Consider the following 57,671-nt stretch of genomic DNA (forward strand, 5'->3'; position numbering starts at 1 on the left):
GCGGCGAGCGATAAACAGGGGGAAACGATGATTGAACGATCGATGCCAAGATTCTTACATCGGCTGGCGGCAACGGCCGCTGTTCTCTTCGTCACGGGCGCCGGGGCGCAGGAGGTGAAGCATTATCGCTTCGCCTATGACCAGCCCAAGATCACCGGCTATGGAATCCTCGGCGACATCTTCAGCGAGAAGCTCAAGGCGCTGAGCAAAGGAACGATGTTGATCGACCAGTATCCCGGCGCGCAGCTCGGGCAGGAGCCGCAGGTGTTGCAGCTCGTCAAGGCGGGGGATATCGAGTTCTGTATTTCATCGTCTGCGAACGCCGCGACGCTCTCGCCCCAGGCAGGCGTTATGTCAATGCACTACCTGTTCCGCTCGGAAGACCATCTCATCAAGGCGATAGCGAATCCCGAGGTGGCAAATGCGGTCAAAGCGATGATTGCAGAGACAGTTCAGGGCACTCATGTCATCGCGCTGGCGACGCTTGGCTTGCGCAACATGTATTCCAAACGGGAGATCAAGAAGGTCGAGGACATGAAGGGCCTCAAGGTGCGGGTGCAGGCGACGCCGACCGAGGACATAATGTTCCCGGCCTATGGCGCCCAGATCGTGCACATGCCGTTCGGCAGCGTCTACACTTCTCTGCAAACCGGCGTGGTCGATGTCGCCGAGAATGGCGTCAACGTCTACCTCGCCAACAAGCACTATGAAGTGGCGCCGGTGCTCTCGATGACCGAGCATGAGGCCAACAACAGTCTGGTCTGGGTCAGCGACAAGCTCTGGAACAACCTCACGCCAGAGCAGCAGGGTTGGGTGCAGGCCGCCGCCGACGAGGTCAACAAGACCCAGCCCGCCAAGGCGATCGAGCTTGAGCATCAATCGCAAGTCAAGCTGAAATCGATCGGCGTCAAGATCGTTCCCGATGTTGACAAGTCCGGCTTCATTGCGATCGCCGATCCCTATCTCGACAAGCTCGCCAAGGAGCTCGGCCCGCACGCGGTGAAGGTCAAGGACCTGATCCGGTCGATCAAGTAGACCCCGCGCGCAGGCGCTTCTCCGCGTCGTCCCGGCGAAGGCCGGGACCTCTACTCCGCGGCGGCGCTTTGGGGGGATAGCTGTCAACTCGCTAACACAATGAGCAGCTGGGGCTATGGGTCCCGGCCTTCGCCGGGACGACGAGGGTAACAATGGCCATCGCCGACAAGCTCGTATTGCAACGCCAGCGCCACCTGAAATGGCGCTGGCTCGACTGGCTCGAGCTCGCGCTGATGATCCTCTGCGGCGTGCTGTGCTTCGGCTTCTCGCTGTCGGTCACCGCCGACATCGTCACCCGCACCATCGGCCATCCCTGGCTGTGGCTGCAGGAAGTCACCTCGACGCTGTTCATCTATGCGATCTTCATCGGGACCGCGGTTGCGACCCGCCGCAACGATCACCTCTATCTCACCGCGATTTCCGAGGCGATGCATGGCGTGCCCAGGATCATCGTCGAAATCATCATCCGTCTCATCGTGCTCGGCGTCGCCTTCTGCCTGATCTGGTACGGCTACCAGAATTATTTGCGCGGCTTCGGCAGCTTCCGCCTGCCGTCGGGCACGCCGATTGCCTCGCTTTACGCGATAATTCCGCTATCCGGCGTCCTGGTCGGCCTGTTCACCATCGAGCAGCTCGTCAACGGTCTGCGCAACGGTTTTGACCATCCGGAGCCGCTGGACGAGGACGCTGCGCCCGTCGTCACCGAAGCGCAAATGAGGGCGCAGCCGTGAGCGCACCCATTGTCCTGGCGTTGATGTCGATCTGCTTCCTGTCGTTCGGTTACCTCGGCGTGCCCGTGCCGTTCTCGCTGATGGCCGGCGTATTCATCGGTGCGATCCTGTCCGACGTCTCGCTCGCCGCGATCATCCAGAAAATCTTCGACGGCGTCGACTCCGAGGCGCTGCTGGCGATTCCCTTCTTCCTGCTGGTCGGCGAGCTCATGAGCTCGGCCAATGTGGTGGTGCGAATAGCCAACCTCTCAGTGTCGCTGGTCGGGCACATCAGAGGCGGCCTGTCGCAGGTCGTGGTCGTCTTCAGCATGTTCTTCTCGGAAATGTCGGGGTCGACTACGGCCGATGTCGCCGTGATGAGCCGCGCGCTGGGTGGGCCGATGAAGCGCGAGGGCTACGAGCCCGCCTTCATCGCCGCGATCATCGCGTCGGCCTCGACCATTGCGGCGCTCGTGCCCCCGAGCATCACCGCGGTGGTCTATGGTGCGGTCGGCAACGTCTCGATCGCCGGCCTGTTCATGGCGGGCGTGGTGCCGGGCCTGATGATCGGCTTCGGCCTGATGATCTACTGCTATTTCTTCGGCCCCTCGGGCTTGCGCAAGCCGCGCGCGCCGCTGCGGCAAATCGTGTTCGCCGCCGGCGATGCGGCGCTGCCGCTGATGATCCCGGTGATCCTGCTCGGCGGCATTTTGACCGGCTGGTTCACGCCGACGGAAGCAGGCGTCGTCGCCGTGGCCTGGATCGTCCTGGTCGTGATCCCCGCCCTCAACCGCGGGCATTTCAGGAAGATTCCCTACGATTTCTGCCTCGCCGGGCTGATCTTCTCGCTGCCGCTGATCACCATCGGCGCCGCCAACGCCTTCGGCTGGATGCTCGCCTATTTGCGCGGCGCGAGCTACATCGCCGACATGATCACTTCGATCGCGGGCAACGACCCGCATCTGATCATGCTGCTGATGGTGCTGCTATTCACCGTGGTCGGCGATTTCATCGAGCCGGTACCGACCATCATCATCTTCATGCCGCTGGTCAACACGCTGACCGAAGCCGGCGACATCAACGGCGTCCACATGGGCGTGGTGCTGATCGCGACGCTCGCCTTCGGCCTGATCACGCCGCCTTATGGCCTGGTGCTGCTGATGGCGTCCAAATTCGTCGGCGTCAGCTTTGCAAAAGCGCTACGCGCGGCGCTGCCGATCTATGTCGTGTTCTTCGCCACCATTGCGTTCGCGATCTACTTCCCGAACGTGGTGCTGTGGCTGCCGCAGCACGTGCTGCCGGAATCGGTCGGCTGCTTCAAGTCGCCGGCGGGGACCGGCTACATCTGTCCCAAGTGAGTGCCGCGGCTACTTGCTCTTGCTCGTGAACTTCTTCACGGCGACACGAAACTCCTCCGTGTTCATCGCCATGATGATCTTGTGCTCCTCGGCGTCGAGCTGCTGCTTCACCGGCGTGGTGGCAGCCGCGTAGACCAGCGACTTGGTGCCGGCGATCGCTGCCGGCGCGTTCTGCGCCAGCCGCTCGGCAAGCTGCCGCGTCGCGGCCTTCAGCTCGGTCGCGGGAACGATCTTGGCGACGAGGCCCCATTCAAGGGCTTGCTGCGCCGAAAAATTATCCTCGGTCAGAAAGATCTGCAGCGCGCGGCGCGCGCCGACCGTGCCGACGATCCCGACCGTCGAGCCGCCATCCGGCGAGACGCCGATCTTGGCATAGGCCGGCGTGAACTTCGCGTCCTCGGCGGCGATGCAGAGATCGGTGACGAAGGCGAGGCCCATGCCGGCGCCGGCCGCCGAGCCGTGCACGCTCGACAGCGAGATCTTTGGCATGCGCCGGATGATCTCGATGAAGGCATGGTAGTGCTTGAGCAGCTCGCCGACCACCGGCGTCACCGTGTTGGCCTCGGCTGCCGCGCCAATCGTCTGCAGATCGCCGCCGGCGGAGAAGGCGCGGCCCTCGCCCTCAAGGATCACGACCCTGATCGCGTCGTCGCCCTCGATGGTGGCCGCGAGCTGCTTGAGCTTCTGCGCGATCGCCAGGTTGATCGAGTTGAAGGCGGCGGGGCGATTGAGCGTGATGGTTGCGATCGGGCCTTCGATCCGCAGCAGGGCGGGATCATCGGGTTGGGAGACGGGAGCTGGCATCGGAAATCCCCGGCATGAGGTTCGTTGCCACAACTAAATCGCAGAAGGCGAGGGGTGACAATCCCTGGCCGCCAGTGCCCTGCATAGGGCCTTGCGTCGGGCGAAATGATCGGCTCAAATGGGGCCGCCTTCGTTTAGGGACGGACACGAGCGCCGGCTCCTCGCAAGGCTAGCCAAGCCAATATCAGCGAGAGAGGAGACGACATGGGTGACGCTCGTGTCTTGCGGAAATGGGCTGTCCAATGACGGATGGTCCCGTGATCATTGTCGGTGCCGGCCATGGTGGCTATCAGACCGCGGCATCCCTGCGGCAGGCGGGTTTTTCGGATCGCATCTGCCTGATCAATGACGAGGCGCATCTGCCCTATCAGCGGCCGCCTTTGTCCAAGGCCTACATCAAGGGCTCCGCCGGGCCGGAGAGCCTGATGTTCCGGCCGGAGAAATTTTACCGGGACCAGACCATCGAGCTGATCGCGGGCCGCGCCGTGTCGATCGACCGCGCGGGGCGCAAGCTGCTGCTCGCATCCGGCGAGACGCTGTCTTATGGCCATCTCGTGCTGGCGACGGGCGCGCGCAACCGCCTGCTCGATCTGCCCAATGCCAATCTGTCCGACGTGAAATATCTGCGCATCCTCGACGAGAGCGAGGCGCTGCGAAAGATCATTCCGTCAAAGACGCGGGTCGTGGTGATCGGCGCCGGCTTCATCGGCCTCGAATTCGCCGCGACCGCGCGGATCAAGGGGCTCGAGGTCGACGTGCTCGAGCTTGCGCCGCGCGTGATGGCGCGCGCGGTGACGGCGGAGGTCTCGGAGTATTTTCAAGCGCGGCATCGCGAGGCCGGCATTCGCATTCACCTCGGCGTGCAGGCAACGTCGATCGAGGCCGAGAACGGCAAGGTCACCGGCGTCAGTCTCAGCGACGGCCGACATCTGCCGGCCGATCTCGTCGTGGTCGGCGTCGGTGTGCTGCCGAATATCGAGCTGGCGGCCGAGGCGGGGCTGCCGGTTGCCGCCGGCATTATCGTCGACGAATATCTCTCGACATCCGACCCTAACATTTCCGCGGTCGGCGACTGCGCGCTGTTCGCGAGCCCGCGCTTCGGCGGCTCGCTGCGGCTGGAATCGGTGCAGAACGCCACCGACCATGCCCGCTGCCTCGCCGCGCGGCTGACCGGCGACAAGAAGCCCTATGACGGCCATCCCTGGTTCTGGAGCGACCAGGGCGACGACAAGCTCCAGATCGCAGGTCTCACCACCGGCTACGATCGCGTCGTGCTGCGCGGCGATCCCGCCAAAAAGGCGTTCTCTGCGTTCTGCTACCACGGCGACCGGCTGCTCGGCATCGAATCGATCAACCGCGCCGGCGATCACATGTTCGGCCGAAGGTTGCAGGCCATGAATCGCTCGATCACGCCGGAACAGGCGGCGGATGAGAGCTTTGACCTGAAGAGCGCGCTGGCGTGAGGCTCTCTCCCTCTCCCCGTTCTTACGGGGAGAGGGTTGGGGTGAGGGGCTCTATCCGCGCATACTGTGACAGTTGGACTCGCGGAGGCTCCCCTTCACCCGGATTGCATCTTCGATGCAATCCGACCTCTCCCCGCAAGCGGGGCGAGGTGAAGAGGGACCTACAGAATCATCGCCACCTCCGCGGCTGTCGGCATTGACGGCCCGGCGCCCATGCGCTGCACGCTGATCGATGCGGCGGCGTTGGCGAAGGCGAGGGCTGCGCGCAAGGCGGCGCCCTCAGCGAGCTGTGATGCGAGCGCGCCGACGAAGCAATCGCCGGCGCCGGTGGTGTCGACCGCCTTCACCACGCGTCCCGCCACCGCGAATTCTTCGGCGGCAGCGAGTGCGAGCACGCCGCGCTTGCCGAGCGTGATGCAGATTGTCTGGTCCGCGCGCGCCTGAAGTTTTCGTGCCACCGCAATGATCCTTGCAGCCTCGTCGCTGTCGGTGAGCTCGGTGCCTGCAAGGAAACCAAGCTCGGTCTCGTTCAGCACCAGGATATCGACTAGCGCGAGCAGATCGCTCGACATCTTTTGCGCCGGGGCAGGATTCAGCAATGTGGTGGCGCCCGCCGCGCGCGCGCGCTGGAAGAAGGCGGCAATGGTGGGCAGCGGGATCTCGAACTGGCTGACGGCGACATCGCCCTTCGCCAGCGGCGTATCCGCAACGTCATCCGCGCTGACCAGCCCATTGCTGCCGGGAATGACGATGATGGTGTTGTCGGAGGCTGCGACCGTGATGATCGCGGTGCCGGTGTGTGTCCCGGGCGTCTCCTTGATCGCGCCGGGATCGATGCCCTGAGCGTTAAGAAACGTCCTGAGCTCAGCCCCGAACGAATCCGTGCCCAGCCGCCCGATCAGCGTGGTCTTCGCGCCGAGCCGTGACGCGGCCACGGCCTGGTTCGCACCCTTGCCGCCCGGAAAATACAGCACCTGCCGACCCGCGACGGTCTCGCCGACCCTGGGGTGGCGATCGGCGGTCGCCACCACATCCATGTTGATGCTGCCGGCTACGAAGACGCGCCCCATGATATGCCCTCTCAAGCATGATCCCGAAAAGTGTGAAGCGGTTCTCCCTCCCGACAAACGCGGAGCGCGTTTGCGCGGAGATCATGCTCAAACAAAGAATCCTTAGACCCTAGCTTCGAATTCGTGCCTGACTTTGGCGATGTCCACAAGGGTCGGCAGGCCGGCCTCGTTGCCGAGGCGCTGGATCTTGAAGGTCGAGGCGGCGCGGGCGAAGTCAAAATGCTCGCGCCAGCTTTTGCCGGGATGCGCGAGGTAGGAATAGATATAGGCGCCGTGGAAGACGTCGCCGGCGCCGTTGGTGTCGATCACGCGCTCGCGCGGGATCGGCATCGCCGGCATGGTCTCGACGGTGCCGGTCTCGTTGTACCAGAGCAGGCCCTTCTCACCCATGGTGATGCCGCCGATCTTGCAGCCGCGGCCCTTGAGGTAGTCGAGCATCTTCTCCGGCGTCAGATCCATCTGCTCGCACAGCCGCTCGGCGACGATGGCGACGTCGATGTATTCGAGCAGCTCATGGGTGTTGGTGCGCAGGCCGCCGCCGTCGAGCGAGGTCAGAATGCCGGCCTCGCGGCAGACCTTTGCGTAGTGAATCGCGGCGTCCGGCTGATGGCCGTCGACATGCAGCGCACGGCAGCCGCCGAGGTTGAGCATCGGAAAAGGGTGGATGTGCTCGTCGTCGCGACAGCGGACGATGGCGCGCTTGCCGTCCTTCGGCATGATGAAGGAGAGCGAGGACTGGTTCACCTTCCGCCCGTGCAGCGAGATCGCGTATTTCGCGCACATGTCCTGGAACATGCGCCCTAGCCAGTCATTGGCCGCGGTGGCGATCAGATCCGGAACGATGCCGAGCTTGGCGCAGCAGAACGCCGCCGTGACAGCGTTGCCGCCGAAAGAAACCGCGTAGTCGGTTGCCACGTGCTTTTCGTCGCCGGTCGGCATGTGGTCGGTAATGAAGACGACGTCGATATAGGTCTGTCCGATAAAGAGAGCCTGCATTGCTTGTCCGTGATGCGCTTGGTGGTCCCGGCCGGCGGGCTTACTCTAACACCGGTTCCGCTTCGGGGACGCTGAAATTATTCGCAAAATCGCCCCGGAGCGCTTGAGGTCGGCATAACGCCGGAATACGACCATGTCAGGCCCATGCCAAGCCCGGACAAATGCCGTTTTCCCGCTCCTGGTTCCAGGTCGATCAAAAGGGACAAACATGATCACCGGCCTCGATCACGTCGTCGCTCTGGTCAAGGATATCGGTGCGGCCAAGGCCGCCTATCAGACGCTCCTGGGGCGCGCGCCGGCCTGGCAGAACTCCGGCGAGGGCGCCGACCGCGTGCTGTTCACCCTCGACAACATGACCATCGAATTGATGGCGCCGAGCGGCTTCACCGCGACCGCCGACCGGATGCGCGCGCTACTCGACGACCGGGAGGGCATGCTCGCCAGCCTGTGCTTTCGTGTCGCAGACATGAGCAAGCTGCACCGGCGGCTGGAGCGAGTGGCGCTCAAGCCCGAGCCGATCGCCGAGGTCGAGAGCAGCGACGATGCGAGCGGTGCAGCCTTGCACTGGAAACGCACGCGGGCCGCGACCGAGCTGACGCGGGGCGTGCGCATGTTCTTCCTCGAGCTCGCCGAGGAGCGTCCGAAGTCGGCCGCGACCGAAATCGCGCCGATCGACGGGCTCGACCATGTCGTGATCACCACCGAGGATTCCGATCGCGCCGCCGCACTCTATGGCGCACGGCTCGGGCTCGATCTGGCGCTCGACCGCTCCCACCACGACTGGGGGCAGTTGATGTTCTTCCGCTGCGGCGATCTCATCGTCGAGGTGGTGCGCCGCCCGGTGGCAGGCGGGGATTCCCAGCACGACCGTCTCTGGGGCCTGAGCTGGCGCGTCGCCGACATCGACGCCACCCGCGCCCGCCTGCTCGCCGCCGGCCTCGACGTCACCGAAGTCCGCAGCGGCCGCAAGCCGGGCACGCGGATATTGACGGTGCGGAGCGGCACCTGCGGAATCCAGACGGTGCTGCTGGAGCGCGCGCCGAAGCCGGCGGACTAGGGGACAGTCCCTCCTTCGTCATTGCGAGCGCAGCGAAGCAATCCAGGCTGCCTCCGTGGTGACAGTCTGGATTGCTTCGTCGCAAGGGCTCCTCGCAATGACGGCGAGTGCGTGGTAGAGGACGTACCGAGATCACCCAGCGAGCACCGGTTTGGCGACAGCGAAGGCAAAGCGAACTCTGAAATGGCAGCGCGATCCCGAAGGGATGCGGCTGCGCATTCTCGAGGCTGCCAAGCAGGAATTTTCCGCTCACGGGCTCGCCGGCGCGCGCGTCGACCGGATCGCGGCCAAGGCCGGCGCCAACAAGCGCATGCTGTACTACCACGTCGGCAACAAGGACGACCTCTATCTCGCGGTGCTGGAAGGCGCTTATGACAAGATCCGCAGCGAGGAGCGGGGGCTCGATCTCGAACATCTCGATCCGCCCGAGGCGATCAAGCGGCTGATCGGGTTCACCTGGTGTTACTTCCTGCGCAACCCCGAATTCCTGTCACTGCTCCAGACCGAGAACCTCGTCCGGGCAAAACACCTCAAGCGCTCGACCAAGGTCAAGTCGATGCACTCGCCCTTCGTCGAGATGATCCGCACCGTGGTGCGGCGCGGCGTCGAGAGCGGCGATTTCCAGGTCGCGGTCGATCCGGTGCAGCTCTACATCTCGATCGCGGGCCTCTGCTTCTTCTACCTCTCGAACTCGGCGACGCTCAGCGTGATCTTCGGTCGCGACCTGCTCGCCAAGGACGCCAAGGACGAGCGGCTTGCGCACATGGTCGGTCTCGTGCTGGCCGCGCTGACGGGGCAGACCGCCGCGCTGTTCGAGATTGCCAAGGCGCCGAAGTCGCGCACGGCGGTGGCGCAGACGGTTTAGCCCGTTGTTTCCTCAATCACCGCTGTCATCGTCCGCGAAGGCAGGCGATCCAGTATTCCAGAGACGCTGATGGGATACGGAGATGCCGCGGCGTACTGGATTCCCCGCCTTCGCGGGGAATGACGCCGAGGGTGTGGCGCGGAACCCGGCGCAAAACGTCACAGGGAAAGCTCTGGACAGTATTTATCCAACGGGTTAATTTCTCCCCGAACGAAAAAAATGCCGGGAGTGAGGCGTGGCTGAGCTGAAGCCGCAAGGTGCGGTGTCCAAGGTGCTGAATGCGGCCTGGGTGCGGCCGTTTCTGTTTCTGGTTTTCATCGTCGTGGCCTGGGATCTCGCAATCCGGCTGTTCAAGATCCCGGCCTATCAGATCCCGTCGCCCGCCGACGTCGTCGCGGTGCTGCGCACCGACTGGCCGGAACTGCTGCGCCAGTGCTGGCCGACCACCTATGCGACTGTCTGCGGCTTCCTGCTGTCCGCATTGTTCGGCATTCCCGTCGCGATGCTGATCGCGGGTTCGAAGACAGTGGAGAGTTATGTCTATCCGCTCCTGGTGTTCTCCCAATCCGTGCCGAAGATCGCGATCGCGCCGCTGTTCGTGGTGTGGTTCGGCTTCGGTATCATTCCAAAAGTGATCTCGGCCTTCCTGCTCGGCTTCTTTCCCGTGGTGGTTTCGGCGGTGCAGGGTTTCAAGTCGGTCGACCCCGACATGGTCGATCTCGCCCGCGCCATGCAGGGCAGCCGCTTCCAGGTGTTTTGCGCGGTGAACCTGCCGCATGCGCTGCCGGCGATCTTCGCCGGCCTGAAAGTGTCGGTGACGCTCGCCGTGGTCGGCGCCGTCGTCGGCGAGTTCGTCGGCTCCAATTCCGGCATCGGCTATGTGATGCAGCGCTCGATCGGCACCTTCGACCTGCCGACGATGTTCGCTGCCCTCGTCATCCTCGCGCTGCTCGGCGTCATCCTGTTCTGGATCGTCGACCGGATCGAGAAGCTGGTTATTCCCTGGCATGTCAGCCAGCGCGAAGACGTGATTTTCGCCTCTTAAGCAACGGCCACCAACGGCCGAAACATAACGACAAGGGAGAATGACGATGAAGCGGTGGATTGGGGCTGTAGCAACAGCGCTGATGGTGTTTGCGGCCATGCCGGCGCAGGCGGCCGACAAGGTCGTGCTGATGCTGAACTGGTACGTCTATGGCGAGCACGCGCCGTTCTACTACGGCAAGGCCAAGGGCATTTACGCGGCCGAGGGCATCGACCTCGAGATCCAGGAAGGCCGCGGTTCGGCTGCGACCACGCAGGCTGTCGCGGCCAAGACCGCCGATTTCGGCTATGTCGACGTTCCCACCATGATGCGCGCCGCGATCAAGGGCGCGCCTGTGATCGCGACCGGCGTGCTGCTGCAGACCAGCCCGATGTCCGCCATGGGCTTCGTCGACAAGAACATCAGGAAGCCGGAAGACATCAAGGGCAAGACGGTCGCGATCACGCCGGCGGACTCCATGACCCAGATCTGGCCGCTGTTCCTGAAGAAGACCGGCCTGAAGGAAAGCGACTTCACCACCGTTGCCGGTGACGGCCAGACCAAGCTCAACGCCGTCATCAACGGCCAGGCTGATCTGCTGCTCGGATACGTCATGGACCAGTCGATGAAGATCAAGGACGCCACCGGCAAGGACGTCTATCCGATCAAGTTTGCCGACTACGGCATCAACATGGTCTCCTCCGGCCTCATCGCCAATTCCGACTATGTGAAGGCCAATGCCGACCTCGTCCGCCGCTTCATGTCGGCGACGACCAAGGCCGTCGAAGCCGCCGAGAAGGAGCCGAAGGCAGCGGCGCAGTCGATCCTCGATGCCAACCCGAAGGGCGGCAAGATCGACACGCTGACGCAGGGCTTTGAGTTGACCATTCCGCTCTACCGGACGGCCGAGACCAAGAGCAAGCGGCCGTTCCAGGTCACCGACCAGAACATGACGGATACGGTCAATCTGATGGTCGAATATGGCGGGCTCGATGCCAAGGCCAAGGAGAACCCGAAGGCGTTCTACACGAACGATTACCTGCCGAAGAGTGGCACGTGAAGCAAGCCGCAGTAACCAGTGAAACCGTGCAGCCGGCCGCGCATCTGAGACTGGTGAGCGACCGGGCTGCCGGCGGGACGCCAGGCATCAAGCTCTCAGGCGTCTCGAAGACTTACCGGACGCGCGACGGCGATGTGCCGTCGCTGCGGCCGCTCGACTTCCACATCAACGACGGCGAGTTTTTCGTCGTGGTCGGCCCAAGCGGCTGCGGCAAGTCCACGCTGCTCAAGCTGATCTCGGGGTTGCTGCCGCCGACCGCTGGCGAGGTGTTGGTTGAAGGCGAGAAGGTGACGAAGCCGCATGGTAATGTCGGCATCGTCTTCCAGAATGCGCTGCTGCTGCCCTGGCGCAATATCCTCTCCAACGTGATGCTGCCGATCGACATGAAGCGTCTCGCCCGGGACGAATATCTCGTCCGCGCCAAGGCGCTGCTCAAGCTGGTCGGGCTTGAGGGGTTCGAGAAGAAACTGCCCTGGCAGCTCTCCGGCGGCATGCAGCAGCGGGCCTCGATCTGCCGCGCGCTGGTGCACGATCCCAAGATCATGCTGATGGACGAGCCGTTCGGCGCACTCGATGCGCTGACGCGCGAGCGCATGAATGTCGAGCTGATGCGAATCCAGCGCGAGACCAGGAAGACGGTGCTCCTGATCACGCATTCGATTCCGGAGGCCGTGTTCCTCGCCGACCGCGTGCTGGTGATGACCGAGCGGCCCGGTGCGGTCGCTGCGATCTACGACGTGCCGCTGCCGCGCCCGCGCTCGCTCGACGTGATGGCCGATCCTGTTTTCACCGAGCTCGTGCAACGCATCCGCAAGCATTTTTTCTCACAGGGGTCGCTGGACTAAAACCATGCCCCCGCGCCTGAAGCTGCGAGATATCGCCTTCTTTGAACGTCCCGTGCATTTCGCGCGGCCGTTCCGCTTTGGCGCTGTTACCATCAACGCGACGCCGCAGCTGTTCATGCGGGTCGAGATCGAGGTCGAGGGTAAAGGAAGTGCTGTCGGCGCCAGCGCCGAACTGCTGGTGCCCAAATGGTTCGACAAGCGGCCGGAGCTATCGCCGGCGCAGACGGTCGACGAACTGCGTCGATCGCTCGCGATCGCGCGCGGGCTCTATCTTGCGCGTACCGGATTCCTGACGGCGTTCGATCTGCACGCGTCCTGCATCGGCGCCCAGGTCGCGACCTGTGCGAAGCAGAACATTCCGGCGCTTGCCGCGGCCTATGGTCCGGCAGAAATCGACAAGGCGATCCTCGATGCGCTGCTCCGCGCCACCGAGCTCAATTTTTTCGACGGGCTGGCTGCCAACATCGCCGGCATCGATGCGCGCCTGTCGCCGGACCTGAAGGACGCCGACCTCGCGACGTTTCTCGCCGGCCGCAAGCCGCTGCCGCGTGTTGCGATCAGGCATACCGTCGGTCTCGACGATACCGTCGAAGGCGAGGGCAGTGTTGCCGATGTCTCCGAGAACGCCGGTGCGAATTACTTCAAGCTGAAACTGTCCGGCGATCCCGCGGCCGATGCGGCCCGGCTGGCGCGCATTGGCAAGGAGCTCGACACGCTCGGTCGTGACCACAAGGTGACGCTCGATGCCAATGAACAATACGCAGATCTCGCCGCCCTGCAGGCGCTGATCGACCGGCTCGATCGCGAGCCTGCGCTGCGGTCGATCGCGTCGCGATTGCTCTATGTCGAGCAGCCCATGCCGCGCGACATCACCCGGCAATCGCCGCTCGGCTCGCTCGCCGCGCGCGGCTTCATCATCGACGAGGCCGACGACTCCTACGACGCGTTCCCCGCGGCGCGCGCGCTCGGCTATCACGGCATCTCGTCAAAGTCCTGCAAGGGGCTGTACAAGTCCATCGTCAACGCCACGCGCGCAGCGAAATGGAGCGCGGGCGGAGAGAGGTTCTTCGTGACCGGCGAGGACCTCACCTGCCAGGCGGGCCTTGCCGTGCAGCAGGATCTCGCGCTCGGCGCCTTCATCGGCGTCACCCACGCCGAGCGCAACGGCCATCACTATGTCGATGGCTTTGGCGACACGCCGGTCGCTGAAGCGCAGGCCTTCGCCGCCGCGCATCCCGATCTCTATGCCGATGCCGGGCAGGGCATCCGGCTTTCCATTCACAACGGCGATCTCCTGACGGGATCGCTCCATGTTGCGGGCTTTGCGACGTCGGTCCATCCGGATTGGTCGGCGCTCCGCCCGCTCGAACAGCCAAAATCACCTAGGGAGCAATTGGCATGACCACCCAACGCCTCGGCCTCATCATGAACGGCGTCACCGGCCGCATGGGGCTCAACCAGCATCTGATCCGCTCGATCGTGGCGATCCGCGACCAGGGCGGCGTTCGCTTGAAGAACGGCGATCGCATCATGCCCGATCCGATCCTGGTCGGCCGCAGCGCCGAGAAGCTCGAGGCGCTTGCCAAGCGCTTCAACATCACGCGCTGGACCACCGACCTCGATGCCGCGCTCGCCGACAAGAACGACACCATGTTCTTCGATGCTGCGACGACACAGGCGCGGCCCGGCCTGCTGGCACAGGCCATCAACGCCGGCAAGCACGTCTATTGCGAGAAACCGATCGCGACGAGTTTTGAGGAAGCGCTCGAGGTCGTCAAGCTCGCCAATGCCAAGGGCGTCAAGCACGGAACGGTGCAGGACAAGCTGTTCCTGCCCGGCCTGAAGAAGATCGCCTTCCTGCGCGACTCCGGCTTCTTCGGCCGCATCCTCTCGGTGCGCGGCGAGTTCGGCTATTGGGTATTCGAAGGCGGCTGGCAGGAGGCGCAGCGGCCATCCTGGAACTACCGCGACGAGGACGGCGGCGGGATCATTCTGGACATGGTCTGCCACTGGCGCTACGTGCTCGACAATCTCTTTGGCAACGTCCAGAGCGTGGTCTGCATCGGCAACACCGACATTCCCGAGCGTTTTGACGAGCAGGGCAAGAAGTACAAGGCGACCGCGGATGATTCCGCCTACGCGACCTTCCAGCTCGAGGGTGGCGTCATCGCACACATCAACATGTCCTGGGTCACGCGTGTCTATCGGGATGACCTCGTCACCTTCCAGGTCGACGGCACGCATGGCTCGGCGGTCGCGGGTCTCACCGACTGCGTGATCCAGGCGCGGCAGGCAACGCCCCGGCCGCTGTGGAATCCCGACGAGAAGCGGCTGCATGATTTTTACGGCGACTGGCAGAAGCTGCCGGACAACGTCACCTACGACAACGGCTTCAAAGAGCAGTGGGAGATGTTCATCCGCCACGTCTACGAGGATGCGCCCTACAAGTTCACGCTGCTCGAAGGCGTCAAGGGCGTGCAGCTCGCCGAATGCGCGCTGAAGAGCTGGAAGGAGCGGCGCTGGATCGACGTCGCCCCGATCAAGGCCTGAAGTCTATTGGATAAGTCGCGATGTTTACCAAGCCGTCATTGCGAGCGAAGCGAAGCAATCCAGTGTCCCTCCGCGGCGACGGTCTGGATTGCTTCGTCGCGGAGTTTATCATCCGGCCGGCCAAAGGCCGGACCGGGTGGCTCCTCGCAATGACGGGGAGAGGTTCGAAATCATGAACAAGCCGGTCCTGCCGATGTCGTCATTGTCGCTCAAGCTGCCGAAGGCCGACCGTTCGATCGAGACCTACCGGCTTGCGGCCTCGCGCACGTTCCCCGCAAAGCTCGAAGGACCGCTCAACCGGATCGCCTTCTCCGCCGTGCATATGGTGGCCGATCCCTTTGCCGACAACGATCCCTGGCTTTCGGCAGCCGTCGACTGGGACAAGACCATCGCGTTCCGCGAGCACGTCTGGGATCTCGGCCTCGGCGTTGCCGAAGCCATGGACACCGCGCAGCGCGGCATGGGGCTGGACTGGCCGACCTCGCTGGAGCTGATCACGCGCTCGGTGTCCGCCGCCAAGCGCCGCAATGCGCTGGTGTTCTCAGGCGCCGGCACCGACCATCTCGCCGTGGAGGACGCCAAGAGCCTCGACGACGTGATCCGCGCCTATGAGGAGCAGATTTCGGCGGTCGAGAAGGTCGGCGGCCGCATCATTTTGATGGCGTCGCGCGCGCTGGCAAAGCTCGGCCGCAACGCCGACGACTACGCGAAGGTCTATGACCGTGTGCTCACGCAAGTCCGGGAGCCCGTGATCATCCACTGGCTCGGCGACATGTTCGATCCGGCGCTGACTGGATATTGGGGCACCGGGGATCTCGACAAGGCGATGGACATTGCTGTGGCCATCATCAACGGCAATGCCGCGAAGGTCGATGGGGTGAAAGTCTCGCTGCTCGACAAGCAGCGCGAGATCGACATGCGCCGGCGCCTCGACAAGCGCATCAAGATGTACACCGGCGACGATTTCAACTATGCGGAGCTGATCGCTGGCGATAGCCAAGGCTTTTCACACGCGCTGCTCGGCATCTTCGATGCCATTGCGCCCGCAGCATCCTACGCGCTGTCGCGGCTGGCTGCGGGCGACGAGGCCGGCTTCCACGACGTGCTTGGGCCGACGGTGCCGTTGTCGCGCCACATCTTCAAGGCGCCGACGCGTTTCTACAAGACCGGCGTGGTGTTCATGGCGTATCTCAACGGCCATCAGGACCATTTCACCATGGTCGGCGGCCAGGAGAGCGCGCGCTCGATGCTGCATCTGGCCGAGCTGTTCCGGCTCGCCGATCAGGCCGGCCTGCTCGCCAAACCCGAACTGGCGACGCGGCGGATGAAGACCGTGCTGGCCTCGCACGGGATCGACGCCTGATGCGCGATTTCTCGTCCGACCATCGCTGGCTGTCGCTGAACACGGCGACAGTCCGCAAGCAGGGTGACCTCGTCCAGATCGTCGAGGCCTGCGCCAGGCACGGCATCCGCGCCATCGATCCCTGGCGCGATCAGGTCGCGACCGTGGGCCTCGATCGCGCGGCGCGCGCGGTGCGCGATGCAGGGCTTGATCTTTCGGGCTATTGTCGCGGCGGCATGTTCACGTCGGACGCATCGCGCCGCGCCGAAGTGCGTGACGACAACCGCCGCTGCGTCGATGAGGCCAAGGCGCTTGGCGCGCCCTGCATCGTGCTCGTCGTCGGCGGCCTGCCGCAATATTCCCGGCCCGGCAGCGAAGCGTCGAAAGATATCGCGGCGGCGCGCGGGCAGGTCGAGGAAGCTCTCGCCGACATGCTCGATTACGCCAAGCAGGCAAAGCTGCCGCTGGCGATCGAGCCGCTGCATCCCGCCTATGCCGCCGACCGCGCCTGCGTCAACACGACAAAGCAGGCGCTCGATATCTGCGACCGGCTCGATCCTGATAGCACCGGCATGCTCGGCGTCGCGCTCGATGTTTATCACATCTGGTGGGATCCGGAGCTGTCGGGGCAGATCGCACGGGCCGGCAAGGACCGCCTGCTCGCGTTCCACGTCTGCGACTGGCTGGTGCCCACCAGGGACATCCTCAACGACCGCGGCATGATGGGCGACGGCGTCATCGACATCAAGTCGGCGCGCGCGGCCGTCGAGGCGCAGGGTTTTGCCGGCTATTCGGAAATCGAGATCTTCTCCAACGATTGGTGGGGCAAGCCGATGGACGAGGTGCTACGGACTTGCATCGAACGGCATCGGACATTTGTGTAGAGCGCGATGAAATTAGGTTCGATCGGCTGTCCGGGCTCGCCGCAGGGCGATCGCATATGCCTTTCGGGCGGCCAGCGCTGCCGGCTCGACCGGGTCGCGAATGACCCTCAACGGTTCAGGAACATGCGCGGCGGGGCTGGTGTCCGTATCCGTCCGAAGCGGGCGGCCAAAATCTGAGCCACCCGCCATTTGGATAAGGTTCGCGCAGGAACCTTGCCCCCGTCTGGGATGTTGGAAAATGACACAATCACTCAGGAGGAAACTCTCATGAGAACACTGTTACTGGCTGGTGTGCTGGCGGTTGCTGGTTTCGCTGTCGCCACGCCGATATCCATTGCACCCGCGTCAGCTCAAGTTGCCGTTGATACTCCGCTCGGCGGCGTAAGAGTGGGCCCGGAGCACCGTTACTACCGGGAGTATGATCGACCCGCTTATCGCGCCTACGGATATGATCGCGGATATCGCGGATGCCGCACCGTCACAATCGAGCGTGACGACGGTTCGGTCCGCAGAGTCCGCCGTTGCGACTAGCAGTACCGGGCTAGAAGATCGAGTTTAACAGGAGCGTCGAGCCGGTTCTCGCGCGGCGAAGCAATCTGCGTTGACCAGCGATGAGGCCGCGGCTCAGCGAGCTGGTTGGAGTACTACCAGCGAGAGGTGGACAGCCTTCAGCTTTCAGGCAGAATATCATCACCCCGATGCCGCAGCCGCGCCTCAGTCTGTGCAAGATCGGATGCGGTAATCGGTGGCATCAACGATCGGCAGGCACGGCGGATGTACCCTGCCTGACGATCTTGAATGGCCCCGACGTGTCATCGTCGGGGCCATTGTTGTGATCGGCGTGGCAAGGCTGGCGATTTTTGCGGCGATAAGGAAAGACCGCCCGAAGGCGGTCTTGCAGTCCAATTGGCCGGGCCAAAATAGTTTCGGGATCAAACTTTGTCCGGCCCGGTCTGATCACGAGCTAACCACCATCCAGGAACGGCCGCTCACAATTAAAATTTCAGTCCTGAAATGGAATGCGCCTCGTAGAGCGCAGGCCGAAAGAGCGGTCATTCTGCGCAGCGCCTTTTGCTGCCGTCAGTGCTCGCGTCGTTCGGCTCGACTATTCGGTGAAAAGTCAGACGATTGCGCTATCATCGATGACCGTCAAACACCGGACTATCGCTCGTCAATTCAATCTGCAAAGCTGTGACAACACGAATGCGCTTGTAAAACAAACAAGCGCGAAGGGAGGTTCGCAGTGGAGAAGGTGCAACGCTTGCGTGCGATGGGTTCGCTGTGCCGTCAACAGGCCGCCTACAACAGCATGAACAAATGGAAGCTGCTCGCAGAAGCAGAATACTGGGACCACCTGGCCGATCTTGAGCTGTCTTCATACTTCCAGCAATGCAACGCCGTTAGCGCAAATGAGATAGAGCGGCCTCAAGCGATCGCAAACACGAATGACGCGCGGCAGGAGACGATTTCCAGCGCGTGAGGAGGAACGAGCGAGTGAGGAGGAACGAGGCTGTCGTTTGCATTCCGTGCCACCGCAGTCTCACGGCGAGCCGCGGCCCGGACAGGCATGCTCTCGTCGAGCTTTGAGGCTGGGCGACTACGTCATCCACGGCGTTTGGCCACGTTGCAACGAGAGAATGCGACGCCGCCTTCAAACGCCGGCGCATGACGAAACTGATCTGGGCGGTATTCATGCGGCCCTGGGGCGGAGCGTGGGGATTCCGCTCACGTCCTCTTCCCGTTCCGCGTGCCAAGTATCATAGGCTGCCTGCATGCGCACCCAAACTCCGGCGCCATCTCCGAACAACTTGCCGAGCCGAACAGCAACGCCCGGCGAGACCGGTTTGCGCTCGCGCAAAATGTCGTAGAGGTGCTGGCGGGAAATGCCGAGAAGCTGCGCAATCTCGGCCTTGGTCTTGCCGGTCGCCGGAATCACGTCCTCCCTCAGCAACGCGCCGGGGTGGGTCGGGCAGCGATCAGGATTACGTTTCGTGACATGAGCCATGATCGTCTCTCTCAGTGATATTGTTCGAAGTCGATCCGACAGGCGTCGCCGGCCTCGAATTCGAACGTGATGCACCACGGCCCGTTCACGTGGACCGAATAGCGCGTTGGCTTAAAGCCTCGCAAGGCATGGAAATCAAAGCCCGGGATATTCACTTCCTCGGGCACTGCAGCTGCATCCAGGCGATCAAGACGACGAAAAATCCGCGCGTGCATTTTCGCGTCGATTTTCGCTGTTCGTCCCTTTTCCCAAAGCTCCGCGAGAGCCTTGCTCTTGAAGCCTCTGATCGTAGCTTCAAGCATGTAAGCTAATAGCTGACATATGTCAATAACTAGCTTACGTCATAGCTCCGCTTATGTGCCTAGGGACCAGCGACCTGTTGCAGCGTGTTGAAGCGCGCCTTTTGCTCGCTGCTCAGCGTGGCATAGAACTCGTCAAGGGCCGGCTCGACCAGCTTGGCGGCGCTCAGCATGGCCTCGAGCCGGTGCTGCATCGCCTCCAGCCGCCCGACCGGCGTCAGCGGTACATCGTTCGGGCAGGCCGCCTGCAGGTCTTCGACACCTTTGGCCGTCGCTTCGCTGAGGCGGTCGAGCGCGTCCTTTTGCTTGCCCGCGGGGTGGAGCACGGCCTCGATCCTTTGGATCGGCAACTGGGTGAGGCCGGACTTCGGATCGCCGCAGCCCTCGGCAGTGGTTTGGGCACTGGCTTGCTGCTGCGGCGGCGAGCGCTCGCCAACATTGGGGCCGAGCGCGTTGAAGCGCGCCTGCTGCTCGTCACTGAGCGAGTTGTAAAAATTCTCCAGTGCCGGCCGCACGATCTTGACCGCTTCCAGCGTCGCACTGACGCGGTTCATCATCGCCCGCAAGCGGCCGGGCGGCGTCAACGCATAAGTTTCCGCGCAGGAGTCCTTGAACACGCCGGCAGCGTTGGCCGCCGCGGCCTTCAATTCGTCGAGCAGCGCGCGTTGCTCCGGCGTCGGCCGCACGGCTCGCGCGATATCGGCGAGCGGCCACGCCGTGACGCCCTTGTCCGGCGTGCCGCACAATTGCCGAAGCGTCTGCGGGCTCACGCTGGCGCGCTGGCGTGCGGGATAGCCGCCGCCGGCTTGGGGATAGTCATACGGGTTGGTGCTGGCATAGGCGGAGTAGGGGCTGCTGTCCCCGCCCCAGAACACGGTGTCGACGAGGTCGTCATACGCGTAGGCCCAATAGCCGGGCTCATAGGCTTGGGGCCAGAACGTGTAGTCAAAAATGTCGGAATAGGCGTAAGGCCAGAACACCGGTCCAAGCCATGCCACAAACGCCGCCGGATGGCGGTGCCGCCAGGCCTGCCGGGGCGCCCAGCCGCTTTGGCGAGCGATAAGCGCCGCCTGGGTTTGCGCATTGGCCTGCTCGCGGAAGCGCGCGGCAAACCGCCCGCGCTCGGCGGCCTGCGCGGCGGCAGTCGCTGCGGCTGTTGCAGCGGGAGCCTGTCCCAGCCTTTGCTGGCGTGCCAGATCGCCCTGCTGCGCGCGTTGCTCGCGCTGGAGCAGGCGGTTCTGCGATTGCAGCATGCGTTCTTGCGTCCGCTGCGCGCGCGCACCTTCCGGCTTTTGCGACTGGAGTTGCTGCACGCGCTGCTGGAGCCGATCGATGCGGGTCTGGCGCTCCGTCGTCTGGCGCGATAGCACGTCGCGCTGCCGCTGCTGCACCATCTGCTGGCGCTGCTGGATCTGCTGCTGATGCTGTTGCGCGCGCTGATCGATCTGCCCCTGTCGCGACAGCCGCTCGCTCACGGCCGGCGGCGCGCTTGGGCGCGACGGCGCGGCGATATGCGGCGTCGGCCGCGGCGCCATGGCCGGACGTTGCGGTGCAGGCGGCGGCCGATGGAATTCAGGCCGCGGCGTTGCCAGGTGCGGGGCAGCCCGCGGCGGCGCGGCAAAGTGCGGCATCGGACGTGGCGCCGGTGCGGCGAAGTGCGGCGCGGGATGCGGCGCCATGGCCGGCGGATGGAATGCCGGCGCGGCGGGACGCGCCATGGCTGGTGGCGCGGCAGGGCGGGCCATGGCTGGTGGCGCGGCAGGACGCGCCATTGCGGGTGGCGCTGCCGGCCGTGCAGCCGGCGCTGGGGCCGGCCCTGGTGGTCCACCCCTTCCATGGGGCTGGGCGGATGCACTGATGCTCGCCGCCAGCATCGAGGTACTGATCAAAAAAGCCGTCAAGCAGACGCCACGCGGAAGCATGACCGTAGCTCCCAGCTCCTAACTGCCCGCGACGTTCAACGCAGAAGTGCCGGAATGGTTCGTTGTCGGCCGCGGCCGACATTGCGATCTTCCGCCGCAGGCAGCCTCAAGAGAAATCCTGCGTCAGGATCGTCGCGAACTGCTCCAGCGCCCAGTCGACCTGGTCGCTGGTGATCACCAGCGGCGGGGCGATGCGGATCGTGTGCTCATGGGTGTCCTTCGCCAGGATGCCCTTGCCCTGGAGCGCCTCGCAGTAGCGGCGGGCGCGGCCGGCCTCGGGATGCAGCTCGACCGCCAGCATCAGGCCGCGCCCGCGCACCTCGCGGATCGTGTTGGCGCGGATGTCCTTCAAGCCTTGCAGGAAGCGCGCGCCTTGCGTGGCCGCGTTCTCGATCATGCCTTCCTCGACCAGCACGCGCATCGCCGCGCGCGCCACCGCGCAGGCCAGCGGGTTGCCGCCGAAGGTCGAGCCATGCTGTCCGGGTCGGAGTGTCCCGAGCACGTCGTTGTTCGAGAGCACGGCCGACACCGGATAAAAGCCGCCGGACAAGGCCTTGCCGAGCAGCGTCACGTCCGCCTCAATGCCCTCGTGCTGTTCGGCGAGCAGCTTGCCGGTGCGGCCGAGCCCGGTCTGGATCTCGTCGAGCACCAGCATGACGTTGTTGGCGGTGCAGAGCTCCCGCACGCTGGCGAAATAGCCGGCTGGAGGAATGATGACACCGGCTTCGCCCTGGATCGGCTCGACCAGAAAGGCGACCGTGTTCGGCGTGATCGCTTGTTCCAGCGCCGCGGCATCGCCGAACGGGATTATCCTGAAGCCCGGCGCGAACGGCCCAAAGTGTCCGCGGGTCTCGGCGTCCGTCGAGAAGCCGACAACGCCCAGCGTGCGTCCGTGGAAATTGTCGGCGCAGACGATGATCTCGGCCTGGCCGTCCGGCACGCCTTTCACCTCGTAGCCCCATTTGCGCACCGACTTGATCGCGCTTTCGACCGCCTCGGCGCCGCTGTTCATCGGCAGCACCTTGTGGGAGCCGGTCAGCGCGGCGATCTCCTCGTAGAACAAGGCGAGCTGGTCGTTGTGGAAGGCGCGCGAGGTGAGCGTCAGCCGGTGCGCCTGTTCCACCATCGCCGCCAGGATCTTGGGGTGGCAGTGGCCCTGGCTGACCGCGGAATAGGCGGAGAGGCAATCGAGATAACGGTTGCCTTCGGTATCCCAGACCCAGACACCTTCGCCGCGTGTCAGGACGACGCCGATCGGCTGGTAATTATGGGCGCCAAAGCGTGCTTCGGTTGCGAGGAGATCAACGACCGACGGGCTCATTTTTCGTCACTCCCATTGGGCAGCCTGGGACGTGCGCGATGCTGCCGATTTGCTCCGGCGTGTCAAATGGTTCTGGGCATCCACCGGGCATTTTCGACCAACCTGTCCCCTACTGTGCATGGGGTTGTTTTCGACATTTTTGTTTGGGCCTCAGGAGTCCTGATCGCGATGCGCGATCTCCAGCGTGACCAGCCGCGCCAGCAGCGTCGCCGGATAGAGCTGGCCGAAGATGGCTTCCATGTTGCACAGGCTGCGCGCAACCGGATGGAGCGGGGCGACGTCGCCATATCCGGTCGTGGTCATCGTCGCGAAGCTGAAATAGATGACCTCGCTTGCGAGGCTGGGACTGTCTTCCACCTTCATGCTGACGAAGGCGTCCTGATCCAGCGAGCCGATAAAGGTGTAGAGGGCTGCGAAAATGATCGCGACAGTCAGATACAACAGCACCGCGCCGATCACGCGATGATAGGTCACGCGCCCCGGCGCAAAAGTCTGGCGCGCGACCGCCCAGGCCATCGTCGCGCCCACGATGAACCACGAGCCCGCGAACAGATTGAGATCGAGAATGGACGGCGATTTGATCCGCAGGATCGCGCCGGTCACGATCATGCCGAGCGCGATCAGCATGCCGATGACCGCGACCGGGCTGCCTGATATCACGAAGATGCCGCAGACCAGCAGCAGCGCCAGCACCAGCTCGGAGACCTGGAATGCAAAAAGCCCCAGCGCCTGCAGCGGCGCGATCACGAACATCATGATCACCAGCAGCCCTGTCAGCACCGTCAGGGCCGGATCGGCCCAGCGTTCGCGCAATCGATCGATGTTCATGACGCCTCAGCCGATCGAGCAGGGTACGCTCAGGAAGCCGCGGAACCGGACGCGGCCACCGCGTACCGGCTGACTGCTTACGGCATAGTCCGGGAAGCGCGCCAGGAACCGCGAGATCGCAATCGCGCCTTCGAGCCGGGCCAGGGCCATGCCGGCGCATTGATGCGCGCCGGTGGCGAACGCAAGGTGCCGGTTCGGCGTGCGCGCGACGTCGAAGCGTTCAGGGTCCGGAAACTGCGCGGGATCGCGGTTGGCAGCACCGATGCACAACGTCACCGACGTGCCCGCTTCGAGCACGACGCCGCCGAGCTCGACCCGCTCCGTCGTCATGCGGTTGCCGAGCTGGTTCGAGCTTTCGTAGCGCAGCATCTCCTCCACCGCGGTCTTGATCATATCGGGATTGTCGATCAGCCGCTGCTTCTGGTCCGGATTCCGATGCAGCGCGACGAGGCCGTTGCCGATCAGATTGGTGGTCGTCTCGTGGCCGGCGTTGAGCAGGAAGATGCAATTGTGCAGCAGCTCCTTCTCGGTCAGCCGCTCACCGTTGTCTTCACCCTGGATCAGGCGCGTCAGCACGTCGCGCTCGGGATTGCCGGGCTTCTGGCGCCGGCGCGCGACCAGCGTCTCGAGATAGGCAAGGAAATCCGTCACCGCCTTGTTGCCGCGCGCGGCGACCGCAGGCGATACGACGGGCTCGAGCGCGCCAAGGATCGCCAGCGACCAGTCGCGCAACGGCGTGCGCTCCTCATGGGGGACGTCGAGCAAATTGCCGATCACCTCGATGGGGATCGAGGCGGCAAAATCCTCGATCAGCTCGCAATCGCCCTTGGCAGCGATGGTGTCGAGCAGGCCGTCGACCAGCCTGACGATGTCAAGCTCCATCCCTGCGATCGCGCGCGGCGACAGCGCGCCCATGATCAGGCGCCGCACCCTTGTGTGCGCCGGCGGATCGTTGAAGACGAGGCTTGTGGTGTGGTGCTCGAAGAGCGGGGTGTCGCCATATTTCGGCGCGAACTCGCGCTTCTTGTCCGAGCTGAACGACCTTGTGTTCTTGTAGGTGGCGACGAGGTCGTCGTAGCGGGTCAGGAACACGGTGCCGCTCGGCAGGCGCTTGACCGGCTCGTTCTCCCGCAGTGCACGATAAGTCGGGTAGGGATCGTCGTAGAATTCGCTCGTCAGCTTCGCCAGATCGAAATTGGCCGCCAGTTCTTTCGCATCTGCGTTCATGCGCCATACTCACCGGTTGAGACCGATATGCCGTTTTCGCTCTTTCGAGCCGTGCTGATCACCGTCTACAGTCTCGCCGTGATTTGCTAGCCGACCGGACAGGAAAATGCACGCCCGCGCTGATGCTTCCGACACCGCCCCGAGCTGGCCGGACGATGTTTTCGCGACCTTGCAACGCTTCGACGTGCGGCAGGTGCCTTATGTGCCCGATGCCGGCCATTCGAAGTTGATCCAGCGCGTGCTCGGCTCCTCCACGATGCGCGGCATTCCGCTGACGACGGAGGAGGAAGGCGTGGCGCTGCTCGCCGGCGCCTGGACCGGCGGTCAGCGCGGTGTGCTGCTGATGCAGTCGAGCGGCGTCGGCAATTGCATCAACATGCTGTCGCTGATCCCGATCTTGCGTTTTCCGTTCCTCACCCTCGTGACCATGCGCGGCGAGTGGGGCGAGTTCAATCCGTGGCAGGTGCCGATGGGCTCGACCACGCAGGGCGTGCTCGAGCTCTCCGGCATCAAGGTGCTGCGCGCCTCGAACGCAGCCGAGGTGCCGGCCGTGTTGGAGGCGGCCGCGGCGCAAGCCTACAATGCGCTGACGCCCACCGCCGTCCTGCTATCGCAGCGCCTGATCGGCGCCAAGGTTTTCACCAGATGAGCAAGGCCAATCTCCTCGACCGCCGCGAGGTGGTGTCCGCGCTGCTGGCCAACCGCAAGGACGTCGTCGCGATCGGTGGCCTGGGTGCCTCCACCAACGACATCACCGCCGCGGGCGATCATGCCCGCAACTTCTATCTCTGGGGTGGCATGGGCGGCGCTGCGATGATCGGGCTGGGTCTCGCGCTGGCGCAGCCAAAGTTGCCGGTGCTGGTCATCACCGGCGACGGCGAGATGCTGATGGGGATGGGCAGCCTTGCCACCATCGGCCTGCAGAAGCCCTCCAACCTCTCGATCGCAGTGCTCGACAACGAGGCCTATGGCGAGACCGGTGGCCAGACCAGCCACACTTCGGCTGCGGCTGACTTGGTGGGCGTCGCCAGGGCCTGTGGCATCGGCGACAGCCGGGCGATCTCGACCATGGCCGAGGTCGAAACCTTCGCCAAGACCGTCCATGATCTCTCGGCGGGGCCGCGCTTTGCCAATGTGAAGATCGACAGCGCCAGCGTCGAGCGGATTTTGCCAAGTCGGGACGGGACCTACATCGTCAACCGGATCCGCGGCGATCTCGGCTTCCAGCCGATCTGACATCGCCCGGTTGCTCTCGCCCTCGCCGACGGCCGGCCCCCGGTGGTCGGGAAAGTGTGACCAATTTCCAACAAGTCGGCACCCACCTAGGTTGCGTCGCACCATTTGGCTTGACTTTGGCGTGGGTGAGTGCTTACTCACTAGCATGAGCTCATTGCGTATGACGAGCGACCTGAGGCGTCAATTGATCCTCGGAGCCGCAAAGCGTTGCTTTGCCCGACACGGCTATACCGGCACCACGACCAAGAGCGTGGCGGCCGCTGCTGCCATTTCCGAGGCGCTGCTGTTCAAGCATTTCCCGTCCAAGGCGGCGCTCTATGCCGAAATCCTCAGCGACGAGTGCGAGGCTGACCCGGCGCTCATGGAGCTGCTCGAGCGCGAGCCGTCAACGGCCACCCTGGTGGAATTGATCCGCGGCATGGTCCAGCATTTCCTGATGATCGCCGACGGACCCGACCAGGAGGAGGCCCAGCGCCTGCGACTGACGGCCACCAGTCATCTGGATGACGGCGAATTCGCTCGTTTGCTATATGCCAAGATCGAGACGCTGATCGGGGCGGTCTTCGTCGCCTCGCTCGAACGTGCGGTCGCCGCCGGCGATGCGCGGGCGAGTGGCAGTGAACCGCTCAACCTGTTCTGGTTTGCGCATCATACGGTGATGACCGCTGCGCTGACCAGGCTGCCGTCCGTGCCCTGTCTCGCTTATGGCAGGGCGAACGATCTGGAGCGGCAGCTCTGTGAGTTTCTCTTGAGAGGCATCGGACTTAACGACGCCGCAATTGCTTCGCATTTGGGCCGCGATCAGGCCGCTTGTGCCGGCAAAACGGCGATTGCAGAAAGCGCATGACATGAACATCGTAACCGAACACAAGATTTCGGGCGAACCGATCGACAGCAAGGCTCCCAAGCGTCCGGTTCGGCCGGTGCTCTGGTTCATCATCGTCGGCACGCTCCTGGGCGCGCTGGTTGGTGGTCTCGTCTGGTTCAACTATTTCCGTGGCCAGATGATCAAGCAGTTCTTCGCCAACAACAAGCCGCCGCCGACTGCCGTCAGCGCGGCGGAAGCGAAGTCCGAGGTGATCCCGAACCTGCTCACCGCGGTCGGCGGCCTCACCGCCGTGCACCAGGTCGACGTCAGCGCCGACGTAAACGGCCGCGTCACCGAGATCAAGTTCGAGCCCGGCGCCCATGTCGAGGCCGGCACGCCGCTGGTGCAGCTGTTCGACGCGCCCGATCAGGGCGACCTCGCCAACTACAAGGCCCAGGCAACGGTCGCACAGCTCTCGCTCGACCGCGCAAAACAGCTGGCGTCGCGCCAGTTCGGTCCGCAGGCGACCGTCGATTCCGCGCAGGCCGCCTATGACCAGGCCCTGGCCGGCATCGCCAAGACCGAAGCGCTGATCTCGCAGAAGCTCGTCCGCGCGCCGTTCTCAGGCGATCTCGGCGTCCGCAAGGTCGAGGTCGGTCAGTATCTGACCGCGGGCACGGCGATCGTCTCGCTGACCGATCTGTCGGAGCTGTGGGCCAACTTCACGGTGACGGAAAAGGACTCCGCGAATCTCAAGGTCGGGCAGTCCGTCCGGCTGAAGGTCGACGCCTATCCGGGCCGCACCTTCGACGGCAAGATCACCACGATCGAGCCGCAGATCGCCGCCGATACGCGCAACATCCGGGTGCAGGCGACGGTCTCCAATCCGGAGAAGATCCTGAAGCCCGGCATGTTCGTGACCACCACGGTGGTGCTGCCGGACAAGCCGGCCGTGATCACCGTTCCGGAGACGGCAGTCGATTACACCCTGTACGGCGACTCGGTGTTCGTGATCACCGAGAAGAAGGGAGAGGACGGCAAGACCAGCCTGAGTGCGGTGCGCACGTTCGTGCAGACCGGCAGCCGGGTCAATGGTCGCACCGAAATCATCAAGGGCGTGAAGCCGGGCGACAAGGTCGTCGCCGTGGGCCAGCTCAAGCTGCAGTCGGGCGCCGCCGTGGCGATTTCGACCGACCCTGCTCCGCAGATCCCGGCGCAACCGCCGCGCTACTGACACTACACTCGCGTGATCCGGCCTGGCCGGATCACGTTTCTTGAGACATAGAAATCGAGATCGCCGCGATGGCCTTTACTGATATTTTCATCAAGCGCCCGGTTCTGTCGGTCGTCGTCAGCCTGCTGATCCTGCTGATCGGACTGCGCGCGGCGATGGTGCTGCCGATCCGGCAGTACCCGAAGCTGTCGAATACGGTCATCAACATCACGACCGTTTATCCCGGCGCGTCCGCAGACCTGATCCAGGGCTTCATCACGACGCCGATCGAGCAGGCGGTCGCCTCCGCCGAAGGCGTGGACTACATGACCTCGTCCTCGGTGCTCGGCACCTCGACGATTCAGGTCTACATCAAGCTGAACTTCGATCCGAACCAGGCGCTCACCGAGGTGCTGGCCAAGACGAATTCGGTCAAATATCTGATTCCGAAGGAATCGAACGATCCGGTCGTCACCAAGACCACGGGCCAGACAACGGCCGTGATGTATCTCGGCTTCTCCTCCGAGGAGCTGTCGGGCTCGGCGATCTCCGATTATCTGACGCGCGTGGTGCAGCCGGTGCTGTCGACCGTCGACGGCGTGGCCTCGGCCGATATTTTGGGCGGCCAGACCTTTGCGATGCGGCTGTGGCTTGATCCCGTGAAGATGGCAGGCCGCAGCGTATCGCCGGCCGACGTCGCGTCCGCGATTGCGGCCAACAACTTCCAGTCTGCGGCGGGACAGACCAAGGGCTATCTCATCGTTTCCAACATCTCGACGAACACCAGCCTGACCGACGTCAACCAGTTCCGGAAGATGATCGTCAAGGCCAAGGACGGTGGCTTCGTCCGGATGGAGGATATCGCCACGGTCGAACTTGCGGCGCAGAGTACCGACGCGAGCGTCGCCTTCAACGGTGAGCATGCAATATTCATTGGTGTGAACGCGACGCCGCAAGGCAATCCGCTGACGCTGGTCAAGGGCGTGCGGGCGCTGTTCCCGGAGCTCGAGCGCAATCTGCCGCCCTCGATGAAGATGAAGGTCGCCTATGACTCGACCAAGTTCATCCAATCATCGATTGACGAGGTGGAGAAGACGCTGGGCGAAGCCGTCATCATCGTGATCGTGGTGATCTTCCTGTTCCTGGCCTCGCTCCGTTCGGTCATCATTCCGGTCGTCACCATCCCGTTGTCGATGATCGGCGTCTGTACCCTGATGCTGGCGCTGGGCTTCAGCTTCAACTTGCTGACCTTGCTCGCGATGGTGCTCGCGATCGGGCTCGTGGTCGACGACGCCATCGTGGTGGTGGAGAACATCCACCGCCATCTCGAAGAAGGGAAGACACCGGTGCAGGCGGCGCTCGAAGGCGCGCGCGAGATCGTCGGCCCCGTCGTCTCGATGACCATCACGCTCGCGGCGGTGTATGCCCCGATCGGTTTCCTCGGCGGTCTCACCGGTTCGCTGTTCCGCGAATTCGCGTTCACGCTCGCCGGCTCGGTGATCGTATCAGGCGTGATCGCGCTGACGCTGTCGCCGATGATGTGCTCGGTGCTCCTCAAGAACACCGAGGAGGGCCGCTTCGCCAAGCTCGTCAACAGGGTGTTTGGCGCGCTGACGCGCTGGTACGGCCGCAGGCTTGACCGCTCGCTCGACTACAAGACTATCACCGGCCTGTTCGCCGTGACGATCCTCGGACTCGTCGGCTTCCTCTATATGCACACCTCGAAGGAGCTGGCGCCTGAGGAAGACCAGGGTATCGTGTTCGCGGTGACCAAGGCGCCGAAATACGCCAACATCGACTATGTCGATTTCTACGGCGAGAAGCTCGACAAGGAATTCCAGAAATTCCCCGAGACCGATTTGCGCTTCGTGCTGAACGGCATCAACGGTCCGCAAGGCGGCATCGCCGGCATGCTGCTCAAGCCGTGGGAAGAGCGCAAGCGGTCGTCGATCGCGCTGAAGCCGCTGGTCCAGGCCGAGCTCTCCAAGATCGAGGGCGTGCAGGCCTTCGCATTCAACCTGCCGCCGCTGCCGGGTGGTCCGGGCGGTCTGCCGGTGCAGATGGTCATCAACTCCACCGCGGGCTACCAGACCGTCTTTGAGCAGATGGAGAAGCTGAAGGACGCTGCCCGCAAGAGCGGCATGTTCATCGTCTCCGACAGCGACCTCGCCTATAACCAGCCGAACGTGCAGGTCACGATCGACCGCACCAAGGCGCAGGATCTCGGCGTCAACATGCAGAACCTCGGCAGCACGCTCGCGGTTCTGCTCGGCGGCAACTACATCAACCGCTTCAATCTCGAGGGCCGGTCCTACCAGGTGATCCCGCAGGTGCCGCGCAGCGATCGTCTTTCGCCGGAATCGCTCGGCGGCTACTATGTGACGACCAACACCGGACAGCAGCTCCCGCTGTCGACCGTGGTCTCGATCAAGACCAAGACCGACCCGAACTCGCTGACGCATTACAATCAGCTCAACTCGGCGACGTTCTCGGCCGTGCCGATGCCCGGCGTGACCGTCGGCGCTGCGGTGGAGTTCCTTGAGAGTGAGGCCAAGAAGCTGCCGCAGGGCTTCAGCCACGACTTTCTCGCGGATAGCCGGCAGTATGTTCAGGAAGGCAACCAGCTCGCGATCACCTTCGGTTTCGCGCTGATCATCATCTTCCTGGTGCTGGCCGCGCAGTTCGAGAGCTTGCGTGACCCGCTGGTGATCATGATCTCGGTGCCGATGGCGATCGTGGGAGCGCTGATCCCGCTGTTCTTCGGCGCGGCCACCATGAACATCTACACTCAGGTCGGTCTGCTCACCCTGGTCGGCCTGATCACCAAGCACGGCATCCTGATGGTGGAGTTCGCCAACGAGCTCCAGGTCAATGAGCGGCTCGACCGTCGATCGGCCATCGAAATGTCGGCCCGCATCCGCTTGCGGCCGATCCTGATGACGACGGCTGCGATGGTCACGGGCCTGATCCCGCTGCTGACGGCAAGCGGCGCCGGTGCGGCCAGCCGCTTCTCGATCGGTCTCGTGGTCGTGGCCGGCATGTCGATCGGCACGCTGTTCACGCTGTTCGTGCTGCCGGCCGTCTATGTCGTGCTGGCGACCGACCATCGCGCGGCGGCCGATTCCGAGCGTAACAAGCAGGTCAATGAACTCGACGTCGGCGCCAAGGCGCTGCGGCCGACCTGACCTGACCTAAGCTCGATTTGCGTGCGAAGCGGCAATAGCCACGGTTGTTGCCGCTTTTTCTTGTCGCGCGGTATCTCGTGCTATGATCGCAGCTGCGCCGTGATTGTGCGCTTGAGGCGGGTTGTCGGATGAAGAGGCGCGAATTTCTGGCAGTGCTTGGCGGGGCGGCATTGGCGCGCCCGGGCATGGCGTCGGCCGATACGCCGGGTCGTATCTATCGCCTGGGTACGGTGGCCCCGATCGCGCCGGTGACGGCGGAGAGCCGGGGCGGCAAGATCCTGATCAAGGTGCTCGAAGAGCGCGGTTTCAAGCTCGGCCGCAACCTGACCTTCGAAGCGCGGGGCGCACTTGGCGACGTCGCGATGCTGCCCGCGCTCATCACAGAGCTGAAGGCCGGGAACGCCGACGTCATCGTGATCATTGGCTACCCGACGGCCATGGCCGCCAAGGCCGCCGGCATTGCCACTGTCGCGGCCAGCGGCGTCGGTGATCCCGTCGAGACCAAGCTGATCGAAAGCCTGGCGCATCCAGGCGGCAAGATCACCGGCATTTCGGACGTCGCAGCGACGCTCAGCGCCAAGCGGCTGTCGCTGCTCAAGGAGGTTTCGCCGAAACTGACCAAGGTCGCGATGCTCTGGAACAAGGACGACCTCGGCATGACCATGCGTTATCAGGCATCTGCGAAGGCGGCCCAGGCGCTCGGACTGACCGTGCAGGCACTCGGCGTGCGCGAGCCCGACGATTTCGACGAAGCCTTTTCCGCGATGAACAACGATTTGCCCGACGGCATCCTGATGGTCGCGGACGCGCTGACGATTCTTAATCGTGAGCGCGTGTTCGAGTTCGCCGCGGTCCGAAAGCTGCCGGCGATCTACGAATTCGACCAATTCGCTCGCGACGGTGGTCTGATGTCCTACGGCGCGGATTCTTCGGAGTCCTTCGAGCGAGCGGCCGCGCTGGTCGCCCGCATTTTCAACGGGGCAAATCCCGGCGACCTGCCGTTCGAGCTCCCGACCCGCTATCCCCTAGTGCTCAATCTCAAGACGGCGAAGGCGACCGGACTTGAAATTCCACCCACCTTGCTGGCACTTGCCGACGAGGTCATTGAGTAACCCAGTGCGCTGCGGCGGGAGACAAGGTTCTGCCTTCTTGCTAGGCTTGGGGGAATGAGCATTTCCGTCCATCCCGACACTCCGCAAACCAGGACCCTGCCGCGCGCGGCCGAGGGCGGGGTCGCGTCCGGCGAGGCGGGGCGGGGGATCAGGACCCGGCTCTTCACCAAATATGTCGCGCTGTTCGTGGCCGTGGTCGCCGTTGCCCTGCTGGCCAATGGCCTGTTCGAGGTCTTCTTCTATTATCGGGAGCACAAGGCCTCGCTGATCCGGGTCCAGCACGAGCAGGCCGAGGCGGCGGCCGCCAAGATTGGCCAGTTCATCAAGGAGATCGAGAGCCAGCTCGGCTGGACCACGCAATTGCCGTGGTCGGCGGGCTCGATCGAGCCGCGCCGGTTCGACGCGCTGCGGCTGCTGCGTCAAGTGCCGGCGATCACCGAGCTCGCCCAGGTCGACGCGACCGGCAGAGAGCGCCTGCGCGTTTCGCGGCTGGCGATGGACGCGATCGACAGCGGCGTCGATCTGTCGGACGATCCAAAATTCACGCAGGCGGTCGCGCACAAGGTTTTTTACGGGCCGATCTATTTCCGCAGGGATTCCGAGCCCTACATGACGCTGGCGCAGGCCGGCGCCCGTAAGGATGCGGGCGTCAGCATCGCAGAGGTCAATCTCAAGCTGATCTGGGACGTCGTGTCCCAGATCAAGGTCGGCGAGCACGGACACGCCTATGTGGTCGGTCCGGAGGGACGCCTGATCGCGCATCCCGACATCAGCCTCGTGCTGCGCAACACCGACATGTCCAAGCTCGAGCAGGTACGCGGTGCTCAGGCCGGTGGCGGCGCAATGCCGGATGCATTGCAGGAAGCGACCAACATCCAGGGGCAGAAGGTCCTGACGGCCTCCGCGCCGATCGCGCCGCTCGGCTGGACCATGTTCGTCGAATTGCCGGTCGAGGAGGCCTATGCCTCGCTCTACGCATCGCTGCAGCGGCTCGCGATCGTGCTGCTCGCAGCCTCGATCTTCGCGGTGCTCGCTGGAATATTCCTCGCGCGCCGCATGGTTGGCCCGATCCAGGCGCTGCGCAGCGGTGCCGAGCGCATCGGCGGCGGCGATTTCTCTCAGCGCATCTCCATCAAGACCGGCGACGAGCTCGAGGAGCTAGCCGACCAGTTCAACGACATGGGCGCGCGCTTGCAGGAATCCTACGCGGATTTGGAAAAGAAGGTCGAGGTACGAACGGCCGAATTGAGTGAGTCGCTGGAGCAGCAGACAGCGACGTCGGAGGTGCTACAGGTGATCAGTTCGTCTCCGGGCGAACTTACGCCGGTTTTCCACAAATTGCTCGAGAATGCCACGCGCGTCTGTGGCGCGAGTTTCGGGATCATGAACCTGTGGGACGGCGAAGGCTTCACCATCGCGGCTGACTACAACGTGCCGCCTGCGTTCGCCGCTTCGCGAAGAGATGTGGCGATACGCCCTCATCCGGAGAGCGCGCTCGCTGCGGTCGTCAGGACGCGTCAGGTCGTTCACGTTCACGATGTGCAAAGCACACCGGCCTATATTGCGGGAGGACCAAGCATTCGCGGAATCTCCGATGTGGCCGGTGCCCGCACGATCGTCGTCGTACCGATGCTGAGGGAGAGCGAGCTGATCGGCACGATCGCAGTCTATCGCAAGGAGGTCCGTCCGTTCACCGATAAACAGATTTCTGTGGTCGAGAATTTTACGAAGCAAGCCGTCATTGCCGTCGAGAATGCGCGGCTGCTGAATGAGTTGCGCAAACGCACGATGGAACTCTCGCAGTCCCTTGATGAGTTGCGCGCGGCTCAGGGCCGCCTGATCCAGACCGAGAAGCTGGCCTCGCTCGGCCAGCTCACGGCTGGCATCGCCCACGAGATCAAGAACCCGCTCAACTTCGTCAATAATTTCTCGTCGATCTCGGCGGAGCTGATCGACGAGCTCAACGAGGTCCTGCAAACGGCATCGCTCGACGGCAAGACGAAGGACGAGGTGGACGAGCTGACCGGCATGCTGCGGGGGAATCTCGAGAAGGTGGTGCAGCACGGCAAGCGCGCCGATTCCATCGTCAGGAACATGCTATTGCACTCGCGCGAAGGCTCCAGTGAGCATCGCCCCACCGACATCAACGCGATCGTGGAGGAGAGCCTTAATCTTGCCTATCACGGCGCGCGCGCCGAACGGCCGTCGTTCAACGTGACGCTCCAGCGCGACCTCGATCCGGCCGCCGGGATGGCCGACGTCTATCCGCAGGAGATCACTCGCGTCTTCCTCAATCTGATCTCGAACGGCTTCTATGCTGCGGCCAAGCGCAAGGAAAGCGCCGCGGATGGATTCGAACCGAGCTTGCGCGCTGCGACGAAGAATCTCGGCGGCAAAGTCGAGATCCGGATCCGCGACAACGGCACAGGCATTCCGCAGGACGTGAAGGAGAAGATGTTCAATCCCTTCTTCACCACCAAACCGGCCGGCGAGGGCACCGGGCTTGGTCTGTCCATGAGCCATGACATCGTCGTGAAACAGCACGGCGGCACGATCGACGTGAACACCGAGCCCGGTGTCTTCACCGAATTCATCATCTCCCTGCCGCGCGTCATGGCGGCAAGCGGTCCTTCCGGAGGCAAGACGTGAACGTTTACATCCTGGTCGTCGATGACGAGCCCGATGTCGAGGCGCTGTTCCGGCAGCAATTCCGGCGCGATCTGCGCGCCGGCCGTTTCCAGATGGAGTTTGCACCCTCGGCGCCCGATGCGCTGAGGCTCGCGGCCGAGGTTCGCGACCCCTCGTTGATCCTGATCCTGTCCGATATCAACATGCCCGGCATGAGCGGGCTCGACATGCTGCCCAGGGTGCGCGCCGAGCATCCGCATGTTCCGGTTATCATGATCACGGCGTACGGCGATGCCGAGACGCGTCGCAAGGCGATCGAGCGCGGCGCCATCGGGCTCCTCACCAAGCCGATTGATTTTGCGCTGCTGCGCCAGCAGATCGACACAAGGCTCGAGCAAGCGGCATGACCCTGACCATCCTCTTCGTCGACGACGAGCCCGACCTCGAGGCGCTGATCCTGCAGAAATTCCGCAGGCAGATCCGCGACGGGCTCGTCTCCATCATGTTCGCGCGCGACGGCTTGGAGGCGCTGGAATCCCTCGAGCAGAACCCGCAAGTCGACATGGTGGTCTCGGACATCAACATGCCCAGGATGGACGGGCTGTCGCTGCTGCAGAAGCTGCAGGAAGCCGAGGACAAGAAGTCGACCATCATCGTCTCGGCCTATGGCGACATGAGCAATATCCGCACCGCCATGAACCGCGGTGCGTTCGATTTCCTGACCAAGCCGATCGACTTCACCGACCTGGAAACCACGATCGATAAGACCCTTCGCCACATCGAGATGTTGCGCGAGGTGCGTCGTCGTCAGGCGGAGGCCGAGCGCGCCCATGCTGCGCTGTCGCGCCACTTCTCGCCGGAGCTGGCCAAGCGTCTGGCGGCAAGCGGCGAGGGCGAGGGGATCGAGGTGCAGTGGCGCGATATCGCGACCATTTTCACCGATATCACCGGCTTCACATCGCTGGTCGAGAGCGCGCCGCCCGAGACGCTGGGCGCGCTCCTCAACGAATATGTCGGCGGGATGACCGAAGTGGTGTTCGCGCATGACGGCACCGTCGCCAAGATCATCGGTGATGCGATTCAGGTGCTGTTTAACGCGCCCGGCGATCAGCCGGACTATGCGACGCGTGCGGTCGCATGCGCCCATGATCTGGATGCCTGGGCACAGGAGTTTTGTGCGCGCCAAAGTGATCGAGGCGTGGATTTCGGAGCCACCCGCATCGGCATTCACGCCGGGTCAGCACTGGTCGGCAATTTCGGCGGCAACCGCTTTTTCGACTACACCGCGTATGGGGACACGATCAACATCGCCGCGCGGCTGGAAGCTGCGAACAAGCAGCTGGGCACCCGCATCTGTGTCAGCTCCAGTGTCGCCGAGGCAGCCAGGAATTTCCAGGGGCGACCCGTCGGCGATCTGATGCTGCGCGGGCGCAGCGAGCCGCTGCGCGCGTTCGAGCCGCTGCCGCGCGAAAGATTCGAGGCGCCCGAGACGGCGCAGTATTCCGAGGCCTTTGCCAAGATGCAAGCCGGTGACGCCGCGGCCATGCCGACCTTTGCCGCGCTGGTCGGCGCGCACGCCGACGATGCTCTCGCCGGATTTCACTTGAGGCGCCTGCTCAACGGCGGCAAGGGCATCCGCATTCAATTGGATTAGGAGCTCGTCATGACGCGTGAATTCTCCGCCGGCAATTATCGGTTCATTCCCTCCGTGTTTCAGTACTCGGCTGGGGCTGCCGCCGATGACGGCTATGAGATCGAGCGCGTCCGGTTCGATCGCCTCGTGCCTCTGGCCGAGGGGTTTGCGCTTGCGGCAAAGTTCATCCAGGAGGCAGGGCGTCCGTTGACGGCCTTCTGTGCCTGCGAGCTGCGTTCGCCGGCCGCCTTCAGCGAGGAGGGCTTCCGCGCGTTCAACCTGCATTACGTCAAGACGCTGTCGGAATGGGGCATCTTCGACGGCACCACCAATCCGGTGGCGCGCAGCAATGTCTGTCCGGAACTCGATCCGCCGTCGGAGCCGTCGTTCTATGCGTTCTCCTTCACGCGCCCTACCAGCTCCAAGGCGCCGTCCTTCGTCATCGCCGGCGGCGCCGAGGCACGCGAGGGCAGCGGGACCTATGTCGAGCGCACGGTACGCTACCGCGACCTCAGCCCGGAGGGTTTGCGCGAGAAGGTGCGGTTCACCACGACGTCCCAGATGGAGAACCGGATGACGGCGTTCGGATTCGGCTGGAAGAACACGACGGGCGTGCAGGCCTACTCCGTGCACGACTTCCATCACGCGCTGGTGGATGAACTGGTTCGGCGTGGTGCACTACGCTCAGGTCTCACCTGGCACTTTGCGCGGCCGCCGGTGGTCGACCTCGAATACGAGATGGATTGCCGCCGCGTGATGCGCGAGAGCGTGATCTAGCGCTGGCGCGGGTCGAGGGCGTCGCGCAGGCCGTCGCCAAGTAAGTTGAGCGACAGCACCACGAGGAAGATCGCCAGCCCGGGCCAGATCGCCATCCAGGGCGCCTGGGTCAGGAAGCGTTGCGCTGCGTTAAGCATGCTGCCCCAGGACGGCGCCGGCGGCTGCTGGCCGAGGCCGAGGAACGATAGCGCCGCCTCGGCGATGATCGCTGCAGCGATAGAGAGCGTGGCCTGAACCAGCAGTGCGGGCAGGATGTTCGGCAGGATGTGCGAGACGGCGATGCGCCAGGGCGGATTGCCGAGTGCGCGCGCCGCTTCGACATAGTCCTCGGCCTTGACACTCAACACCTGGCCGCGGGTCAGGCGGATGAAGATGGGCGTTGCCGAGATGCCGATCGCGATCATGGCGTTGCCAAGACTCGGGCCGAGGAACGCCGCCAGCGCAATCGCCAGGATCAGGAACGGGCAGGCCAGCATCGCATCGGTGATCCGGCTGATCAGCGCATCGACGAAGCCACCGCGATAGCCAGCGATGAGGCCAAGCGGCACGCCGATTCCGAGCGCGATCGCGACCGAGATCAGGCCTGCCAGCAGCGAGGCCCGCGCACCGTAGACGACGCGGCTCAGGATATCGCGGCCGAGCTCGTCAGTGCCGAACCAGTGCGCCATTGTGGGCGGCTTGCGCACCAGGCTCCAGCTCGTCGCGATGGGGTCGTAGGGCACGATCAGAGGCGCCAGCAGCGCGAGCAGGATGAAGATGGTGAGGACCGCGAGGCCCGCAACCGCCGCCTTGCGCTTGAACAGGCGGCGCCGTGCGCGGCGCGCCGGGCTGTCCAGCTCGTCGGCTTGCGCAAGGGGGCCCGACAGGGCGGCGTCGGTCATGGCCTAGCCCCTCAGCCGCGGATTGACGAGGATATAGGCGACGTCGGCGACCAGATTGAGCGTGATGTAGACGGTCGCGGTCACCAGCACCACGCCCTGCACGACGGCATAGTCGCGGTTGAACACGGCGTCCACGATCAGCTTGCCGAAGCCGGGAATGGAGAAGATCTGCTCGGTCAGCACGGCGCCGGAGAGCAGCGTGCCGAGCTCGAGCGCGCCGAGTGTGATGATCGGCGTCAGCGCGTTGCGCATGGCATGCTTGAGGATCACGGAACGCTCGGAGAGGCCCTTGGCGCGTGCGGTGCGGACGTAATCGCTTTCCAGCACCTGGAGCATGGCGCTGCGCGTATGCCGCATCAGGACCGCGGAAATGGCGTTGCCGAGCACGAAGGCCGGCATGATCGTGGCGGCAAGGCTCGCGCGCCAGTTCTCGGTGAGCGGCACGTAGCCGGAGGCCGGCAGCCAGCCGAGCTCGATCGAGAACAGGAAGATCAGCATGATCCCGAGCCAGAAGTTCGGCGTCGAGATGCCCCACAGCGCGAAGAAGTTGGCGCCGTAGTCCCAGGCCGTTCCCTTCTTCACGGCGGCGACGATCCCGGCGGGAATGCCGATCAGAAAGGCGATGATGATCGCCATCGAGCCGAGCTGCAGCGTGACCGGCAGCTTTTGCGCAATCAGCTCGCGCACCGGCATCTTGTTGCGCAGGGACTCGCCGAAATCGCCAGATAACACGCCCTTCATCCAGTAGGCATACTGCACGGGGACCGGTTGATCGAGCCGGTATTGGTGGCGGATCTGCTCGATCACGGCCGGATCGCGCTCTTCGCCCGCCATCACCAGGGCGGGATCGCCCGGCAGCAATTGCTGCAGCGAGAAGATCAGCACCGACACGAAGAACAGTGTCGGCACGATCTGCGCAAGCCGGCGGGTGAGAAAGTTCAGCATCGCCGCGGCGTCACTTCAGCTTGAGGCCGACGACGCGCACGAGGCCGTCTGGCATCTGCTTGTAGCCATCGAGCTTGGTCGTATGCGCGATGATGATGCGGCGGTGATAGAGATAAAGCAGCGGCTCCTCATCTTGGACTAGCTTCGCCAAAACTTCGTAGCTGGCCTTGCGCTTGGCAAGGTCGGTCACGAGCCGCGCGTCCTCCAGTGCCTTGTCGGCCTGCGCATTGTTCCAGTCGCCGTAATTCTGAGGAGCGCCACTGTGCAGGAAGATGAAGGTGTTGCCATCAGGATCGACGCGGCCACTCCAGGCGAGCATGAAGGCCTGGTAGTCGCCGGCCTCGGCCTGCTTGAGCCCGGTTGCAAATTCGGTGACGCGGATCTTCATGTCGAAGCCGGCCTCCGCCGCCATCGACTGGATCACTTGCGCCGGCGTCTCCGTTTCTGCGCCCTTGGGTACCAGGAAGTCGACGCTGACCGGCGGCGTCACGCCGGCTTCCTTCAGCAGCGCCTTGGCCTTCTCCACGTTGCGGGGACGGACCGGCAAGCTCTTTTGATAGTAGGGATGATCAGGATTGACCCATTGATTGCCGACCTGGAACTCGCCGTTGAACACGACCTGGTTGATCGCCTCGCGGTCGATGGCAAGGTCAAGGGCCTGCCGCACCTTGGCTGATTGGCTCAGCGGTCCCTTGGCCTTGTCCTTGCCGATGTTGAGCGTGATACCCTGATAGCCGAGCTCGATCGCGGTGGCGACCTTCAGCCGTGAATCGGCGCGCACCTCCTTGAGATCGGTGGCGAGCACGCGCTCGATCAGATCGAGGCCGCCGGATTTCAGGTTCGCCAGCCGGACGGTGGCGTCGACGATGGGCTGGAACACGATGCGATCGATGAAGATGTTGTCCCTGTTCCAGTAGTCCGCGAACTTCTCGAACACGATGCGGTCCTGCTGCACGCGCTCGACGAATTTGTAGGGGCCGGCGCAGACCGGGTGCAGACCGAACTTGTCGCCGGCTGCCTTTGCCGCTTTCGGCGACATCATCATGCCGGCGCGATCTGTGAGCTGGGCAAGCAGGGGCGAGAACGGCGATTTCAGCACCAGCTTGATGGTGAGGGGATCGACGACATCGATGTGGTCGACCGAGGCGAGCTCCGGCTTGCGGAACGAGCCGGGGAGGGTCAGATGGCGCTCAAGCGAGAATTTGGCGGCCTCCGCGTCGAACGGCTCGCCGTCGTGGAATTTCACGCCGGGCCTGAGCTTGATGACGAGGCCCTTACCGTCATCGACCGTCTCGCTCGACAGCGCGAGCTGGGGCACGATGTTGAGCTTCTCGTCGATGTCGAACAGCTTGTCGCAAAATGCGGCGAACACGATGCGGCCGACATAGGTGCGCGCCATCGAGGGATCGAGGATATCGGGGTCCTCGGCAAGGCCGATGCGCAGCGTGGTCTGCGCCTGGGCGGCTCCAAGCGACAGTAGGAACGCAGCCGCGGTTGCGGCCAGGCGAAACATCTTCATCGGACAGTCCCCATTGCTCCGGCTACGTCGTTGTAGGCCTTGCACTCTGTATACCAACCCCGGCCAGGCTCGCGCTTTCCGTCTTTCGGCTGAAGGCGGCGACTAATTTTGCCAGTTCCGGCGTGAATCCTCCGGCTGTGGGCAGGATGGTGTCGGCCGGGGGCAGCTCGCTGACGCGATGGCAGGCGGTGGCGTGGGCTGCCTCGTCTGCCACCAGCGCCGGCGCCTCGGCGCGGCAACGGTCGATCACGAAGGGGCAGCGGGTGTGGAAGCGACAGCCGGCCGGCGGATTGAGCGCGCTCGGGGTCTCGCCCTGCAGTACGATCTTCGCCCGCCTTGCGTGAGGCTGCGGCAGCGGAATCGCGGACAACAGGGCCCGGCTGTAGGGATGGCGTGGCTCGGCGAACAACTCGCCCGCATCGGCTTCTTCGACAATCTGGCCGAGATTCATCACCGCGACGCGGTCGGCGATGTGCTTGACCACTGCGAGATCATGCGAAACGAAGATGTAGGCCAGACCAAGCCGGTCCTGGAGCTCGCGCAGCAGGTTCAATATCTGCGAGCGGATCGAGACGTCGAGCGCCGAGACCGGCTCGTCGCAAATGATCAGCTTCGGCTCGACCGCAAGCGCGCGCGCGATGGCGATGCGCTGGCGCTGGCCGCCGGAGAACTCGTGCGGATAGCGCCGCGCCAGCCGCGGTTCGAGCCCCACCAGCCGCAGAAGCTCCGCGACGCGCTCGCGCCGGTGCGCCGTCGGCACGAGATCGTGCAGCGCCAGCGGCTCGGTCAGAATCTGGCTGACCGTCATGCGAGGATTGAGCGAGGCGTAGGGGTCCTGAAAGATGATCTGCGCCTCGCGGCGGAATTTGCGGAGCGCATCCGGATCGAGTGAGAGCAGATCGCGGCCGTCGAATCGCACCGTGCCCGCGTCTGGTTCGATCAGCCGCAGCACGAGGCGGCTGACAGTGGACTTGCCGCAGCCGGATTCACCGACCAAAGCGAGGGTCTTGCCGGGTTCGAGTGTGAAGCTGACACCATCGACCGCTTTGACATGGGCCAGCGCCCGGCCGAACAACGAGCGCCGGGCGACGAAATGCTTGACCAGGCCTTTGACCTCGAGGAGAGCGGTCATCCTCGGCGCTCCCCGCGAAATCCGGTCTCGTGTCCCGGGCGCGGCGCAGCACGAAGTGGTGCGACGCTGAACCGGGACCCAGGTTGTTGCCGCATGGGCCCCGGTTCAGCAGCGCAGCACTGCGCTTCGCTTGTGCTGCGCTGCGCCCGGGGCAAGATGGAAGAAGGCAGCGCCATCACGACACCAGACGTTCGAGCGGCGCGCGGATGCAGCGCGAGAGGTGGCCGGGACTGAGTTCCAACAGCGGCGGCGGCGCAATGGTGCAGGCGTCCAGCACGAACGGGCAGCGCGCCGCGAAACGGCAGCCTGCGGGCGGCTGTGCCATGTTCGGCACCATGCCCTCGATCGTCGCAAGCTGTTCGGCGCGATGGTCCAGACGCGGGATCGAGCCGAGCAGTCCGACCGTGTAGGGGTGCTGCGGCGCGGAGAACAATTCGTCGACCGGCGCGCGCTCGACGATCTCGCCGGCATACATCACCGCGACTTCGTCGCAGACTTCGGCGACGACGCCGAGGTCGTGGGTGATCAGAATGATCGCGGCGCCGCTCGCGGCCTTCAGCTCGCGCATCAGCTCCAGGATCTGGGCCTGCAGGGTGACGTCGAGTGCAGTGGTCGGCTCGTCGGCGATCAAGAGCTGTGGATCGCAGGCAAGCGCCATCGCGATCATGACGCGCTGGCGCATGCCGCCGGAGAGCTTGTGCGGATATTCGTCGATCCGACGCTCGGGCGAAGGGATGTGGACGCGACGCAGCAGCTCGATCGCCCGATCCCATGCGCTGCGGCGCGAGCCGCCGCGATGGCGCAAAATGGTCTCAATGATCTGGTCGCCGATGGTGAAGCTCGGGTTGAGTGAGGTCATCGGCTCCTGGAAAATCATCGCGAGCCGGTTGCCGCGCAAGTCGCGCAGCGTCTGGTCCGAGGTCTTCAGCAGGTCGAAGCCGTCGAAGCGGATCGTGCCCGATATCTCCGTCGTCTGCTTCGGCAGCAGGCCCATGATCGCCAGCGAGGTCACGCTCTTGCCGCAGCCGGATTCGCCGACGAGGCCGAGCGTTGCGCCATTGGCGACGCTGAGATCGACGCTGTCGACGGCATGGGTGATGCGGCCGTCGTCGCCGTGAAAGCGGATGCGCAGGTCCCTGATCTCGATGAGAGGGCTTGCGTTCATGCTTGCCTCGCCCGTGCCGCGGCGATGCTGGCGTCGATGACGCTGCGATCGGTGTTGCCGGCCGGGTTCTGCCGGGTCGGCATGGAAGCGCGGAAGTGGATCCAGAGCTCGTGGCTGACCCGTTCGAGCCGCTCAAGCTCGCCGAGCGGTTCGGGGTGATCGTCGGCGCGAATGTCCAGCGCTGGCCATTCCTCCTCGCCGTGGATCAGTAGTGCCGCAGACTGCTTGCCGCGCTTGTCGCCGCCGGCGGCTTCCCCTGCGCGCATGGCGGCCAGTAGCCGCTGCGGGAAAGGCAGGCTGTCATTGGCGATGTAGGTCTTTGCCGTTTCGGCGAGCACGTCGGCGCCCGCGAGCATGTTGCCTGCGATCGAGAAGCCGCTGCCGGCGATGTGCCCGCACCAGTCGACGCAATCGCGCCCGGTATGCGCGGCGATCGCGCCACTCGCATCCATGATGTGGATCTGGCGGCTCTCGCGGCCGTCGTCGGTCGCGACCAGGGCGGCGAGCACGTCATGGGCGTTCAGGCCTTCGCGTAGCAGCTTGATGCCGTCGATGCCGTAATAGGGATTGACGAAAGCTTGCGTTGCAATGGCCCCGAGGCCTGCCGCGATGTAGGGCACACGTGCGCCGACCGCGAAGAAGCGGGTCGCTACCGCAATGCCGAACTGGCCGGTGGCAGGATCGCGCGCGATGATCGACCAGGTCATGTGCTGCCTTCAGCGTCCCGCGGCGTAGCCCTGCATGCCGCGCGGATTGGCGGCGGCGCGGCGGCGCACGCCGACACGCGAGGCAGCGGTGAGGCGGCCCTCAGACCAGTCGGGGCCGACCTCGACGATATGCCCGCGCTCGCGAAGGCTCTCGATGGTTGCCTTCGGCACCCGGTTTTCGACCACGAGCACGCCGGGACGCGCGGTGCGCGGCCAGAACGAGATCGGGAAATGCTCGGAGTGCCAGGCCGGTGCGTCGATCGCCTCCTGGAGGTTGAGGTTGCAATGGACGTGGCGCAGGAAGAACTGCGTGATCCATTGGTCCTGCTGATCGCCGCCGGGCGAGCCCCAGGCGAGGTAGGGCTCGCCGTCACGCAGCGCCATGGTCGGCGACAGCGTGGTGCGCGGCCGCTTGCCCGGTGCGAGTGCTGCCGGGTGATCTTCCTCGAGCCAGAACATTTGCGCGCGGCTGCCGAGGCAGAATCCGATCTCCGGGATCACCGGTGAAGATTGCAGCCAGCCACCCGACGGCGTCGAGGACACCATATTGCCGGCCTTGTCGATGATGTCGAAATGCACGGTGTCGCCGCGGACCTCGCCGAAGCGCCCCACGGTGGGCTCGCCGGCGCCGAGTGCGCCGACGGCCTCGCGTTGGCCCTCTGCACGGCGCAGCTTGACCACACCGCCAAAACCTTCGATCGATCCCGGGATGAAATCGAGCGACGCCTTGTCGGTGACGAGCTTGCGGCGCTCGTCGTTGTAGGCGTCCGACAGCAGCGTTGCGATCGGGATTTCGCTGAACTTGGGATCGCCGTAGAACTTTTCGCGGTCGGCGAAGGCGAGTTTTGCGCATTCGATCTGGAGATGGATGAACTCCGGCCCGGTCGGATCGAGCCCGTCGAGCGCGAAGCCTTTCAAGAGCGCGAGCTGTTGCAGGGTCACCGGACCCTGGCTCCAGACGCCGGCCTTGCAGACGGTGTAGCGGCCATAATCGTAGGTGAGGGGCGCCTCGATCGTCGGCTGCCAGCGTGCCATGTCATCGGCGGAAAGCACGCCGCGATGCGGCGAGCCACTGACGTCCATCACCTCCTGGGTCCGGCAGAACTTGTCGATGGCCTCCGCGACAAAACCCTGGGACCAGGCATTTCGCGCACGCTCGATCTCGGCGTCGCGGCCTCCGCCACCGCTTTCGGCCTCGCTGAGGATGCGCGCGTAGGTCGCCGCCAGCGTCTTGTTGGTGAAGAGCGTACCGGGTTTCGGGACCTCGCCGTTCGGCAGGTAGACAGCGGCCGAGGTCGGCCAGTGCTTGCGGAACAATTGCTCGACGGTCTGGATCGTGGCGCAGGCGCGCTCGACCAAGGGATAGCCGTCGCGGGCATAAGAGATCGCGGGCTCCAGCACGTCGCGCACGCGCATCGTGCCGTAGTCGCGGAGCAGCATCATCCAGGATTCGAAGGTGCCGGGAACGCAGGCCGCGAGCAGGCCGGTGCCGGGCACCATGTCGAGGCCCTCGCTCTTGTAATGCGCGATGGTGGCGCGTGCCGGTGCCGGGCCCTGGCCGCAGATCACCTCGGTGCGGCCGCGCTTCACGTCATGGACGATAACAGGCACGTCGCCGCCGGGTCCGTTCAGATGCGGCTCGACGACCTGAAGCGTGAAGGCGGTGGCGACACCGGCGTCGAAGGCATTGCCGCCCTTTTCCAGAATAGCCATGCCGACGGCGGTTGCGATCCAGTGCGTGGTTGCGACGACACCGAACGTGCCCTCGATCTCGGGGCGCGTCGTAAAGGGATCGGGATTGACGTTGCTGGCCATGGGCTACCTCATTTGCGGCGCGCGCAATTGATCACAGGCAATGCCGTGCGGCCAATGCACAGGCCGCATGGCACGCGCGCGTCACGCCGGGACCGGCGCGGTGTTAACCGCATGGCAGGCGACGCCGTCGATCAATTCCGGAGCTTGCTTGCGACAGAGGTCGAACGCCAGCGGACAGCGCGGATTGAAGGCACAGCCGGGCGGCGGATTGATCGGGTTCGGGATCTCGCCCTTCACCGGAATGCGCTGGCGACCGGACATCGCGAGATCAGGTACGGCGCCCAGCAGCATCTTGGTGTAAGGCATGCGTGGACGGGCAAACAGCTCGCGCCCCTCCGCGATCTCGACGATCCGGCCGAGATACATCACGCCGACACGGCTCGCCATGTGGCGGACCACGGCAAGGTTATGGCTGATGAACAGATAGGTCAGGCCGAACTTGTCCTGCAGGTCGCGCATCAGGTTCAGGATCTGCGCCTGCACGGAGACGTCGAGCGCCGAGGTCGGCTCGTCACAGACGATGAACTCGGCGTCGGAGGCGAGCGCCCGCGCGATTGCGATGCGCTGGCGCTGGCCGCCAGAGAATTCGTGCGGGAATTTCAGGCGGTCGTCGGGGTGCAGGCCGACGAGGCTGAGCAGCTCGCCGACGCGCGCCTGGATGTCGCGTTCGCCCTGGATCAGGTCGAAGGCGCGGATTGGCTCGGAGATGATGGCATCGACGCGGAAGTGCGGGTTCAGGCTCGCATAAGGATCCTGAAAAATCATCTGGATGCGGCGGCGCAGCTTTCGGCGCGCTGACGCCTGCCGCGGATCGGTCATCGAGACGCCGTCGATCAGGACATTGCCGGAGCTCGGCGGCAACAGGCCGACCACCATCCGCGCCACCGTGGTCTTGCCTGAGCCGGACTCACCGACCAGCGCAAAGGTCTCGCCTTTCTTGATGTCGAAAGTGACGTGATCGACAGCCTTGAGATATTCGAGATGTCCACCTTCCAGCAAGCGGTTGAGCCAGGGCTTTGAGACGTCGAAGACGCGGCGGAGATTTGTGGCCTGGATGAAGGGGGCGCTCATGCCGCGGTCTCCGCCGGCACGCTGTCGTAGAGATGGCAGGCAACCGATTGTGTGCCACGCGACAGCGGCTCTGGCCGGTCGACGCGGCAGCGGTCGAAGGCGGAGGCGCAGCGCGGGTTGAACGAGCAGCCGCGGGGGATCGCCGACAGGCGCGGCATGGAGCCCGGAATCTGCACCAGGCGCTTGTCATCGCCGGCAAGCGTCGGGATCGCGCCCATCAAGCCTTTGGCGTAGGGGTGCAGCGGGTTCCTGACCACGTCCTGCACCGGGCCGATCTCGGCGACGCGGCCAGCATACATCACCGCGACGCGGTCCGAGGTCTCGGCGATCACGCCCATGTCGTGCGTCACCAGCATCACGGCGGTGCCGTGGTCGCGGCCGAGCCGCTTGATCAGCGAGATGATCTGGGCCTGCACGGAGACATCGAGCGCGGTGGTCGGCTCGTCCGCGATAATCAGTTCCGGCTCGGCGCAGATCGCCAGCGCAATCACCACGCGCTGGCGCATGCCGCCGGAGAATTCATGAGGGTAGCCGTCGATGCGCTTTTCCGGCGCGGGAATGCCGACCTCGGCGAGGAGGTCGATGGCACGGCGGCGGGCGGCCTGTTCGGAGAGATTGAGGTGGGTCCGGATCGTTTCCACGATCTGGTCGCCGACCTTGTACAGCGGATTGAGGGAAGTGAGCGGATCCTGGAAGATCATGCCGATGCGCTTTCCTCTGATACGGCGCATCTCCTCCGGCGGCAGATTGTCGATGCGCAGGCCCGCGAGATGGATCTCGCCACCGGCGATGCGGCCGGGCGGATCGATCAGGCCGATCACCGAGAGCCCGGTGACGGATTTGCCGGCGCCGGATTCGCCGACCACGCCGAGCACTTCGCCCTTGGCGATGTCGAAGGATACGCCGTCGATCGCACGCAGCCTGCCGCGGCGGGAGGCGAACTCGACCTGAAGATTGCGGACGGAGAGAACGGGTGCGGTCATGAACGGTGCATACTCATCGGAGTTTCGGGTTGAGCGCGTCGCGCAGCCAGTCGCCGAGCAGGTTGATCGACAGGATCAGGGCCGCGAGTGCGATTCCGGGGAATGCGACGATCCACCATTCGCCTGCGAACAGATAGCCGTTGCCGATGCGGATCAGCGTGCCGAGCGACGGCATGGTCTCGGGCATGCCCGAGCCGAGGAACGACAGCGTTGCCTCGGTGATGATGGCGAGCGCGAGGTTGATGGTGGCGATCACGAGGATCGGGCCCATCGTGTTTGGCAGCACGTGGCGCAGCATGATCACGGGGGCGGGCAGGCCGATCAGTTGCGCGGCTGCGACATAATCCTTGTTCTTCTCGACCAGCACCGAGCCGCGCACCGTCCGCGCGTACTGCACCCAAAAACTCAGCCCGATCGCGAAAACCAGGACCGCCAACATGCTCATCTCGTCGAGCTTGTTGCCGAAGACCGACTTGGCGATGCCGTTGATCAAGAGCGCGATCAGGATGGCCGGAAAGGAAAGCTGCACGTCGGCGATGCGCATGATCAGCCCGTCGACGGCGCCACCGAAATAGCCGGCCGTCAGCCCGAGCATGATGCCGAGCACGCCGGACAAGACCACGCCGAGTACGCCGACGAGAAGCGAGATGCGCAGGCCGTAGAGGATCGCAGACAGCACGTCGCGGCCCTGCTCGTCGGTGCCGAGCAGGAATGGGCTCTGGCCATCGGCGGTCCAGAGCGGCGAGATGCGCGAATTCATCAGCTGGAGCTGCGCCGGGTCGAACGGATTCTGCACCGACAGCACGGAGGCAAAGATCGCGAGCAGGAAGAACAGCAGCGTCACTGCGGCCGCGATCATGGTGATCCTGGAGCGGCGGAACGAATAGAACAGGTCGCTGTCGAGCGCGCGCTTGAACCAGCCTGGTGCGGCGGCGGCGCGCTTCTCGGTGCTGTGTGGAACGACGGCCTCGCTCATGTCAGTGCGCCCGGCTGACCGTCGAGCGCAGCCGCGGATCGACGATGGTGTAGAGAATATCAACCACGAGATTGATGGTGACGAAGATCAGGGACACCATCATCAGATAGGCTGCCATGATCGGGATATCGACGTTCTGAACCGCCTGCACGAACAGGAGCCCCATGCCCGGCCACTGGAACACGGTCTCGGTGATGATTGCGAAAGCAATGACCGAGCCAAATTGCAGGCCTGCCACGGTGATCACGGGAACCAGCGTGTTGCGCAGCGCGTGGCCGAAATGGATCGCCCGCGTGGTGAGCCCACGGGCGCGGGCGAAGCGGATGTAGTCGGTCCGCAGGACCTCGAGCATCTCTGCGCGGACGAGCCGCATGATCAGCGTCATCTGGAACAGGCCGAGGGTGATCGAGGGCATGATCAGCGCTTTCAGGCCTGACAACGTCAGGAGCCCCGTCGTCCACCAGCCGATATGCACGACATCGCCCCGCCCGAACGAGGGTAGCCAGCCGAGTGTCACCGAAAACAGGTAGATCATGAGAATGCCGATCAGGAAGGTCGGCAGCGAGATGCCGATCAGCGAGACGGCCTGGAAGACATGCGTGAGCCAGCTGTCACGACGCAGCGCGGAATAAACGCCCATCAGAATGCCGCTGACCATTGCGAAGATGGTTGCAACGATGGCCAGCTCCAGCGTCGCCGGCATCCGTTCCATCAGCAGGTCGGTGACGGGCAGCCGGAACTGGTAGGACACGCCGAACTTGAATTGCGCGGCATTGCCGACGTAGCGACCGAACTGCACGATCACGGGGTCGTCGAGGCCGAGCGATTTGCGGATCGCAGCGCGTTCGGCGCCCGACGTATCCATCCCGACCATCTGGTTTACGGGATCGCCGGCAAACCGGAACATCGAGAACGAAATGATCCCGACGGCGATCATGACACCGACGGCCTGGATGGCTCGGCGCAGTGTGAAAGCGAGCATCTGTTCCTTTCACATCTCTTCAGCAGCACGCATCATTGCGTTAGCCCGAAACGGCAAGTCCTTAAACAGCAAGTCCCGGAAGCCGGGGCTTCCGGGACTTCACAACTTGTCGACACCTACTCGTCCTGCTTGGTCGCCCAGTAGAGCATGACCATGTTGTCCGCGCGCTGGGTCAGCTTCACTTTCTTCGAGACGCCCCAGGCGAGCGCCTGCTGGTGCAGCGGGACGTAGGCCCAGTCCTTCATCGAGACCTCGAAGGCCTGCTTGATCAGGAGATCGCGCTTGCCTACATCGGGTTCCACGAGGATCCGGTCTGCGAGCTCGTCGAACTGCTTGTTGCAATAGCCGGCGAGATTGGCCTCGCCGCGGTTGGGATCCTTGGGGTCGTCCCGGCAGCCCATGATGTCGTGCAGCACGTTATGGGCGTCGAGCGTATCCGGGGTCCAGCCCAGCATGAACAGCGAAGTCTTGTAGCCGCCGGGCTTCAGCACCTTGGCGAAATACAGCGCCTTGGGTTGCGCCAGCAGCTCCACCTTGATGCCGATACGGGCGAGCATTCCGACGACGGCCTGACAGATCGCGGCGTCATTGACATAGCGATCGTTGGGGCAGTCCATCGTGACTTCGAAACCCTCGGGATAGCCGGCGTCCGCCAGGAGCTTCTTGGAGGCGTCGGGATCGAACTTCGGCCGGGTGAAGTCCTTCGAGAGCGTAAAGATCTCCGGTGCGACCATCAATGCGGAAGGCGTTGAGAGCCCGCGCATGACGCGATTCTTGATCAGGTCGACATCGATCGCCCGGTACACGGCTTCGCGGACGCGAACGTCCTTGAACGGGTTCTTGCCCTTGACGTTGGAGTACAATAGCTCATCGCGCTGCTGATCCATGCCGACGAAGATGGTGCGGAGTTCAGGTCCTGTCAGCACAGTGGCGTTGGGGCTTGCTTTGACACGCTCGATGTCCTGGACCGGAACCGGTTCGATCACGTCGACCTCGCCCGACAGCAGCGCCGCGACACGCGTGGCCGGGTTTGCAATCGGCGTGAAGATGATCTCCTTCAGATTATGCTCCGGCTTGCGCCACCAGTTCGGATTTGCCTTGAAGACGGTCTTCACGCCCGGCTGATGGCTCTCGATCGTGAAAGGGCCAGTGCCGTTTTCATGAAGCGAGGCATAGCTCGGGGTCGTGGCGGCGGCCGGCGTCGGTGCCACCGCATCGTTCGCCTCTGCCCATTTCTTGTCCATGATGTACCAGGTCGCCCAAAGCGCCGTCAGGATCGGATTGGGCGAGGTCAGGACGAAATCGACGGTATAATCGTCAATCTTGACCGCCTTGGCATCGGCGGGAACGCGGCTCTGGAAATTCGAGCCCTTCGCCCGCACGCGCTCGGCCGAAAATATCACGTCATCGGCGGTGAAGGGGTCGCCATTGTGGAATTTCACGCCCTTGCGCAGATGAAAGCGCCAGCGTGTCGGCTCCGGGGTCTCCCAGCTTTCGGCCAGCGCCGGGATGACTTTCAGGTCCTTGCCGCGGGCGACCAGGCCCTCATAGACGTGGCCGAGATGCGCACTGGTGGTCGACTCATTCAGCGTGTAGGGGTCGAGCGACTTCAGCTCACCCTGGTTGGCGTAACGCAGCGTCTGGCTCGACGCCGGCGAGACCGCCAACGCAAGCACACCGGCGAGCGCCGCCGCAAACAGACTTCGTCCGACTGACATTCTTGACCCTCTCCACTCGCCCGCACCGTCATTTTTGTTGTTCGGCGGGGTTGATCGATCCATGTTGCCCAGAGTTCTCGACCCGTGCAAGCGCCATTCCAGCAAGGAATGCGCCAAGTTGCACCGCTTTGCAGCAATGCTGACCAACAATTTAGCGGCGAGAAGCGAGTTGGCGACATTGGACTTTCGGCCAGCCGGGTCCCGAGATTGAGGGCGGGGGCGGCCCGCCGGCGCCCATTCGCGCCGACAATCTGATTGACCATATCCGCCGATTGCGGAAGCCGGTTTCCGACCCGACGTCTCAGGTCGCTCGTCTCAGGTCGCTTGCGTCGCACACCATGTCGCGGCGATACTGTGTGACGCCGCTCGAATCTCATCCGGAGGGGATATGAAAGTTAATATCGAAATCGACTGCACCCCCCTTGAGGCCCGCCAGTTCTTCGGATTGCCGGATGTGTCGCCGATGCAGGTTGCCGTCATGGAAAAGCTGCAGCAGCAGGTCCTGAGTAATATCGACAAGGTCTCGCCGGAATCGCTGATCCAGAGCTGGTTCACCTTCGATCCCAAAATCGCCGAGCGGTTTCAGGACATGTTCGTCACCATGGCCGGTCTCGGCAGCCCGCGCAGCAGCGACAAGAAGAAGTAATGCCGACGGCGCGCGACGGGGCGCCAGGCTCAGGCCGGCTTCGTCCGCCGGGCCTCGGCCTGCTGCTCGCGGAGGCGCGCAGCCTGCTCGAATTCAACGCCAGCGTCCTGCTGTCGCCGTTGCTGATGCGCGCGCCCCGGGGCGACGGCCATCCGGTGCTGGCGCTGCCGGGCTTTCTCGCCAGCGATCTCTCGATGGCGCCGATGCGGCGCTATCTCGGCGAGCTCGGCTATGACGCGCATGCCTGGCGGATGGGCCGCAATCTCGGCGGACTGGCGCGGATGCGGGAAGCCCTGCACACTCGCATCACCGAAATCCACGCCGCGAGCGGACGGAAGATCAGTCTGGTCGGATGGAGCCTCGGCGGCGTCTATGCCCGTGATCTCGCGCTCCAGGCGCCCGAGATGGTCCGCAATGTCATTACGCTCGGCAGCCCCTTTGCCAATGATGTACGGGCCACCAATGCGACGGCGCTCTATGAGGCGTTGTCCGGCGAGCGGGTCGAGGATTTTGCGGAAGCGCGTGAAGCGATCGCCGGCGATCTTCCGGTACCGGCGACGTCGATCTATTCGCGCGCGGACGGCGTCGTGAATTGGCGGACTTGCCTGCTACATCCCTCCGACCGGGCCGAGAATATCGAGGTGCATTTCGCAAGCCATATCGGGCTCGGGGTGAACCCGGCTGCCTTGTGGGCCGTGGCGGATCGCCTGGCGCAACCGGAGGGGGAGTTCTGGCCATTTGACCGGGCTGGTCCGTTTGCCATTGCATATGCCCCGCCGGAGCGGGCAGTATCGGCCTGACGAGAAGCGCCGGCAAAGGCGCCCGTCGAATACGAGCGGAGGGAACTATGGCTGACGGTAAGAAGCTGTCGTCGCTGGATGCGTCGTTTCTTTATCTGGAAACGCCGGAAATGCCGATGCATGTCGGCAGCATGGCGATCTTTCGCCTGCCTGACGATTACAAGGGCGACTTCTTCGAAGACTTCAAGGCGATGATCGTCTCGCGGCTGCACATCGCGCCGATTCTGAAAGCGCGCCTGGAGAAGGCACCGCTCGACATCGATCATCCGACCTGGGTCGAAGACGATCAATTCGACATCGACCGTCACATCTTCCGTGCCAGCCTGCCGGCGCCGCGCGATCGCGCCACGCTCGAGCGCATCGTCGGCTGGATGCATGCCAAGCTCCTGAACCGTGCTCGCCCGCTCTGGGAGTTCTACGTGTTCGAGGGCATGAAGGACAACGAGGTTGGGCTTTATTCCAAGATGCACCATGCCGCCATCGACGGCGGTGCCGGTGCGGCCCTGACCAACATGATCTACGACATCTCGCCGATCCCGCGAAAGGTCGAGCCGCCGACGGGCGGATCGAAGCCGGGACAGGAGCCGCGCGATATCGCGGCGAACCTGCTCGATTCCTATCAGCAGCTCTTCACCCAGCCGCTCGATGCCTCGGCGGCCGCGAAGAATCTTCAACTGCCGCGCACCGGCAAGAGCGACATCGGTTCGATCCTGTTCGACAATGCGATGTACCAGATCGAGAGCGCGGTACGCTTTGCCGGCAATATCCCGACCATGGTCAAGAGCGTTTCCGACGTGCTCGGCAAGATTTCCGATCCGAAGTCGCGCGAGAGCCTCGCCAGCATGGTGTCGCCGCCGACCATGCTCAACAAGTCGATATCGTCCGAGCGCAGCTTTGCCGGCGTGTCGATCTCGTTGTCGCGATCCAAGGCGCTGGCCAAGCAGGCCGGCGGCAAGCTCAACGACGTGGTGCTGGCGCTCGCCTCCGGCGTGGTCCGCCGCTACCTCCTGCAATACGCCACATTGCCGGCGAAATCGCTGACCGCCGCCGTGCCGATCTCGCTGCGTGAGGAGGGCAACACCGAGGCCAACAACCAGGTGTTCGGCATGATCTGCTCGATCGCGACCAACATCGATGATCCCAAGGTGCGGCTTGAAGCCATCATCGCGCAGTCGACCAAGTCCAAGGAGATGTCGCATCCGCTGCGCGCCCTGATGCCGCAGGTCTCCAACATCTCGATGCTGGGCGCACCGATCATCGTCCAGATCATGGCGCTGCTCTACAGCCGCTCCGACCTGTCGGATGTGCTGCCGCCGGCTGCGAACATCACCGTGTCCAACGTGCCGGGTCCGCGGCAGACGCTCTATGCCGCAGGTGCCGAGCTGCTGCACATCTTCCCGGTGTCGATCTCGACACATGGGCAGGCGCTGAACATCACCGTGCAGAGCTACCGCGACCAGCTCGATTTCGGCTTCATCGTCGGCGCCAACATCATTCCCCACGTGCAGGTGATGTGCGACATGCTGCCGGAGGAGTTTGCTGCGCTCGAAGCGGCGTATGCGCCGCCCGCGGCCGACATCAAGGGCGCGGCTGAGTAGGAATGTTGAGATGATTGAGATGCCACCACTCAAGTTCGTGCATACGAACGGAATCCGCATGGGTTATTACGAGGCGGGCCCGGTCACCGATAAGCCCCCGATGGTGCTATGCCACGGCTGGCCAGAGCTCGCCTTCTCCTGGCGCCATCAGATCAAGGCGCTGAGCGAGGCCGGCATCCGCGTGATCGCGCCGGACCAGCGCGGCTATGGCGCGACCGACCGGCCCGAGCCGGTCGAGGACTACGACATCGAGCACCTGACCGGTGACCTCGTCGGGCTGCTCGACCACCTCAATATCGACAAGGCAATCTTTGTCGGCCACGACTGGGGCGGCTTCGTCGTCTGGCAGATGCCGTTGCGGCACATCGACCGGGTTGCTGGGGTGGTCGGCGTCAACACGCCTCATACCAATCGTGCCTGGGCCGATCCGATCGAGCTGCTGCGCGCCCGCTTCGGCGACAAGATGTACATCGTGCAGTTCCAGGATCCAGCGCGTGAACCCGACAGAATCTTTGGTAGCCGCGTCGAGCAGACATTCGATGCGTTCATGCGCAAGCCGGCGCCGCGTCCGCCCGACGCACCGGCAGAGGAGGTGGTTGCCGGCGTCGGCGCTTCGCCGCGGGTCAATCTGGCGTTTCCGCAGATGATTGCCGGCTATGACGCCAGGCATGATCCGCGCACACCGATCCTGTCGCCGGAAGAGAAGCAAATGTTCGTCGACAACTTTACCAGGACCGGCTTTACCGGCGGCATCAATTGGTACCGCAACATGTCGCGCAACTGGATACGCTCCGAAGCGCTGGATCACACGGTGCGCGTGCCGTCTCTAATGATCATGGCCGAGAACGACGCGGTGTTGCCGCCGTCTTCCGCTGATGGCATGGACAAGCTGATTCCCGATCTGGAAAAATATCTGGTCCGCGACAGCGGCCATTGGACACAGCAGGAGAAGCCGGAAGAGGTCAGCGCCAAGCTGATCGAATGGCGTCGAAGGCGGTTTGGCTAGCTCGTCATTGCGAGCGGGGGAAGCGTAGCGATGTCATCGAAGAACCGTCTGGATCCGATTCCGCAGCCGCCGCCCAAGCCGGTGGTTGGCAACATGCTGTCGCTGGATTCGGCCGCACCCGTGCAGCACCTGACGCGGCTTGCCAAGGAGCTCGGCCCGATCTTCTGGCTCGACATGATGGGGTCGCCGATCGTCGTCGTCTCCGGACACGATCTCGTCGACGAGCTCTCCGATGAAAAACGATTCGACAAGACGGTGCGCGGTGCGCTGCGGCGCGTGCGCGCGGTCGGCGGCGACGGCCTGTTCACCGCCGATACCAAGGAGCCGAACTGGAGCAAGGCGCACAACATCCTGCTCCAACCCTTCGGCAACCGCGCCATGCAGTCCTACCACCCGAGCATGGTCGATATCGCCGAGCAACTCGTCCACAAATGGGAGCGTCTGAACGCCGACGACGAGATCGACGTCGTCCACGACATGACGGCGCTGACGCTCGACACGATCGGCCTGTGCGGTTTCGAGTACCGTTTCAACTCGTTCTACCGGCGCGACTACCATCCCTTCGTCGAATCGCTGGTGCGCTCACTTGAAACCATCATGATGACGCGCGGCCTGCCGTTCGAGCAGCTCTGGATGCAGAAGCGGCGGAAGACGTTGGGCGAAGACGTTGCCTTCATGAACAAGATGGTCGACGAGATCATCGCGGAGCGCCGCAAGAGCGCCGGAGGAATTGACGACAAGAAGGATATGCTGGCCGCGATGATGACCGGCGTCGATCGCTCGACCGGCGAGCAGCTCGACGACGTCAACATCCGCTACCAGATCAACACATTTCTGATCGCGGGGCACGAGACCACCAGCGGCCTGCTGTCCTACACGCTTTATGCGTTGCTCAAGCATCCGGACATTCTCAAGAAGGCCTATGACGAGGTCGACCGCGTCTTCGGCCCGGACGTCAATGCCAAGCCGACCTATCAGCAGGTGACGCAGCTCACCTACATCACGCAGATCCTGAAAGAAGCGCTGCGGCTGTGGCCGCCGGCGCCGGCCTATGGCATCTCGCCTCTGAACGACGAGACCATCGGCGGCGGCAAGTACAAGCTCAGGAAAGGCACATTCACCACGATCCTGGTGACGGCGCTGCATCGCGACCCCAGCGTCTGGGGGCCCAACCCTGATGCCTTCGATCCCGAGAATTTCAGCAAGGAAGCCGACGCCAAGCGGCCGGTCAATGCCTGGAAGCCGTTCGGCAACGGCCAGCGCGCCTGCATCGGCCGTGGCTTCGCCATGCACGAGGCTGCGCTCGCGCTCGGCATGATCCTCCAGCGCTTCAGATTGATCGACCATCAGCGTTATCAGATGCACTTGAAGGAAACGCTGACGATGAAGCCGGAAGGCTTCAAGATCAAGGTCCGGCCGCGTGCGGATCGTGAGCGCGGTGCTTATGGCGGCCCGGTCGCAGCGGCGGCTTCTGCGCCGAGGGCACCACGTCAGCCGACCACCCGGCTCGGCCACAACACGCCGATGCTGGTTCTTTACGGCTCCAACCTCGGCACGGCCGAGGAGCTTGCGACGCGCATGGCCGATCTCGCCGAGATCAACGGCTTTGCCGTGCGCCTCGGGCCGCTCGACGACTACGTCGGCAAGCTGCCGCAAGCCGGCGGCGTGCTGATTATCTGCGCCTCCTATAACGGGGCGCCGCCTGACAATGCGACGCAGTTCGTCAAATGGCTCGGCGACGACTTGCCAAGAGACGCCTTCGCCAACGTGCGGTACGCCGTGTTCGGCTGTGGCAACAGCGACTGGGCCGCAACCTATCAATCGGTGCCACGGTTCATCGACGAGCAATTGTCGAAGCATGGTGCCCGCGCGGTCTATCCGCGCGGCGAGGGCGACGCGCGCAGCGATCTCGACGGTCAGTTCCAGAAGTGGTTCCCGGCCGCCGCCCAGGTTGCGACCAAGGAATTCGGCATCGACTGGAATTTCACCCGCACCGCGGAGGACGATCCGCTCTACGCGATCGAGCCGGTCGCGGTGACCGCCGTCAACACCATCGTGGCCCAGGGCGGCGCGGTGGCGATGAAGGTGCTGGTCAATGACGAGCTCCAGAACAAGTCCGGCGCCAATCCGTCCGAGCGCTCGACGCGCCATATCGAGGTGCAGCTTCCGTCTAATGTCACCTACCGGGTCGGCGACCATTTGAGCGTGGTTCCACGCAACGATCCGACGTTGGTTGATTCGGTGGCCCGCCGGTTCGGTTTCCTGCCGGCCGACCAGATCAGGCTTCAGGTCGCCGAGGGCCGTCGCGCGCAGTTGCCTGTTGGCGATGCCGTGTCGGTCGGCCGTCTGCTCAGTGAGTTCGTCGAGTTGCAGCAGGTGGCGACGCGCAAGCAGATCCAGATCATGGCTGAGCACACCCGTTGCCCCGTCACCAAGCCGAAATTGCTCGCCTTCGCCGGCGAGGAGGCCG

51 protein-coding genes (1 of these 51 only partly in view) are annotated in these 57,671 nt (G+C 64.0%); 30 read left to right on the forward strand and 21 right to left on the reverse strand.

The genetic code is table 11. From position 1 onward, the window contains the following. The first annotated feature begins 27 nt into the window (after window positions 1-27). The 3 genes from ABID58_RS04610 (at window position 28) to ABID58_RS04620 (ending at window position 3,103) form a co-directional block, all read left to right on the forward strand. Entirely contained in the window at window positions 28-1,035 is a 1,008-nt protein-coding gene (locus tag ABID58_RS04610) for a TRAP transporter substrate-binding protein (protein ID WP_354031709.1), read from the forward strand. A 152-nt stretch (window positions 1,036-1,187) separates the two neighbouring features. Beyond that, entirely contained in the window at window positions 1,188-1,766 is a 579-nt protein-coding gene (locus ABID58_RS04615) for a TRAP transporter small permease (RefSeq protein ID WP_354031710.1), read from the forward strand. Next, window positions 1,763-3,103 (forward strand): TRAP transporter large permease, encoded by a 1,341-nt coding sequence (locus ABID58_RS04620; RefSeq protein WP_354031711.1) that lies wholly within the window; start codon window positions 1,763-1,765, stop codon window positions 3,101-3,103. The genes ABID58_RS04615 and ABID58_RS04620 overlap by 4 nt, the downstream gene beginning before the upstream one ends. Before the next feature lie 9 nt (window positions 3,104-3,112). Here the strand turns inward: ABID58_RS04620 and ABID58_RS04625 are convergent, their stop codons facing one another. Next, the gene (locus ABID58_RS04625; RefSeq protein WP_354031712.1) at window positions 3,113-3,907 is read right to left on the reverse strand and encodes an enoyl-CoA hydratase/isomerase family protein; all 795 of its coding nucleotides are present in this window, start codon (window positions 3,905-3,907) and stop codon (window positions 3,113-3,115) included. A 242-nt stretch (window positions 3,908-4,149) separates the two neighbouring features. Between ABID58_RS04625 and ABID58_RS04630 the strand changes: the two genes are divergently transcribed. Then, complete coding sequence (locus ABID58_RS04630; RefSeq protein ID WP_354031713.1) at window positions 4,150-5,370, forward strand: NAD(P)/FAD-dependent oxidoreductase; 1,221 nt, start codon at window positions 4,150-4,152, stop codon at window positions 5,368-5,370. Window positions 5,371-5,531: 161 nt separating this feature from the next. Here the strand turns inward: ABID58_RS04630 and rbsK are convergent, their stop codons facing one another. Both rbsK and ABID58_RS04640 read right to left on the reverse strand, forming a co-directional pair. Continuing rightward, complete coding sequence (gene rbsK / locus ABID58_RS04635; protein WP_354031714.1) at window positions 5,532-6,440, reverse strand: ribokinase; 909 nt, start codon at window positions 6,438-6,440, stop codon at window positions 5,532-5,534. Between the two features lie 102 nt (window positions 6,441-6,542). Beyond that, entirely contained in the window at window positions 6,543-7,436 is an 894-nt protein-coding gene (locus ABID58_RS04640) for a sugar kinase (protein ID WP_148748972.1), read from the reverse strand. Window positions 7,437-7,644: 208 nt separating this feature from the next. On the opposite strand from ABID58_RS04640, the gene ABID58_RS04645 reads away from it, so the two are divergent. The 11 genes from ABID58_RS04645 (at window position 7,645) to ABID58_RS04695 (ending at window position 18,543) form a co-directional block, all read left to right on the forward strand. After that, window positions 7,645-8,493, forward strand: coding sequence for a VOC family protein (locus ABID58_RS04645; protein WP_354031715.1), 849 nt, complete (start codon window positions 7,645-7,647; stop codon window positions 8,491-8,493). A gap of 205 nt (window positions 8,494-8,698) precedes the next feature. Further along, a complete protein-coding gene (locus ABID58_RS04650) occupies window positions 8,699-9,358 on the forward strand; it encodes a TetR/AcrR family transcriptional regulator (RefSeq protein WP_354032168.1) in 660 nt (219 codons plus the stop codon). A gap of 235 nt (window positions 9,359-9,593) precedes the next feature. Continuing rightward, window positions 9,594-10,403 (forward strand): ABC transporter permease, encoded by an 810-nt coding sequence (locus ABID58_RS04655; protein ID WP_354031716.1) that lies wholly within the window; start codon window positions 9,594-9,596, stop codon window positions 10,401-10,403. 46 nt (window positions 10,404-10,449) lie between these two features. Next, a complete protein-coding gene (locus tag ABID58_RS04660) occupies window positions 10,450-11,442 on the forward strand; it encodes an ABC transporter substrate-binding protein (RefSeq protein WP_187434592.1) in 993 nt (330 codons plus the stop codon). Continuing rightward, window positions 11,439-12,287 carry an ABC transporter ATP-binding protein gene (locus tag ABID58_RS04665; RefSeq protein ID WP_354031717.1) on the forward strand — a complete coding sequence of 283 codons (849 nt, stop codon included), beginning with the start codon at window positions 11,439-11,441 and terminating at the stop codon, window positions 12,285-12,287. Before ABID58_RS04660 ends, ABID58_RS04665 begins: the two co-directional genes overlap by 4 nt. Before the next feature lie 4 nt (window positions 12,288-12,291). Then, window positions 12,292-13,689, forward strand: a complete 1,398-nt coding sequence (locus ABID58_RS04670; RefSeq protein ID WP_354031718.1) for an enolase-like domain-containing protein — start codon at window positions 12,292-12,294, stop codon at window positions 13,687-13,689. Further along, window positions 13,686-14,837: a Gfo/Idh/MocA family protein gene (locus tag ABID58_RS04675; protein WP_354031719.1), complete on the forward strand. Its 1,152-nt coding sequence runs from the start codon at window positions 13,686-13,688 to the stop codon at window positions 14,835-14,837. Before ABID58_RS04670 ends, ABID58_RS04675 begins: the two co-directional genes overlap by 4 nt. Window positions 14,838-15,009: 172 nt before the next feature. After that, window positions 15,010-16,200 carry a dihydrodipicolinate synthase family protein gene (locus tag ABID58_RS04680; RefSeq protein WP_354031720.1) on the forward strand — a complete coding sequence of 397 codons (1,191 nt, stop codon included), beginning with the start codon at window positions 15,010-15,012 and terminating at the stop codon, window positions 16,198-16,200. Beyond that, on the forward strand, window positions 16,200-17,063 hold the full coding sequence (locus ABID58_RS04685) for a sugar phosphate isomerase/epimerase family protein (RefSeq protein WP_354031721.1): 864 nt from the start codon (window positions 16,200-16,202) through the stop codon (window positions 17,061-17,063). Before ABID58_RS04680 ends, ABID58_RS04685 begins: the two co-directional genes overlap by 1 nt. 745 nt (window positions 17,064-17,808) lie before the next feature. After that, window positions 17,809-18,258, forward strand: coding sequence for a hypothetical protein (locus tag ABID58_RS04690; protein ID WP_354031722.1), 450 nt, complete (start codon window positions 17,809-17,811; stop codon window positions 18,256-18,258). A 48-nt stretch (window positions 18,259-18,306) separates the two neighbouring features. Then, on the forward strand, window positions 18,307-18,543 hold the full coding sequence (locus ABID58_RS04695; RefSeq protein ID WP_354031723.1) for a hypothetical protein: 237 nt from the start codon (window positions 18,307-18,309) through the stop codon (window positions 18,541-18,543). 210 nt (window positions 18,544-18,753) lie between these two features. On the opposite strand, the gene ABID58_RS04700 is transcribed toward ABID58_RS04695, so the two are convergent. From ABID58_RS04700 to ABID58_RS04725, 6 genes are all read right to left on the reverse strand, one after another. Next, a complete protein-coding gene (locus ABID58_RS04700) occupies window positions 18,754-19,068 on the reverse strand; it encodes a HigA family addiction module antitoxin (protein WP_187434591.1) in 315 nt (104 codons plus the stop codon). An 11-nt stretch (window positions 19,069-19,079) separates the two neighbouring features. Further along, window positions 19,080-19,370, reverse strand: a complete 291-nt coding sequence (locus ABID58_RS04705) for a type II toxin-antitoxin system RelE/ParE family toxin (RefSeq protein ID WP_354031725.1) — start codon at window positions 19,368-19,370, stop codon at window positions 19,080-19,082. A gap of 59 nt (window positions 19,371-19,429) precedes the next feature. Continuing rightward, entirely contained in the window at window positions 19,430-21,112 is a 1,683-nt protein-coding gene (locus ABID58_RS04710) for a Spy/CpxP family protein refolding chaperone (RefSeq protein WP_354031726.1), read from the reverse strand. 283 nt (window positions 21,113-21,395) lie between these two features. Next, complete coding sequence (gene rocD / locus ABID58_RS04715; protein WP_354031727.1) at window positions 21,396-22,610, reverse strand: ornithine--oxo-acid transaminase; 1,215 nt, start codon at window positions 22,608-22,610, stop codon at window positions 21,396-21,398. A gap of 150 nt (window positions 22,611-22,760) precedes the next feature. After that, complete coding sequence (locus ABID58_RS04720) at window positions 22,761-23,438, reverse strand: ion channel (protein WP_354031729.1); 678 nt, start codon at window positions 23,436-23,438, stop codon at window positions 22,761-22,763. Window positions 23,439-23,444: 6 nt separating this feature from the next. After that, window positions 23,445-24,665, reverse strand: a complete 1,221-nt coding sequence (locus ABID58_RS04725) for a cytochrome P450 (RefSeq protein WP_354031730.1) — start codon at window positions 24,663-24,665, stop codon at window positions 23,445-23,447. A gap of 106 nt (window positions 24,666-24,771) precedes the next feature. On the opposite strand from ABID58_RS04725, the gene ABID58_RS04730 reads away from it, so the two are divergent. From ABID58_RS04730 to cnbZ, 10 genes are all read left to right on the forward strand, one after another. After that, entirely contained in the window at window positions 24,772-25,314 is a 543-nt protein-coding gene (locus tag ABID58_RS04730) for a phosphonopyruvate decarboxylase (protein ID WP_354031731.1), read from the forward strand. Continuing rightward, a complete protein-coding gene (locus tag ABID58_RS04735) occupies window positions 25,311-25,901 on the forward strand; it encodes a thiamine pyrophosphate-dependent enzyme (protein WP_354031732.1) in 591 nt (196 codons plus the stop codon). The genes ABID58_RS04730 and ABID58_RS04735 overlap by 4 nt, the downstream gene beginning before the upstream one ends. Before the next feature lie 145 nt (window positions 25,902-26,046). Next, window positions 26,047-26,748 carry a TetR/AcrR family transcriptional regulator gene (locus ABID58_RS04740; protein ID WP_354032169.1) on the forward strand — a complete coding sequence of 234 codons (702 nt, stop codon included), beginning with the start codon at window positions 26,047-26,049 and terminating at the stop codon, window positions 26,746-26,748. A 1-nt stretch (window position 26,749) separates the two neighbouring features. After that, complete coding sequence (locus tag ABID58_RS04745) at window positions 26,750-27,943, forward strand: efflux RND transporter periplasmic adaptor subunit (protein ID WP_354031733.1); 1,194 nt, start codon at window positions 26,750-26,752, stop codon at window positions 27,941-27,943. A 68-nt stretch (window positions 27,944-28,011) separates the two neighbouring features. Continuing rightward, window positions 28,012-31,107 (forward strand): MexW/MexI family multidrug efflux RND transporter permease subunit, encoded by a 3,096-nt coding sequence (locus ABID58_RS04750; protein WP_148748954.1) that lies wholly within the window; start codon window positions 28,012-28,014, stop codon window positions 31,105-31,107. A 128-nt stretch (window positions 31,108-31,235) separates the two neighbouring features. Beyond that, complete coding sequence (locus ABID58_RS04755; protein ID WP_354031734.1) at window positions 31,236-32,219, forward strand: ABC transporter substrate-binding protein; 984 nt, start codon at window positions 31,236-31,238, stop codon at window positions 32,217-32,219. A 54-nt stretch (window positions 32,220-32,273) separates the two neighbouring features. Then, the gene (locus ABID58_RS04760; protein WP_354031735.1) at window positions 32,274-34,868 is read left to right on the forward strand and encodes a cache domain-containing protein; all 2,595 of its coding nucleotides are present in this window, start codon (window positions 32,274-32,276) and stop codon (window positions 34,866-34,868) included. After that, window positions 34,865-35,254: a response regulator gene (locus ABID58_RS04765; RefSeq protein ID WP_148748951.1), complete on the forward strand. Its 390-nt coding sequence runs from the start codon at window positions 34,865-34,867 to the stop codon at window positions 35,252-35,254. Before ABID58_RS04760 ends, ABID58_RS04765 begins: the two co-directional genes overlap by 4 nt. Then, on the forward strand, window positions 35,251-36,501 hold the full coding sequence (locus tag ABID58_RS04770; protein ID WP_354031736.1) for an adenylate/guanylate cyclase domain-containing protein: 1,251 nt from the start codon (window positions 35,251-35,253) through the stop codon (window positions 36,499-36,501). Before ABID58_RS04765 ends, ABID58_RS04770 begins: the two co-directional genes overlap by 4 nt. 9 nt (window positions 36,502-36,510) lie before the next feature. Then, on the forward strand, window positions 36,511-37,257 hold the full coding sequence (gene cnbZ / locus ABID58_RS04775; protein WP_354031737.1) for a 2-amino-5-chloromuconate deaminase CnbZ: 747 nt from the start codon (window positions 36,511-36,513) through the stop codon (window positions 37,255-37,257). On the opposite strand, the gene ABID58_RS04780 is transcribed toward cnbZ, so the two are convergent. From ABID58_RS04780 to ABID58_RS04835, 12 genes are all read right to left on the reverse strand, one after another. Beyond that, window positions 37,254-38,138, reverse strand: coding sequence for an ABC transporter permease (locus ABID58_RS04780; RefSeq protein WP_354031738.1), 885 nt, complete (start codon window positions 38,136-38,138; stop codon window positions 37,254-37,256). The genes cnbZ and ABID58_RS04780 overlap by 4 nt on opposite strands. Before the next feature lie 3 nt (window positions 38,139-38,141). After that, window positions 38,142-39,083 (reverse strand): ABC transporter permease, encoded by a 942-nt coding sequence (locus ABID58_RS04785; protein ID WP_148748947.1) that lies wholly within the window; start codon window positions 39,081-39,083, stop codon window positions 38,142-38,144. 10 nt (window positions 39,084-39,093) lie between these two features. Then, the gene (locus ABID58_RS04790) at window positions 39,094-40,602 is read right to left on the reverse strand and encodes an ABC transporter substrate-binding protein (RefSeq protein WP_354031739.1); all 1,509 of its coding nucleotides are present in this window, start codon (window positions 40,600-40,602) and stop codon (window positions 39,094-39,096) included. Between the two features lie 22 nt (window positions 40,603-40,624). After that, window positions 40,625-41,734, reverse strand: a complete 1,110-nt coding sequence (locus tag ABID58_RS04795; protein WP_354031740.1) for an ABC transporter ATP-binding protein — start codon at window positions 41,732-41,734, stop codon at window positions 40,625-40,627. A gap of 175 nt (window positions 41,735-41,909) precedes the next feature. Next, window positions 41,910-42,899, reverse strand: a complete 990-nt coding sequence (locus tag ABID58_RS04800) for an ABC transporter ATP-binding protein (RefSeq protein ID WP_354031741.1) — start codon at window positions 42,897-42,899, stop codon at window positions 41,910-41,912. Beyond that, complete coding sequence (locus tag ABID58_RS04805) at window positions 42,896-43,606, reverse strand: DUF1028 domain-containing protein (RefSeq protein WP_354031742.1); 711 nt, start codon at window positions 43,604-43,606, stop codon at window positions 42,896-42,898. The genes ABID58_RS04800 and ABID58_RS04805 overlap by 4 nt, the downstream gene beginning before the upstream one ends. Window positions 43,607-43,615: 9 nt before the next feature. Then, on the reverse strand, window positions 43,616-45,421 hold the full coding sequence (locus tag ABID58_RS04810) for a gamma-glutamyltransferase family protein (protein ID WP_354031743.1): 1,806 nt from the start codon (window positions 45,419-45,421) through the stop codon (window positions 43,616-43,618). An 81-nt stretch (window positions 45,422-45,502) separates the two neighbouring features. Beyond that, on the reverse strand, window positions 45,503-46,492 hold the full coding sequence (locus ABID58_RS04815; protein WP_354031744.1) for an ABC transporter ATP-binding protein: 990 nt from the start codon (window positions 46,490-46,492) through the stop codon (window positions 45,503-45,505). Then, the gene (locus tag ABID58_RS04820) at window positions 46,489-47,475 is read right to left on the reverse strand and encodes an ABC transporter ATP-binding protein (RefSeq protein WP_354031745.1); all 987 of its coding nucleotides are present in this window, start codon (window positions 47,473-47,475) and stop codon (window positions 46,489-46,491) included. Before ABID58_RS04820 ends, ABID58_RS04815 begins: the two co-directional genes overlap by 4 nt. A gap of 13 nt (window positions 47,476-47,488) precedes the next feature. Then, on the reverse strand, window positions 47,489-48,451 hold the full coding sequence (locus tag ABID58_RS04825; RefSeq protein ID WP_148748939.1) for an ABC transporter permease: 963 nt from the start codon (window positions 48,449-48,451) through the stop codon (window positions 47,489-47,491). Window position 48,452: 1 nt separating this feature from the next. Beyond that, window positions 48,453-49,433, reverse strand: coding sequence for an ABC transporter permease (locus ABID58_RS04830; protein WP_354031746.1), 981 nt, complete (start codon window positions 49,431-49,433; stop codon window positions 48,453-48,455). A 116-nt stretch (window positions 49,434-49,549) separates the two neighbouring features. After that, window positions 49,550-51,151, reverse strand: a complete 1,602-nt coding sequence (locus ABID58_RS04835) for an ABC transporter substrate-binding protein (RefSeq protein ID WP_354031747.1) — start codon at window positions 51,149-51,151, stop codon at window positions 49,550-49,552. 388 nt (window positions 51,152-51,539) lie between these two features. Between ABID58_RS04835 and ABID58_RS04840 the strand changes: the two genes are divergently transcribed. The 5 genes in view from ABID58_RS04840 to ABID58_RS04860 are tightly spaced (at most 47 nt apart) and all read left to right on the forward strand, a layout consistent with a single transcriptional unit that may run on beyond the window. Next, a complete protein-coding gene (locus ABID58_RS04840) occupies window positions 51,540-51,797 on the forward strand; it encodes a DUF6489 family protein (RefSeq protein ID WP_354031748.1) in 258 nt (85 codons plus the stop codon). After that, window positions 51,797-52,597 carry an esterase/lipase family protein gene (locus ABID58_RS04845; RefSeq protein WP_354031749.1) on the forward strand — a complete coding sequence of 267 codons (801 nt, stop codon included), beginning with the start codon at window positions 51,797-51,799 and terminating at the stop codon, window positions 52,595-52,597. The genes ABID58_RS04840 and ABID58_RS04845 overlap by 1 nt, the downstream gene beginning before the upstream one ends. A gap of 47 nt (window positions 52,598-52,644) precedes the next feature. Continuing rightward, window positions 52,645-54,195 carry a WS/DGAT/MGAT family O-acyltransferase gene (locus tag ABID58_RS04850; protein WP_354031750.1) on the forward strand — a complete coding sequence of 517 codons (1,551 nt, stop codon included), beginning with the start codon at window positions 52,645-52,647 and terminating at the stop codon, window positions 54,193-54,195. Window positions 54,196-54,205: 10 nt separating this feature from the next. Continuing rightward, the gene (locus ABID58_RS04855; protein ID WP_187434590.1) at window positions 54,206-55,201 is read left to right on the forward strand and encodes an alpha/beta fold hydrolase; all 996 of its coding nucleotides are present in this window, start codon (window positions 54,206-54,208) and stop codon (window positions 55,199-55,201) included. Between the two features lie 30 nt (window positions 55,202-55,231). Next, window positions 55,232-57,671, forward strand: partial view of a bifunctional cytochrome P450/NADPH--P450 reductase gene (locus ABID58_RS04860; RefSeq protein WP_354031751.1) — the 5' portion only. It continues 797 nt past the right edge of the window; 2,440 of the gene's 3,237 nt are visible here — the first part of the coding sequence; the start codon lies at window positions 55,232-55,234; its stop codon lies off the right edge, out of view.

Source organism: Bradyrhizobium sp. S3.2.6 (assembly GCF_040546885.1).
Lineage (GTDB): Bacteria > Pseudomonadota > Alphaproteobacteria > Rhizobiales > Xanthobacteraceae > Bradyrhizobium > Bradyrhizobium cytisi.

Coding starts and splice junctions, on each gene's coding strand:
- ABID58_RS04820 (WP_354031745.1), bottom strand. CDS start 47,475: ATGACCGCACCCGTTCTCTCCGTCCGCAATCTTCAGGTCGAGTTCGCC.
- ABID58_RS04770 (WP_354031736.1), top strand. CDS start 35,251: ATGACCCTGACCATCCTCTTCGTCGACGACGAGCCCGACCTCGAGGCG.
- ABID58_RS04735 (WP_354031732.1), top strand. CDS start 25,311: ATGAGCAAGGCCAATCTCCTCGACCGCCGCGAGGTGGTGTCCGCGCTG.
- rocD (WP_354031727.1), bottom strand. CDS start 22,610: ATGAGCCCGTCGGTCGTTGATCTCCTCGCAACCGAAGCACGCTTTGGC.
- ABID58_RS04685 (WP_354031721.1), top strand. CDS start 16,200: ATGCGCGATTTCTCGTCCGACCATCGCTGGCTGTCGCTGAACACGGCG.
- ABID58_RS04720 (WP_354031729.1), bottom strand. CDS start 23,438: ATGAACATCGATCGATTGCGCGAACGCTGGGCCGATCCGGCCCTGACG.
- ABID58_RS04855 (WP_187434590.1), top strand. CDS start 54,206: ATGATTGAGATGCCACCACTCAAGTTCGTGCATACGAACGGAATCCGC.
- ABID58_RS04710 (WP_354031726.1), bottom strand. CDS start 21,112: ATGGCCCGCCCTGCCGCGCCACCAGCCATGGCGCGTCCCGCCGCGCCG.
- ABID58_RS04850 (WP_354031750.1), top strand. CDS start 52,645: ATGGCTGACGGTAAGAAGCTGTCGTCGCTGGATGCGTCGTTTCTTTAT.
- ABID58_RS04790 (WP_354031739.1), bottom strand. CDS start 40,602: ATGAAGATGTTTCGCCTGGCCGCAACCGCGGCTGCGTTCCTACTGTCG.
- ABID58_RS04825 (WP_148748939.1), bottom strand. CDS start 48,451: ATGAGCGAGGCCGTCGTTCCACACAGCACCGAGAAGCGCGCCGCCGCC.
- rbsK (WP_354031714.1), bottom strand. CDS start 6,440: ATGGGGCGCGTCTTCGTAGCCGGCAGCATCAACATGGATGTGGTGGCG.
- ABID58_RS04630 (WP_354031713.1), top strand. CDS start 4,150: ATGACGGATGGTCCCGTGATCATTGTCGGTGCCGGCCATGGTGGCTAT.
- ABID58_RS04755 (WP_354031734.1), top strand. CDS start 31,236: ATGAAGAGGCGCGAATTTCTGGCAGTGCTTGGCGGGGCGGCATTGGCG.
- ABID58_RS04705 (WP_354031725.1), bottom strand. CDS start 19,370: ATGCTTGAAGCTACGATCAGAGGCTTCAAGAGCAAGGCTCTCGCGGAG.
- ABID58_RS04700 (WP_187434591.1), bottom strand. CDS start 19,068: ATGGCTCATGTCACGAAACGTAATCCTGATCGCTGCCCGACCCACCCC.
- ABID58_RS04640 (WP_148748972.1), bottom strand. CDS start 7,436: ATGCAGGCTCTCTTTATCGGACAGACCTATATCGACGTCGTCTTCATT.
- ABID58_RS04660 (WP_187434592.1), top strand. CDS start 10,450: ATGAAGCGGTGGATTGGGGCTGTAGCAACAGCGCTGATGGTGTTTGCG.
- ABID58_RS04810 (WP_354031743.1), bottom strand. CDS start 45,421: ATGGCCAGCAACGTCAATCCCGATCCCTTTACGACGCGCCCCGAGATC.
- ABID58_RS04835 (WP_354031747.1), bottom strand. CDS start 51,151: ATGTCAGTCGGACGAAGTCTGTTTGCGGCGGCGCTCGCCGGTGTGCTT.
- ABID58_RS04785 (WP_148748947.1), bottom strand. CDS start 39,083: ATGCTGAACTTTCTCACCCGCCGGCTTGCGCAGATCGTGCCGACACTG.
- ABID58_RS04750 (WP_148748954.1), top strand. CDS start 28,012: ATGGCCTTTACTGATATTTTCATCAAGCGCCCGGTTCTGTCGGTCGTC.
- ABID58_RS04795 (WP_354031740.1), bottom strand. CDS start 41,734: ATGACCGCTCTCCTCGAGGTCAAAGGCCTGGTCAAGCATTTCGTCGCC.
- ABID58_RS04815 (WP_354031744.1), bottom strand. CDS start 46,492: ATGAGCGCCCCCTTCATCCAGGCCACAAATCTCCGCCGCGTCTTCGAC.
- ABID58_RS04625 (WP_354031712.1), bottom strand. CDS start 3,907: ATGCCAGCTCCCGTCTCCCAACCCGATGATCCCGCCCTGCTGCGGATC.
- ABID58_RS04645 (WP_354031715.1), top strand. CDS start 7,645: ATGATCACCGGCCTCGATCACGTCGTCGCTCTGGTCAAGGATATCGGT.
- ABID58_RS04670 (WP_354031718.1), top strand. CDS start 12,292: ATGCCCCCGCGCCTGAAGCTGCGAGATATCGCCTTCTTTGAACGTCCC.
- ABID58_RS04610 (WP_354031709.1), top strand. CDS start 28: ATGATTGAACGATCGATGCCAAGATTCTTACATCGGCTGGCGGCAACG.
- ABID58_RS04725 (WP_354031730.1), bottom strand. CDS start 24,665: ATGAACGCAGATGCGAAAGAACTGGCGGCCAATTTCGATCTGGCGAAG.
- ABID58_RS04615 (WP_354031710.1), top strand. CDS start 1,188: ATGGCCATCGCCGACAAGCTCGTATTGCAACGCCAGCGCCACCTGAAA.
- ABID58_RS04800 (WP_354031741.1), bottom strand. CDS start 42,899: ATGAACGCAAGCCCTCTCATCGAGATCAGGGACCTGCGCATCCGCTTT.
- ABID58_RS04680 (WP_354031720.1), top strand. CDS start 15,010: ATGAACAAGCCGGTCCTGCCGATGTCGTCATTGTCGCTCAAGCTGCCG.
- ABID58_RS04745 (WP_354031733.1), top strand. CDS start 26,750: ATGAACATCGTAACCGAACACAAGATTTCGGGCGAACCGATCGACAGC.
- ABID58_RS04675 (WP_354031719.1), top strand. CDS start 13,686: ATGACCACCCAACGCCTCGGCCTCATCATGAACGGCGTCACCGGCCGC.
- ABID58_RS04730 (WP_354031731.1), top strand. CDS start 24,772: ATGCACGCCCGCGCTGATGCTTCCGACACCGCCCCGAGCTGGCCGGAC.
- ABID58_RS04840 (WP_354031748.1), top strand. CDS start 51,540: ATGAAAGTTAATATCGAAATCGACTGCACCCCCCTTGAGGCCCGCCAG.
- ABID58_RS04780 (WP_354031738.1), bottom strand. CDS start 38,138: ATGACCGACGCCGCCCTGTCGGGCCCCCTTGCGCAAGCCGACGAGCTG.
- ABID58_RS04830 (WP_354031746.1), bottom strand. CDS start 49,433: ATGCTCGCTTTCACACTGCGCCGAGCCATCCAGGCCGTCGGTGTCATG.
- cnbZ (WP_354031737.1), top strand. CDS start 36,511: ATGACGCGTGAATTCTCCGCCGGCAATTATCGGTTCATTCCCTCCGTG.
- ABID58_RS04650 (WP_354032168.1), top strand. CDS start 8,699: ATGCGGCTGCGCATTCTCGAGGCTGCCAAGCAGGAATTTTCCGCTCAC.
- ABID58_RS04845 (WP_354031749.1), top strand. CDS start 51,797: ATGCCGACGGCGCGCGACGGGGCGCCAGGCTCAGGCCGGCTTCGTCCG.
- ABID58_RS04740 (WP_354032169.1), top strand. CDS start 26,047: ATGAGCTCATTGCGTATGACGAGCGACCTGAGGCGTCAATTGATCCTC.
- ABID58_RS04760 (WP_354031735.1), top strand. CDS start 32,274: ATGAGCATTTCCGTCCATCCCGACACTCCGCAAACCAGGACCCTGCCG.
- ABID58_RS04805 (WP_354031742.1), bottom strand. CDS start 43,606: ATGACCTGGTCGATCATCGCGCGCGATCCTGCCACCGGCCAGTTCGGC.